This window comes from Cupriavidus sp. HMR-1, assembly GCF_000319775.1.
GTDB classification, from domain to species: domain Bacteria; phylum Pseudomonadota; class Gammaproteobacteria; order Burkholderiales; family Burkholderiaceae; genus Cupriavidus; species Cupriavidus metallidurans.
The window spans coordinates 1-45,971 of the sequence record NZ_ANKP01000121.1; the positions used below are offsets into that span (position 1 = coordinate 1).

Annotated in this window: 42 protein-coding genes and 1 pseudogene; 25 read left to right on the plus strand and 18 right to left on the minus strand. The window is 64.4% G+C overall.

The window, feature by feature from the left end:
- On the minus strand, positions 1-204 hold a 204-nt coding region (locus D769_RS16170), incomplete at its 3' end, for an SDR family NAD(P)-dependent oxidoreductase (protein WP_008646960.1).
- 112 nt (positions 205-316) lie between these two features.
- Here D769_RS16170 and D769_RS16175 point away from each other — a divergent pair.
- Both D769_RS16175 and D769_RS16180 read left to right on the plus strand, forming a co-directional pair.
- The gene (locus D769_RS16175; protein ID WP_008646963.1) at positions 317-1,240 is read left to right on the plus strand and encodes a LysR family transcriptional regulator; all 924 of its coding nucleotides are present in this window, start codon (positions 317-319) and stop codon (positions 1,238-1,240) included.
- Positions 1,241-1,278: 38 nt separating this feature from the next.
- Positions 1,279-4,200: an HD domain-containing phosphohydrolase gene (locus tag D769_RS16180; RefSeq protein ID WP_008646964.1), complete on the plus strand. Its 2,922-nt coding sequence runs from the start codon at positions 1,279-1,281 to the stop codon at positions 4,198-4,200.
- A gap of 42 nt (positions 4,201-4,242) precedes the next feature.
- Here D769_RS16180 and D769_RS16185 read toward each other — a convergent pair.
- Together D769_RS16185 and D769_RS16190 are read right to left on the minus strand one after the other, a co-directional pair.
- Positions 4,243-5,031, minus strand: a pseudogene (locus tag D769_RS16185) (YoaK family protein); the annotation flags it as partial.
- Positions 5,032-5,136: 105 nt separating this feature from the next.
- Positions 5,137-6,060 (minus strand): sterol desaturase family protein, encoded by a 924-nt coding sequence (locus D769_RS16190; protein ID WP_008646968.1) that lies wholly within the window; start codon positions 6,058-6,060, stop codon positions 5,137-5,139.
- Here D769_RS16190 and D769_RS32930 point away from each other — a divergent pair.
- The 7 genes from D769_RS32930 to D769_RS16220 all read left to right on the plus strand — a co-directional run bounded on the left by D769_RS32930 (position 6,053) and on the right by D769_RS16220 (position 11,187).
- The gene (locus D769_RS32930) at positions 6,053-6,175 is read left to right on the plus strand and encodes a hypothetical protein (RefSeq protein ID WP_277423009.1); all 123 of its coding nucleotides are present in this window, start codon (positions 6,053-6,055) and stop codon (positions 6,173-6,175) included. The genes D769_RS16190 and D769_RS32930 overlap by 8 nt on opposite strands.
- 172 nt (positions 6,176-6,347) lie before the next feature.
- Positions 6,348-7,211, plus strand: a complete 864-nt coding sequence (locus D769_RS16195; RefSeq protein WP_008646970.1) for a hypothetical protein — start codon at positions 6,348-6,350, stop codon at positions 7,209-7,211.
- A 69-nt stretch (positions 7,212-7,280) separates the two neighbouring features.
- Complete coding sequence (locus D769_RS16200) at positions 7,281-7,610, plus strand: hypothetical protein (RefSeq protein WP_152415010.1); 330 nt, start codon at positions 7,281-7,283, stop codon at positions 7,608-7,610.
- 18 nt (positions 7,611-7,628) lie between these two features.
- A complete protein-coding gene (locus D769_RS16205; protein ID WP_008646974.1) occupies positions 7,629-8,342 on the plus strand; it encodes a response regulator in 714 nt (237 codons plus the stop codon).
- Complete coding sequence (locus D769_RS16210) at positions 8,342-9,655, plus strand: ATP-binding protein (RefSeq protein WP_008646976.1); 1,314 nt, start codon at positions 8,342-8,344, stop codon at positions 9,653-9,655. The genes D769_RS16205 and D769_RS16210 overlap by 1 nt, the downstream gene beginning before the upstream one ends.
- A gap of 123 nt (positions 9,656-9,778) precedes the next feature.
- On the plus strand, positions 9,779-10,534 hold the full coding sequence (locus tag D769_RS16215) for a DUF4410 domain-containing protein (RefSeq protein WP_008646977.1): 756 nt from the start codon (positions 9,779-9,781) through the stop codon (positions 10,532-10,534).
- A 212-nt stretch (positions 10,535-10,746) separates the two neighbouring features.
- Positions 10,747-11,187, plus strand: a complete 441-nt coding sequence (locus D769_RS16220) for a MarR family transcriptional regulator (RefSeq protein ID WP_008646978.1) — start codon at positions 10,747-10,749, stop codon at positions 11,185-11,187.
- Positions 11,188-11,250: 63 nt separating this feature from the next.
- On the opposite strand, the gene D769_RS16225 is transcribed toward D769_RS16220, so the two are convergent.
- The 4 genes from D769_RS16225 to D769_RS16240 all read right to left on the minus strand — a co-directional run bounded on the left by D769_RS16225 (position 11,251) and on the right by D769_RS16240 (position 15,566).
- Positions 11,251-11,988 carry an aspartate/glutamate racemase family protein gene (locus tag D769_RS16225; RefSeq protein WP_008646980.1) on the minus strand — a complete coding sequence of 246 codons (738 nt, stop codon included), beginning with the start codon at positions 11,986-11,988 and terminating at the stop codon, positions 11,251-11,253.
- Between the two features lie 6 nt (positions 11,989-11,994).
- Positions 11,995-13,413: a dihydropyrimidinase gene (gene hydA, locus D769_RS16230; RefSeq protein ID WP_008646989.1), complete on the minus strand. Its 1,419-nt coding sequence runs from the start codon at positions 13,411-13,413 to the stop codon at positions 11,995-11,997.
- A gap of 25 nt (positions 13,414-13,438) precedes the next feature.
- Positions 13,439-14,167 carry an aspartate/glutamate racemase family protein gene (locus D769_RS16235; protein ID WP_008646991.1) on the minus strand — a complete coding sequence of 243 codons (729 nt, stop codon included), beginning with the start codon at positions 14,165-14,167 and terminating at the stop codon, positions 13,439-13,441.
- Positions 14,168-14,264: 97 nt separating this feature from the next.
- The gene (locus tag D769_RS16240; protein WP_017511596.1) at positions 14,265-15,566 is read right to left on the minus strand and encodes an MFS transporter; all 1,302 of its coding nucleotides are present in this window, start codon (positions 15,564-15,566) and stop codon (positions 14,265-14,267) included.
- A gap of 187 nt (positions 15,567-15,753) precedes the next feature.
- Between D769_RS16240 and D769_RS16245 the strand changes: the two genes are divergently transcribed.
- On the plus strand, positions 15,754-16,476 hold the full coding sequence (locus D769_RS16245; RefSeq protein WP_008646995.1) for a GntR family transcriptional regulator: 723 nt from the start codon (positions 15,754-15,756) through the stop codon (positions 16,474-16,476).
- A 181-nt stretch (positions 16,477-16,657) separates the two neighbouring features.
- Entirely contained in the window at positions 16,658-17,428 is a 771-nt protein-coding gene (locus D769_RS16250; RefSeq protein WP_008646997.1) for a substrate-binding domain-containing protein, read from the plus strand.
- A gap of 52 nt (positions 17,429-17,480) precedes the next feature.
- On the opposite strand, the gene D769_RS16255 is transcribed toward D769_RS16250, so the two are convergent.
- Complete coding sequence (locus D769_RS16255; protein ID WP_234707101.1) at positions 17,481-17,909, minus strand: RidA family protein; 429 nt, start codon at positions 17,907-17,909, stop codon at positions 17,481-17,483.
- A gap of 153 nt (positions 17,910-18,062) precedes the next feature.
- A complete protein-coding gene (locus tag D769_RS16260; protein WP_008646999.1) occupies positions 18,063-18,797 on the minus strand; it encodes an SDR family NAD(P)-dependent oxidoreductase in 735 nt (244 codons plus the stop codon).
- 138 nt (positions 18,798-18,935) lie between these two features.
- Here D769_RS16260 and D769_RS16265 point away from each other — a divergent pair, with 138 nt between their 5' ends.
- The 4 genes from D769_RS16265 (at position 18,936) to D769_RS16280 (ending at position 23,663) form a co-directional block, all read left to right on the plus strand.
- Positions 18,936-19,889, plus strand: coding sequence for a LysR family transcriptional regulator (locus D769_RS16265; protein ID WP_008647000.1), 954 nt, complete (start codon positions 18,936-18,938; stop codon positions 19,887-19,889).
- A 301-nt stretch (positions 19,890-20,190) separates the two neighbouring features.
- Complete coding sequence (locus D769_RS16270) at positions 20,191-21,216, plus strand: VirK/YbjX family protein (protein ID WP_081596814.1); 1,026 nt, start codon at positions 20,191-20,193, stop codon at positions 21,214-21,216.
- A 110-nt stretch (positions 21,217-21,326) separates the two neighbouring features.
- A complete protein-coding gene (locus tag D769_RS16275) occupies positions 21,327-22,076 on the plus strand; it encodes a GntR family transcriptional regulator (protein ID WP_011518410.1) in 750 nt (249 codons plus the stop codon).
- A 45-nt stretch (positions 22,077-22,121) separates the two neighbouring features.
- Positions 22,122-23,663 (plus strand): acetolactate synthase large subunit, encoded by a 1,542-nt coding sequence (locus tag D769_RS16280; protein ID WP_008647006.1) that lies wholly within the window; start codon positions 22,122-22,124, stop codon positions 23,661-23,663.
- Between the two features lie 66 nt (positions 23,664-23,729).
- On the opposite strand, the gene D769_RS16285 is transcribed toward D769_RS16280, so the two are convergent.
- Genes D769_RS16285 through D769_RS16295 form a run of 3 tightly spaced genes read right to left on the minus strand, consistent with a single transcriptional unit; the run spans position 23,730 to position 27,174 of the window.
- Positions 23,730-24,590, minus strand: a complete 861-nt coding sequence (locus tag D769_RS16285) for a MaoC family dehydratase N-terminal domain-containing protein (protein WP_008647008.1) — start codon at positions 24,588-24,590, stop codon at positions 23,730-23,732.
- 26 nt (positions 24,591-24,616) lie between these two features.
- Positions 24,617-25,996, minus strand: a complete 1,380-nt coding sequence (locus D769_RS16290; protein ID WP_008647010.1) for an MmgE/PrpD family protein — start codon at positions 25,994-25,996, stop codon at positions 24,617-24,619.
- A gap of 8 nt (positions 25,997-26,004) precedes the next feature.
- Positions 26,005-27,174: an acyl-CoA dehydrogenase family protein gene (locus tag D769_RS16295; protein WP_008647012.1), complete on the minus strand. Its 1,170-nt coding sequence runs from the start codon at positions 27,172-27,174 to the stop codon at positions 26,005-26,007.
- Positions 27,175-27,456: 282 nt separating this feature from the next.
- Here D769_RS16295 and D769_RS16300 point away from each other — a divergent pair, with 282 nt between their 5' ends.
- The gene (locus tag D769_RS16300) at positions 27,457-28,482 is read left to right on the plus strand and encodes a tripartite tricarboxylate transporter substrate-binding protein (RefSeq protein WP_008647013.1); all 1,026 of its coding nucleotides are present in this window, start codon (positions 27,457-27,459) and stop codon (positions 28,480-28,482) included.
- Positions 28,483-28,551: 69 nt separating this feature from the next.
- Here the strand turns inward: D769_RS16300 and D769_RS16305 are convergent, their stop codons facing one another.
- On the minus strand, positions 28,552-29,454 hold the full coding sequence (locus tag D769_RS16305; protein WP_008647015.1) for a LysR family transcriptional regulator: 903 nt from the start codon (positions 29,452-29,454) through the stop codon (positions 28,552-28,554).
- A 136-nt stretch (positions 29,455-29,590) separates the two neighbouring features.
- On the opposite strand from D769_RS16305, the gene D769_RS16310 reads away from it, so the two are divergent.
- The 4 genes from D769_RS16310 (at position 29,591) to D769_RS16325 (ending at position 36,240) form a co-directional block, all read left to right on the plus strand.
- Complete coding sequence (locus D769_RS16310) at positions 29,591-30,505, plus strand: SDR family NAD(P)-dependent oxidoreductase (protein WP_008647017.1); 915 nt, start codon at positions 29,591-29,593, stop codon at positions 30,503-30,505.
- An 868-nt stretch (positions 30,506-31,373) separates the two neighbouring features.
- Complete coding sequence (locus D769_RS16315; RefSeq protein WP_008647020.1) at positions 31,374-33,296, plus strand: PrkA family serine protein kinase; 1,923 nt, start codon at positions 31,374-31,376, stop codon at positions 33,294-33,296.
- Positions 33,297-33,392: 96 nt separating this feature from the next.
- The gene (locus D769_RS16320; protein ID WP_008647021.1) at positions 33,393-34,664 is read left to right on the plus strand and encodes a YeaH/YhbH family protein; all 1,272 of its coding nucleotides are present in this window, start codon (positions 33,393-33,395) and stop codon (positions 34,662-34,664) included.
- Between the two features lie 37 nt (positions 34,665-34,701).
- The gene (locus D769_RS16325; protein WP_008647022.1) at positions 34,702-36,240 is read left to right on the plus strand and encodes a SpoVR family protein; all 1,539 of its coding nucleotides are present in this window, start codon (positions 34,702-34,704) and stop codon (positions 36,238-36,240) included.
- A 21-nt stretch (positions 36,241-36,261) separates the two neighbouring features.
- On the opposite strand, the gene D769_RS16330 is transcribed toward D769_RS16325, so the two are convergent.
- Both D769_RS16330 and D769_RS16335 read right to left on the minus strand, forming a co-directional pair.
- Positions 36,262-37,440: a helix-turn-helix transcriptional regulator gene (locus D769_RS16330; protein WP_008647024.1), complete on the minus strand. Its 1,179-nt coding sequence runs from the start codon at positions 37,438-37,440 to the stop codon at positions 36,262-36,264.
- 375 nt (positions 37,441-37,815) lie between these two features.
- Entirely contained in the window at positions 37,816-40,077 is a 2,262-nt protein-coding gene (locus D769_RS16335) for a mechanosensitive ion channel family protein (RefSeq protein WP_008647026.1), read from the minus strand.
- Between the two features lie 337 nt (positions 40,078-40,414).
- On the opposite strand from D769_RS16335, the gene D769_RS16340 reads away from it, so the two are divergent.
- The 3 genes from D769_RS16340 (at position 40,415) to D769_RS16350 (ending at position 41,958) form a co-directional block, all read left to right on the plus strand.
- The gene (locus tag D769_RS16340; protein WP_008647028.1) at positions 40,415-40,735 is read left to right on the plus strand and encodes a hypothetical protein; all 321 of its coding nucleotides are present in this window, start codon (positions 40,415-40,417) and stop codon (positions 40,733-40,735) included.
- Positions 40,736-41,010: 275 nt separating this feature from the next.
- On the plus strand, positions 41,011-41,292 hold the full coding sequence (locus tag D769_RS16345; RefSeq protein WP_008647029.1) for a hypothetical protein: 282 nt from the start codon (positions 41,011-41,013) through the stop codon (positions 41,290-41,292).
- 39 nt (positions 41,293-41,331) lie between these two features.
- Positions 41,332-41,958, plus strand: coding sequence for a LysE family translocator (locus D769_RS16350; protein ID WP_008647030.1), 627 nt, complete (start codon positions 41,332-41,334; stop codon positions 41,956-41,958).
- Between the two features lie 27 nt (positions 41,959-41,985).
- Here D769_RS16350 and D769_RS16355 read toward each other — a convergent pair whose 3' ends face one another.
- From D769_RS16355 to D769_RS16365, 3 genes are all read right to left on the minus strand, one after another.
- Positions 41,986-42,660 (minus strand): histidine phosphatase family protein, encoded by a 675-nt coding sequence (locus D769_RS16355; protein WP_008647031.1) that lies wholly within the window; start codon positions 42,658-42,660, stop codon positions 41,986-41,988.
- A gap of 176 nt (positions 42,661-42,836) precedes the next feature.
- Positions 42,837-43,835, minus strand: a complete 999-nt coding sequence (locus D769_RS16360) for a tripartite tricarboxylate transporter substrate binding protein (protein ID WP_008647032.1) — start codon at positions 43,833-43,835, stop codon at positions 42,837-42,839.
- Positions 43,836-43,948: 113 nt separating this feature from the next.
- The gene (locus D769_RS16365) at positions 43,949-44,626 is read right to left on the minus strand and encodes a TetR/AcrR family transcriptional regulator (RefSeq protein WP_008647033.1); all 678 of its coding nucleotides are present in this window, start codon (positions 44,624-44,626) and stop codon (positions 43,949-43,951) included.
- 164 nt (positions 44,627-44,790) lie between these two features.
- Here D769_RS16365 and D769_RS16370 point away from each other — a divergent pair, with 164 nt between their 5' ends.
- Complete coding sequence (locus D769_RS16370; RefSeq protein ID WP_008647034.1) at positions 44,791-45,597, plus strand: helix-turn-helix domain-containing protein; 807 nt, start codon at positions 44,791-44,793, stop codon at positions 45,595-45,597.
- An 82-nt stretch (positions 45,598-45,679) separates the two neighbouring features.
- On the plus strand, positions 45,680-45,971 hold a 292-nt coding region (locus tag D769_RS16375), incomplete at its 3' end, for a CoA-binding protein (protein WP_008647036.1).

Below are 45,971 nucleotides of genomic sequence, written 5' to 3' on the forward strand. Positions count from 1 at the left end.
GGCACGGGCACGGCCGCCTGCGGCCTGGATCGATTCGGCCAACGCTTGCGCCACCGCGCCGGAGCTCTGGTAGGTGAAGGCCACGGCGGCGCCTTCGCGTGCCAGGCGGCGCACTACCGCGGCGCCGATGCCGCGCGATCCGCCGGTGACGAAAGCCACCTTGTTCGAGAGGGCGGTGGAGGCGGAGGTGGGGGTGGAGTTCATGATCGTGTTCCTGTGTGGTTGGGACGGTGATGGCAGTATGGTTTTCGCGATCTGCAACCGGTAGTCATGATTCCGTATCAACTTTTTCAACCATTGGTATAAGCTTCGGCGCATGGAAGCGCTGAACCTGCTCGAGTCATTTATCCAGAGTGCCGAAACCGGCAGCTTTTCGGCTGCCGCGCGTCGCCTCGGACTGACGCCGGCCGCAATCAGCAAGAACGTGGCGCGGCTGGAGAACCATCTCGGGCTTCGGCTGTTTCAGCGCAGCACGCGCCGGCTGACGCTGACGATGGGCGGCGAGCAGTTCCTGCAGCAGGTATCGGATCCGTTCTCGACGTTGCGCGACGCGTTTGCCAGCGCCGCGCAGGAGGACGGCAAGCCCGCCGGGGTGCTGCGCGTGAGCATGGGTGTGGCGTTCGGCCGCGAGTACCTGGTGCCGTTACTTGGCGAATTCCTGGCGCGTTATCCGGGCATCGTGCCGGACTGGCATTTCGAGAACCGCACCGTCGATCTGATTGCCGGTGGTTTCGATGCGGCCATCGGTGGCGGTATCGAACTGACCGAAGGGGTGGTGGCGCGGGAACTGGCGCGGACCTACGTGGTGGTGGCAGCGTCGCCGACGTACATGAAAGACCGGGTGATGCCCCGCCACCCGTCGGACCTGGCGGGCTTCGACGGCATCGTGCGCAGGTCGGCCTCTACGGGACGTCTGCGGCATTGGAATCTGCGTAATCAGATAGGCGAGCAGGCGCTGGCGGAGATGCGCACGCGCGTGATTCTCGACGATCCGGAGGCAATGGCCCATGCCGCCATGAGCGGCCTCGGCATTGCGCTGCTGCCGATGCCACATGCCGCGCCCTGGCTCGAGAGCGGTGCGCTGGTGCGCCTCCTGCCAGGGTGGTATGCCGACAATGGGCCGATCGTGCTCTACTATCCGAACCGCAAGCTACTGCCGCCGAAAACGCGCGTATTCATCGACTTCATTGCGGAATCGTTCCAGAAGAAAGCGCTCGCGCACCGATTCGACGGGCGCTGAGCGAAACCCCGTGTAGCACCTCACCCTCGGAGGGCTGTATGCCACCGGCAACACGAAGAGGTTTTCCGCTCCACGCTTACATCTGGGCGCCGTTCGCCGTTCTGGTGCTGCTGGTTGGCGCGGTGGCTTGCGGCGTCAACTACCTGATGACGAAGTCGGCGCTGGAACATGCGATGGCCGATGCCAACGAGCGCATCAGTCGCGAGATGCTGGAGAAAGTCGAGGACATGGTGCTGCCGACCCAGGCCGCGGTCACCCTCGTCAGCCACAGCTCACTGGGCGAGGCCACCACGCTCGCGCAGCGCATGGCACGTGTTGCGCTGGTCCGCGATGCGCTTGGCACATCGCCGGTTCTGCAGTCCCTGTTCCTGGGCTATGCCGATGGCAGTTTCTTCTACGTACGCCGCGTGCGCGATGACGCCGAGCGCGGGCCATACCAGGCGCCCGCACGCTCGGCCTACGTGATCCAGAGCATCGACCATGACGCAGGGGCGGCATTTGGCCAACTGATTTTCCTCGACACGGACCTGAACGAGCTTGCCAGGCGTCCAACGCCAGATTTCGTGAAGCGATACGACCCAAGGAAACGCCCCTGGTATATGGAGGCCATCGCGGCGGGCAAGCTGGTTCGGACCGAACCGTACATGTTTTTTTCCGACTACCAGGCCGGGGAGACGATTGCCGTGCCAACGCGCGCCGGGAGTGCCGTTGCCGGTGGCGACTTCCGGCTCGACACGCTGGGGCAGGCGCTCGCGCGTGACAGAACCACACCCGGATCGGTACTTGCCGTCGTCAATGCGCAGGGGCAACTGGTCGCCATCGACCGGAGTCCCCCGGAATGGATGTCGGCGCCAGACGCCATGCGCACGGGCCTGCTGGGCAAGCCGGAAGATTACGGGCTGCCGGTGCTGTCCAGCCTTGCGGCAAAGGTGGTGAGTGGCAGCGAGGCAGCCGTCCGCAACGAACTGACGACGCTGGGCGGCAAGGGCTGGTACACCAGTATCGGCCGTATGAGCGGCGGCGTCGGCACGCTTTACCTGGTGATGGCCACGCCGCAGGATGAACTGCTGAGGGACGCGACCCGGCAGGCGAGCGTCGGGATATTTGCCACCGCACTGGTCGTCCTGCTGTCCTTGCCGCTGATGTGGCTGGTCGCGCGCGCGGTGGCCCGCCCGCTGTGTCAGTTGACCGATGAGGCCGAGGCCATCCGCCGCTTCGATTTCGACCAGCCGTTCCGTTTCTGGTCGCCGGTGCGCGAGGTCCATCGGCTGGGCGAAACGATGGACAAGATGCGCAACACCATCCAGCAGTTGCTCATCATCATGCGGGCCGTCACCGCCGAATCACAGCTCGAGAAGCTGCTGCCCCTGCTGTTGCACAAGATGCAGAACGCCGCGGCGGGGCAGGCGGGCGTGCTGTATCTGATCGATGGCGACACTGTCCGTCCCGCCGCCGCGCTCGATGCGCAGGGGCGTGACATCGTTCAGGAGATCGGGGCCACGCCATTGCCGGAGGCGCTGTCGTTGATCGGGGCGGCGGTGCGTGATGGTGTGTCTCAAACGGGCTACGTGGTGGCTGCCGAGGCGGCTCAGGCAAAGCTTGGCCCGCTGGCTTCGGTCATGCCTTGTTTCGTGGCCGCGATTCCGCTGATCAATCATCGACACGAATGCCCGGGCGTCGTGCTGGTGATGCGCGACACCCCGCTTCAGACGGCGCAACTTGCCTTCGTCGATACGATCGCCGGCCTGTCCGCTGGCGCGCTGGAAGTCCGTGAACTGAGCGCCGCCCAGCGCGACCTGTTCGATGCATTCATCCGGCTGCTGGCCGATGCGATCGACGCCAAGAGCCCGCATACGGGTGGTCACTGCGCGCGCGTGCCGGAACTGACCAAGATGCTGGCCCGGGCGGCGTGCGAGGTCACCCAGGGCCCCTACCAGTCCTTCCAGCTCAGCGAGCAGCAGTGGGAGGAACTGCACGTGGCTGCGTGGCTGCACGACTGCGGCAAGGTGACGACGCCCGAGTTCGTGATCGACAAGGCGACCAAGCTGGAAACGCTGTATGACCGGATTCACGAAGTGCGCATGCGCTTCGAGGTACTCAAACGCGATGCCGAGATTCAGTGCCTGCAATCCATTGCCGCGGGCGAGCCGTTGCCGATCGCGCAGGCGCGGCGCGATGCGGAGATCGCGCGGCTCGACGACGACTTTGCTTTCGTCGCCGCATGCAATCGGGGCGGCGAGTCCATGTCGCAGGAAGACAAGGACCGACTGCGGCAGATCGCCGCCCGCACCTGGACGCGGACGCTGGACGATCGGCTCGGCGTCTCGCACGAGGAGTTCGCGCGCAAGTCCCGTTCGCCCGCCCGCGCATTGCCAACGCAGGAGCGACTGCTGGCCGATCGCGACGATCATCGCATCGAGCGCGGGGCGCGCGATGTCATGCCGCCGGACAATCCGTGGGGCTTCAAGCGCAAGGTGCCACGCTATCTCTATGACCACGGCGAATTGCACAATCTGACGATCGGGCGCGGCACGCTGAGCGAGGAAGAACGCTACAAGGTGGAAGACCACATCGTGCAGACGCAGATCATGCTGTCACGCCTGCCGTTCCCGAAGCATCTACGCAATGTGCCGGAGATCGCTGGCGGACATCACGAAAAGATGGACGGCACCGGCTACCCACGCGGGCTGACGCGCAACCAGATGAGCCCGCTGGCCAGGATGATGGCGATTGCCGACATCTTCGAGGCGCTGACCGCCGCGGATCGGCCCTACAAGAAGGCCAAGACGCTCTCGGAGTCGATCGGCATCATGGCCCGGCTCAAAGCGCAGCAGCACATCGACGGCGAACTGTTCGACCTGTTCCTGACATCCGGCGTCTATCGCGAATACGCGCAGCGCTATCTGGACCCCGCGCAGATCGACGAGGTGGATACGGAAGACTACGTCGATGCCGCCTGAATGGGGCACTGCCGGCCCATGGCGTTACCTGCCCCGCGCGCCCCAGCGTCGCGCGCGGCGCGCGGAATCGGCGCGGTGGACGCGCAGCAGCAATCGTGTCAGCAGATCGTCGGCAACCGGGATGATGGCCACGATGAGCAGCAGCGCGGCCAGCGGCAGCGTGGCGGCGTAGCCGAGCGTGCTGAACGCCTGCGCGCCGACGATGCCACCCACCAGGAACATGCCGACCAGCACCGTGAGCAGACGTAGCTTGTGGCGGTCGGCCATGACCGGCCGGCTATTGGGGCGCACCGCAGCATTCCAGTAGAACAGCTTGCCCAGCTCGATGCCAATGTCGGTCACCATGCCGGTCACGTGCGTGGTACGGATCTCGGCGTTGGAGAGTTTGGTGATCAGGGCGTTCTGCAGGCCCATCATGAAGCAGAGCAGCATCACGGTGGCCGGCACGAACAGCCAGTCCATGTCATTGAGATGGCTGCCCAGCAGCCCGAAGCAGAGCAGCAGAGTGGCTTCGACCAGTAACGGGATCGCGTACTCGCTGCGCAGGCGGGTTCTTCTCGCCCAGTTGACCAGGATCGCCGTGGTGCCCGCCCCGGCCAGGAACGACGCCAGTGCGCCGATGCCGTGCACCACCAGCCCGTATCGCTGCAGCACCAGGTCGTCCGCAATGGCGGAGACGATGCCGGACATGTGGGACGTGTATTGCTGCACCGCAAGAAAACCGCCCGCGTTGGCCGCGCCTGCCACGAAACACAACACGCGCGCCAGGCGGCGATTGGAGACCGGGTTACGGTGACGGGCGGTCAGACTGCGCAGGAACCCGATCGGCATGGTCGTAGAGGCACGGTATGGCGAAAACACTAATCATACGACCACTGCCCACCGGGCCGTGAGCCCTCCGAGGGGTTTGGCGCTCTGGACGGGCGTTTTCAGCACCTAGGCAACGCCCGGCCGCTGCCATCCGGCCTGCCGCAGTTCCTCTTGCTGGCGGCGCAGGATCTCGGTGGTAGTGCCCTTGCCATCGGGCGCCCAACCCGGCGGCATGATCAGGTACGCGGCGGCGTGCCAGAGCTTCGAGGCGGAGGCCATGTCCCGGCCCAGGCTGACCCAGTGCTCGAACTGGTTGACGATCGGGTTGTGCGTGGTGGACGGATGGACCAGTCCATAGCGGCACGGTTCGTCGGCGCGCTCTTCCACATAGGTACCGAACATGCGGTCGAAGATGATCAGCACGCCACCGAAGTTGGCATCGAGGTAGTCGATGTTCGACGCGTGATGGACGCGGTGAGCCGACGGCGTGTTGAACACGTATTCGAGCCAGCCGAGCTTGGGCATCCAGTCGTTATGCAGCCAGAACTGGTAGAGCAGGTTGAGCGAAAGCGTGGCCAGCACCACTTCGGGACGCACGCCGAGCAGGACCAGCGGCGCGAAGAACACGGCGCTGCCGGTGAGCTTGCCGGTCCAGCCCAGCCGGTATGCGGACGTCAGCGTGAGCTGGTTGGGGGAGTGATGCACGGCGTGCGTGGCCCAGAAGAAGCGGATGCGGTGCGCGGCACGGTGGTACCAGTAGTAGCAGAACTCCTGGCCGACGAAGAGCAGGAAGACAGCCAGCGCGCTGTTCAGCGTGACTGTGAACAGGCGGTGATCCCAGGCAAACGAGAAAATCGGCGCGGCCAGCGAGAGCGGCAGCAGTACCGACAGCTTGCGTCCGGCCAGGTCGGCCAAAGACAGCCAGACCTCGTTCCAGGAGAACGGGTTGACGCCGTCGCGACGCTTGCGCCACAGGACGAATGCCTCGATCAGCGAGACGGTGACGACGAACGCGGTGACGTACATCGCAAACTTGCCAGTGATGACCATGGTGAACCTCGGTGAAATCGGTGAAATCGGTGAAATCGGTGAAATCGGTGAAATCGGTGAATTCGGTGGTTTCAGTGCGGGGCGCGGTTGTGCCGCGTCGGTGAGGCAACTCTAGCGGCGGGCGATCCGGGAATCCATTAGGGAATTATTTCGCCCAATGTCACGCGGCTGGCCTTGACATTTCCCGACATGATTTCCGGGGCGACGCCCGTGGATCGTCGTCCTATAGTTCGGCCCGTCGACACGCCAGGTCGTGTTGCAGCGCACCGAATCGAAAGGACTTCAAGATGATTTCACGCACCCGGATCGCCGCCACCGGCGTACTGCTCCTGCTGGCCAGCACGTCCGCATCCGCCTGGACTGGCCACGGCACGGCCTATACGCCACGCGGCACCTACAACGGCGCCCACTTCGGATCGTGTGGCGGTGGAAACTGCTCGCACGCCGGTGGCGTGGTTGGCCCCTACGGTGGCCTGGCCACCAACACCGGCACGGTTACCCGCACCGCGCCCGGCCAGTTCTCGAACGCCGGCACGGCGGTGGGACCGAACGGCCGTTCGGTACAGCACGATGGCAGCACCAGTTGCGCGAGCGGTACCTGCTCGCACAGCGGCGACATGACTGGCGCCAATGGCCGTAGCGCCACCACCAGCGGCAGCGTTACTCGCGAGGCGCCGGGCCAATACACCTCGTCCGGCACCGTGACGGCCGGCAACGGCAACACCTACAACCACGCGGCATCGACGGCCTGCGCAGGCGGCACCTGCGATCGCTCCGGAACGGTAAGTGGCAGCTATGGCGGCACCGTCACCCACGCCGGCAGCGCTACGCGCGTGTCGTCCGGCGTGGTGACCACCGGCGGTGGCGCGACGGTCGTGCATGGCAGCGCGGTGTCGACCGGGGGCACGGTCGTGGTTGGTGCTGTGCCAGTGGCGTATGTGCCGCCGCCTCCGGTGGCAGTCGTGGCAACGGTGCCGGTGGCACCGCCTCCCCCGCCGCCCGCAGCGCCCGTTTATGTCGCGCCGCCGCCTCCGGCCGTCGTGGTCACGGCCAAGGCACCGCTGCCGGTCTATGTGGCGCCGCCGCGTGTGGCTGTCTGGGTACCGGCCCATTGGGTCGGCCGCGTCTACGTGCCCGCGCACTGGGCCTGACGCACACCGGTGCGCACCGGTCCAGATTGATTTCCCAACTTTTGCATCCAGGAGTAGATCGTGAAGAAGATGATGGCAGTACTTATCTTGTGTATTGTTTCGGCAGGCGCGCATGCGCAGAGCCGGTTGATGGCGATGGGCGCGATGGACGCGATGGGGGCGACGGGCGGTGCCGCGGGCGGCGACCGTATCGAGCACGCCGAAGCGGCGGCGCAGCAATTGCAGGCCCGCTTTGCGAACGCGAACACCACCCATGACGGCAAGCTGACCCGCGCGCAGGCGGCTGCTGGCATGCCGATGGTGGCGAAGCATTTCGACGAGATCGACAAGCAGCGCGCCGGCTATGTGACGCTGCGGCAGATCGAGATTTTCATGGCCCAACGGATGTCGGCTCGCTGAACACATGGGAGACGCGGCATGGAGCAGGTGAACCGGATAATCGTGCTCGATGACGAGGCGGAGTTGCGCAATATGCTGCAGCGCTTCCTGACCGGGCATGGCTTTCATGTGCGCGCGGTGGCGGACGGCAAGCAGCTCAATCGTTACCTGCAGCGCGAGCCGTACGACCTGCTCGTGCTCGACCTGATGATGGAGCCCGAGGATGGCCTCTCCGTCTGCCGCAGGCTCCGCGCCGAAGGCCAGACGATGCCCATCCTGATGCTGACCGCCAAGGGCGATCCAGCCGATCGCGTGATCGGGCTCGATACCGGCGCGGACGACTATCTGGCCAAGCCGTTCCTGCCCGACGAACTGGTGGCCCGCATCCGTGCGTTGCTGCGCCGCCAGAAGATCGCCGCCGGCGATCCCACCGTGGCTTCCCAGACGCTGAGCTTTGGCGAGTTCCGCTTCGATGTCGGCAAGCAGACGCTGAGCCGCGCGGGCGTGCCGGTGGAAGTGCACTCTGCCCAGATGCTGCTGCTCCAGGCGCTGGGCGCGTCGCCAAACCGGCCGGTCAGCCGCGAGAACCTGCTGGCCCGCGCGCGCGGCCGCGATCATGACGCGCTCGATCGCAGCATCGACGTGCAGATTCTGAGGCTGCGCCAGATCGTCGAGGAAGATCCGTCCAAACCGCGCTTCATCAAGACGGTTTGGGGCGTGGGATACATGCTGGTAGCCGGCGTGGAGGCGTGATGCGGATCGGACTGCCGCGCTCGCTGCTGGCTCGCAACATCGCGCTGCTGGTGGCGCTGGTGGCGTTCACGCAGGTGTGTTCGCTGGCGGTGCTGCTGCACTTCGCGCAGCGCCCGCGCGTGGAGCGCGCCGCGACGGTGTTCGCGCACTATGTGTCGATGCTCGATGGCGTGATGGCGGCCATGCCGGCCGAAGAAGCCAGAGTGGCCGTGGCGCGCCTGGGTGGTCAGACGGACGCGCCGGCAGTGGACGATGTGATGGAAGCGCGGGCGCTGCATCCATTCCGTACCTGGCAGCGCGACGTGTTCATGGACGAGCTGCACAAGGCCCTGCCACCCGATATGCCGGTGCAATGGCAGGATGCGGGCGACAACGAGCGACTCTGGATCCGCATTCGCGCAGCCGGGGTGCCAACGTGGGTGGCCTTGCCGATGACCGCCGATGCGCAGGCCAGCGGCATCACGGCCGCCATTGCGCTTTCCGCGGCGCTCGGGTTGCTGGCGGCGCTGACCGGATACCTGATCCAGCGCCATATCAACCGGCCATTGCAGAACCTGGCGCGCGCGGCGTTGCATGTCAGCGCCGGAGAGACGCCCGCGCCGCTGCCCACCGATGGGCCGACCGAGATATCGCAGGTCAGCAGTGCGTTCAATCGCATGACCGAAGCCCTGCAGCAGACCGAGAAGACGCGCGCGCTGATGCTAGCCGGTATTTCGCACGATATCCGCACGCCGCTGACCAAGTTGCGCCTGGCGATGGCGATGGCGTTGCCGCGCGGGACGGACGATGCATTCGTGGGATCGGTCGAAGGCTACCTCGATCGCATCGACACGATCCTCCAGCAGTTCATGGACTATGCGGGCAGTGGCGAACGCGAGGCGCCGCAGCCGGGTGACCTCAATGCGCTGGTGCGCCAGCTTGCGTCCGACTTCGCCGGGCTCGGCCATGAATTCGAACTCGATCTCGGCGATCTGCCGCTGGTGTCATATCGCCCGACGAGCATGTTGCGCCTGTTGATGAACCTGATGCAGAACGCCATCAATTATGGCCGTACGGGACTGATGGTGCGCACGTGGAAGGAAGGCGGCGCCGCACATGTTGCCGTTTGCGATCGTGGCATCGGTATCAGCGTGGCCGAGATCGAACAACTGCGCGCGCCGTTCAGCCGCGGCGACAATGCGCGCGGGCACTCGGGCGGCACGGGGCTCGGGCTGGCCATCGTCGAGCGGATCGCGCGACTGCACGGCGGATCACTCGCGTTCCGTCCGCGCGATGGCGGCGGACTGGAAGTGGTGGTGTCGCTGCCCGCATGACATTGAATGAAATAGTTCTTGCCTGGCCTGTTGCATGGCCGCATCCGATACTGGGTCTGCCGGCGCCGAAACCACGCCGCCCCCAAATAGACCCATTAGCAGACCCACTAGCAGGACTTCGACATGCAGACCGTATTTCAATCCATCCAGCGCAACGCCAGCCGCCTGACCCTCACCGCTTTCGCGGCTACCTCGATGCTGATGGCCGGTTGCGCTTCCGCGACCACGATGATCTCCGACGCATCCTTGCCGGCCACGCTGGCCCACGCGTCGGCCGATGTGATCTACGTGCGCGGCTTCGACGTGAACGCGAACCAGGTACGTGTCGATGACAACGTGATGCACCGTGTCAAGGCCATGGCGACTGGCAATGCCGGCGCGCTCTCGCAGGACCAGACCGCGCTTGATGCACGCAATGCGGTAGCCGACGAAATCGTGAGCGATCTGCGGGCCAAGGGCTTGCATGCCGAGCGTATCGACGGCCCGGTGCCGACGGATGCCAACGCGCTGATCGTCGAGGGCCGCTTTGACAAGATCGACGAAGGCAAGTCGCGCCGCCGGATGCTGATCGGCCTTGGCGCGGGCAAGAGCGATGTGTCGGCGTCGGTGCAGGTGTCCTATCAACCCGCGCATGGCACGCCGGTGCCGGTCGAGTTGTTCCAGACCAGCGCCAACAGTGGCCATATGCCCGGAATTGCGGAGACCGCAGGCATCGGAGCCGCCGCTGGTGCGCTGACGACCGCCGCCGCGGCTGGTGCGGGTGTGCATGGGGCAACGGAGATGAAGCGCGACAGCATCTCGGCGGAAGCCAGGCGCGTGGGCGACGCCGTGGCGAAGCAGGTGGCGGGCGTGGTGGAGAAGCTGTCGAAGACGGCCTGAGCGTCGGTGGGCCTGCCGGGCGCAGGTTCGCCGGATAGTGCGGTGACTCTTGAGAGACAGGGGAAGACAGGGCTGCCAGGGCAATCCCGCCAGCTCTGCCCGATCTCCACTTTCACGCAATGGATGAGGCCGGTACCCGCCAAAGGGCTTTTCTCGACCTGGCGCATCAGATACATTGGCGTTTCACGAACGGGTCAAGGTGCCGCGAAGCCGTGAAACACTACTCCTCCGAAAACTTCCACCTCACGCAAAGCATCGGATTCCATCTCAACCGGGCACGCAACATCCTGTTGATGGAGATGGATGCCGCACTGCGGCCACTCGACATCACGGGCCAGCAGATGGGTATCCTGCTGTCGCTGACGCGCGGCGTGGCCACCACGCCGTTCGAGATCAGCAAGGTGCTTGGGATCGATACTGGCCTGATGACGCGGATGCTCGACAAGCTTGAGAGCCGGGGACTGCTGCAGCGCCAGCGTAGCATCGAGGACCGGCGGGTGATTCATCTGCTCCTGACAGACAAGGGCAGGGAAGTGGCGGCCCGCATTCCCGAGATCGCGCCCGAAGTGCTCAACCATCGGCTGCGCGATTTCTCCACGGAGGAGTTCGGCGAGTTCCTGCGGCTGCTGCGCAAGTTCACCGATTCCGACTAGCCCGGACCCGCGGATCGCGGGGGTGAGCGGCGGGGCCGCTTCCCCCTTCCCGCGAGCGGCGGCCTAATCGAGCAGGCGCGACAAAGCAGGCGGAAGCCCCGCGTTGGGCTTGCGCGGCGGGCGGGCGAAGCTGCCCTCGCGCGCGCTGCCGGCCTGCAGCGCTACAAGCGATTCGCAATGCCGCACGGCGCTGCTAACGCCGTCCACCACCGGTACCGGAATACGGCCCTTGAGCGAGCGGGCCAGTCCGGCCAGCGGCGCGCCGGCCACGATGATCACGTCAGCGCCGTCCTCGCGCACAGCTTGCAGCGCGAGTTCTTCCAGACGTGCCGAGTGGTCTTCCTGCACGCTGCCAATATCGCGCAGCGGTTCCTGCAATGAGCGGATGCTGGCCAGCCGGTCGCCCAGGCCATTGGCCGCCACGCATTCGCGATACCACGCCTGAATGCGGTGTGAAATCGCGATGATGGAGAAACGCTGCCCCAACAGGCAGGCGCTGGCCAGCGCGGCTTCCGTCATACCTACCACGGGTACGTCGAACAACTCCTTCAGACCGGCCAGGCCGGGGTCGCCAAACGCGGCCACGATCAAGCCGTCGAACTGGCCCGCGTGCTCGGCGGCGGCGCAGGCGGTGGCATAGCCACCCACCAGTGCTTCGAAGCGCGTTTCGATATAAGCCACGCCGAACGGGGCGGTTGCCATCGTGATGCGGGTGTCCGGCGACGCAGTGCGCTGGGCCTCGGCGTGAATCAGGTCGGTGACCGACTCACTGATATTCGGATTGACGATGAGCAGGTTCATGGCGAATCAGATCTCGGGTTGTCCAGCTTCGAGGAACTTGCCGCGGCCGGCCGCAGGCTCCAGGTACTCGCCATTGCGCACGATCAGTTCGCCGCGCGAGAAGGTAGTCATCGGCCAGCCGGTGACCTCGATGCCTTCATACGGCGTGTAGTCCACCGCGTGGTGCAGGTTGGCGTTGGCGATGCGCACCTTGCGCGTGGGGTCCCAGAGCACGATGTCCGCATCGGCGCCGACAGCAATCGTGCCCTTGCGCGGGTAGAGCCCGTAGATCTTGGCGGGGCGGTACGACGTGAGTTCCACGAATTGGTGCAGCGAGAGCTTGCCGCGCGCCACGCCGTCGAACAGCAACGGCAGGCGGGTTTCGATGCCCGGCACGCCATTGGGGATGTGGTCGAACGGCTGTGCCGTGCCGCCCAGCTTTTTGCCTTCCGGATCGTCGTAGTTGAACGGCGCATGGTCCGACGAGAACACGCTGAACACACCATTGGTCAGCGCACGCCAGACGGCGGCCTGGTTCTCCGGGTCGCGTGGCGGCGGGCTGCAAACGCACTTCGCGCCTTCGTAGCCGTCGTCGCCGCCCATGCCCATGTCCTCGGCGGTCAGGTACAGGTACTGCGGGCAGGTTTCCGCCAGTATCTTCATGCCACGACCCTGCGCCCAGCGGATCTGCTCGATGGCTTCCTTGCCGGAGACGTGCACGATCAGGATCGGCACGTCCACCAGTTCCGCGAACGTGATGGCGCGATGCGTGGCCTCGCGTTCGACGGCATCGGGGCGCGCCAGCGCGTGGAAGCGCGGCGCGATGCGGCCTTGCCCCACGAGCTTGTCGGTCAGCCACGAGATGCAGTCGGCATTCTCGGCGTGCACCATGACCAGCGCATTGTTCTGCCGCGCCACGTCGAGCACGGACAGCATCTCGCGGTCCGACAGCTTGAGGTCGTCATAGGTCATGTAGACCTTGAAGGAGCTATAGCCCTGGCGGATCAGTGACGGCAGTTCGTCCTCCAGCACGGCGGGGGTGGGGTCCGCCACGATCAGGTGGAACGCGTAGTCGATCACGGCGCGGCCATCGGCGCGGCGGTGATAGTCGTCCACGGCCGCCTTGAGCGACGCGCCTTTCTCCTGCGCGGCGAACGGGATCACGGTGGTCGTGCCGCCGCACGCGGCCGCGCGCGTGCCGGTGAAGAAGTCATCGGCCATGCGCATGCCGTCGGGCATCGGCTGGTCCAGATGGCAGTGGCCGTCCACGCCGCCGGGCAAGGCCAGCAGGCCGGTGGCGTCGATTTCGCTGGCAGCCTGCGGCAGGTCGTGACCAAGTGCCACGATGCGGCCGCCGCGCACGCCAATGTCGCAACGGAAGCGGTCGGAAGCGGTGACCACGTCGGCATTGCGGATCACCAGATCGAGATTGTTGTCTGCGGGCATGGTCGTCACTCCGAGGGGTTACCGGTCATTCGACTTCGCGGAACAGGCGGCCCCAGCCCTGCAGCGCGCGGGTATCAACACCGGCCAGACGCAGCGACTTCCACACCACGGTGGCGATCGTGTCGTAGACCGGGATGCCGGTCTCGGCCTCGAGCGTTTCCACCAGATGCGCGGCACGCAGGTTGGTGCAGAACGTGGTGATGGCCTGTGGCTTTTCGGCGGCCAGCTCGCGCACCATCTTGCGGACGGTGTCCTCGTCCACTTCGGCGAAGCTGTAGTTCACATGCAACCCCAGGTGGCGCTCCGTCGAACAGTCGAAACCGCTGCGCTGGTAGTTGGCGACGATGCGCTCCTGCACATCGTGCAGGTACGGCGTGGCCAGGCCGAAGCGGCGTGCGCCGGTCTTTTCCAGGATTTCGTTCAGGGCCAGCACCGAGGTGGTGGCGGGGATGCCCGTGGCCTCGGTGATCTGGCGGCACAGCGCTTCATCCTTGTCGAAGCCGAGCCAGCCCGACGACGTGCCGTTCCACGCGATGACGTCCACGCGGGCATCGGCCAGCAGGCGAGCGGCAGCTAGGATCTTCTCCAGATCGAACTGGCCGAGCGCCTGATCGCGCAGCGAAATCTCGGTCACGGTGAAGCGCGAAAAATGCGCGCTGACATTGGGCAGGCCGCTGACCATCGCGCTGGTGATGGGTTCGAGCGCGGTGTTGGAGGACGGCGTGAGCATGCCGAGGCGAATCTGTCTGGTCATGATGGGTATTACTCAGGAGTTCAAACGGGCGCCGTCCGCAGGGGCGACGCCTCTGTATTCGTGTGGAATTCGGGGTTCCAGCGCTGCGGCGGTACCGTCAGACCGGAATTTTCTTTTCGTAGTCGATGTTGGTCGACGCCAGCAGCAGGCCGATGCCGCAGGCGGCAAAGAACATCAGTGCCAGGAAGTACGAGCCGGTGGCCTGGACGATCAGGCCGACGATGATCGGCACGCTGATGCCGGCGATGTTGCCGCCCAGGTTCATCACGCCGCCGAGGAAGCCCACCTTGTTGCGGGTGCCCAGCATCGACGGGACGGACCAGAACAGGCCGCACCAGCGCAGGAAGAACAGGGTGGAGGACAGCAGCACCACGACCGCTACGGGGTCGGTGACGTAGGCGACCGAGAAGATCGACACCGTGGCCACCACCGCGGCGATGCCGAACAGTGTGCGCATCACCACGTTCGGGCGTCCGCCGGCTTCTTTCCACTTGTCGGCGATCCAGCCGCCGAGCAGCTCGCCGACGAATCCGGCGAAGAAGATGATGAAGCTCGCGCCGCCCATCTGCTTCAGGTCGAAGCCGCGGGCCTTGCTCAGGTAGGTGGGCATCCAGGTCAGCAGGCCGTAGAACACGGCGTTGAAGCACATCCAGCTGATGGCCATGCACCAGACCGAGCGGTACTTGAAGAAGTCCAGCGAGCGGCCGCTCAGGTTGGTCGGCTCCTCGCTGTGCTCCAGGGCAAGCGCGTCCTCGATATGACGGGCTTCTTGTTCATTTACGCCGAGGTGTTCGCGTGGCGAGTTGCGGATGTACCACCATGCCACGAAGCCGGCCAGAACCGTGCCAACGCCGGCCACCACGAACGACAGGCGCCACGAGCCCAGTTCGCTGATCAGCCCGGCAATGATGAGCGAGCCGAGCGCCGCGCCCAGCGGCGCGCCGCCGTCGAGCAGCGTGGCGCCACGGCCGCGTTCGTTCTTCGTCATCCAGATGGCATTGAGTTTGCCGCCGGCCGGGTAGATCGGGGCTTCCGCAGCGCCGAGCCCCAGCCGCGTCAGCAGCAGCGAGGTGGCATTGGTGCAGACCGCTGCCAGCGCCTGGAACGCGCCCCAGAACACGGTAGCCGTAGCGATCACGATGCGCGGCTTGTACTTGTCGGCCAGCATGCCGCCCGGCACCTGCATGACGGCATAGGTCCAGAAGAACGAACTCAGGATCAGCCCCTGCATGGCGGGACTCAGGTCGAATTCCTTCGCGATCAGCGGCATGGCCACCGACAGCGATGCGCGGTCGATGTAGTTGATCGCCACGAGCAGCAGCATCATCAGGAAGATCTTCCATCGCACGCTGCTGCGGGGAACCGCGAGCGAGGCTGCGGCGGGGCTTGTGGATTGCATGACGGGTGTCTCCTTGTCCTTGATGCCTTCGATGAGGCGTTTGGTTTAGTGTGTCGCGCAACTGGACGCAGTATAGGATACGTAATCTGTAATTACAACAGCTGTAAGTCATTGATTTATATAGACGACGAATGCACAGATTAGGTGTGTGGTAGCCTCCTGATGGTGCAAATTCCCCAACCTGGTGATGTCTGTGACACAAGCGCTTCCCAAAACCGCCCGGCTCCGCACGCTGGGCATGTCCGCCGAGATCGCGGCGCGGTTGCGCACGATGATTCAGGAAGGCGAGCTGCCGCCGGGCGTGCGGATCGACGAGAAGGCCTTCTGCGAGGCCTTCGATGTGTCGAAGACGCCGTTGCGTGAAGCACTGAAGGTGCTGGTGGCCGAGGGGCTGGTCCTGCATCGCCAGTACATCGGCTATCGCGTTGCGCCGCTCGATCTCGACGAACTGCGCGCCACATTCGAGACGTTGCATGGGCTGGAGGCACATGCCGGGGTCCTAGCGGCGCAGCGGCTCAGCGATGCGGCCGTGACCAAGATCGAACGTCGCCATCAGGCCATGATCGACGCGCACGACGCCGGACGCCGCACCGACTACTTCCGCATTAACCAGGAAATCCACCAGCTCATCATCGACGGTGCCGGCAACGCCGTGCTGGCCGGCATCTATGCGATGCTGATGAGCAAGGTCCACCGCGCCCGTGGCGCGGCCAACGCGGATATGCTGCGCTGGCAGGAATCGCATACCGAGCACGAGGAGATCATCGCGGCGCTGCGCGAGCCGGGGCGTCCGCGTCTGGCCGACGTGCTGCGACGGCATTCCGAGAACACCGCGAAGGAAGTGTTGCGCGTGGTCGAGCAGACGCTGGCCGAGCCTGCGGCGCGCGCGGCGGGTGGCGGGCGACGCTGACAGGCACTGACGATTTCTCTCCGGGCCTGAGGGACCTGCCGTTTTTCCGATGGATCAACATTGCTCTTCAGGAATAGTGAAGACGGCTTCACCATTTGTGGCTGGCTCCGCCGCCTGGCGGTACCTATAGTCCACGCCAGCGCGGCTTTCCCCAACCGCGACGACAATGGAGACATAAAACATGATCAGGACATGGGTCGGCGCGTGTGCTGCGGTTGTGACGCTGTTCGCCTCGACCGCTCAGGCCGAGGACATCCGCGTGATGACATCGGGCGGATTCACGGCTGCCTACAAGATCCTGGGTCCGAAGTTCGCCGGGGAGAGCGGCAACACGCTGGAGACGACGCTTGGGCCGTCGATGGGGCAATCACCGGAAGCCATTCCGAACCGGCTGGCGCGCGGCGAGCAGGCCGACGTGGTGATCATGGTCGGCTACGCGCTCGACGATCTGATCAAGAAGGGCGTGGTCGATCCGAAGTCGCGCGTCGAACTGGCCGATTCGCGCATCGGCATGGTTGTGCGGCAGGGCGAGGTGGTGCCCGATATCCGTACCGTGGACGCGCTGCGTCACGCGCTGATGCAGGCGAAGTCGATTGCCTATTCCGATAGTGCCAGCGGCGTGTACGTTCAGCGCGAGCTGTTCAAGCGGCTCGGTGAGCCAGAGGCACTGAGCGCCAAGGCGAAGAAGATCGAGAAGACCCCTGTGGCCTCGGTCGTCGCCAATGGCGAGTACGAGATCGGTTTCCAGCAGGTGAGCGAGCTGTTGCCGGTGTCTGGTGTGAGTTTCGCCGGACGCATCCCCGAGGACGTGCAGTCGATCACGCGTTTCGCCGGCGGGATTCCTGTCAACGCTGCACACCCCGCGCTGGCAAAGGCATTGCTCGACTACATGGCTGCGCCGGCCGCCCAGACGGTTGTGAAGGAGACGGGCCTCGATTCCGTCCCCCACTAGGTTTTTCGGAGACTGCAGTACTGCCCCGGGGCCGGCGTTTGCCGGCCCTTTTTCATTGGGTGCGGATCTGGGCGATCACCACGAGGATGACCGCCGCATTGCCGGGCTGCTGGAAATGCGAGGAGATCGTCCGCGCATGGCCAGCCCTTGCGCCCAGCACATCCACGAGCAGATCGGAGGCGCCATCTATGACCGCCGGCTGCTGCAGCCAGCCTTCCGCGCTGGCGACATGGCCCTCCACCCGCACGATGTGATCCAGGCGGTCGAAGCCACCCAGGTACGCGTGGATCTGGGCCAGTACGTTGAGCGCGGCCAGCACGGCGGCTTGCCGGCCTTCTTCCAGGGTCAGGTCCCTGCCGACCTGCCCCTGCCAGACGACCTTGCCGTCGGCCAGCGGCAATTGTCCAGAAATAAAGAGCAGATTGCCTGCCTGGCTGACGGCGGTGTAGTTGCCCAAAGGCCTGGGCGGATCGGGCAGCATCAGGCTGCGCGCCGCGAGCCGTTGCTGCGCGAGGGTATCGAACGCGTTGGCATTGATCATGAGCTGGCTCCGGTGTTGATCACGGGGCGATGACGGTTGGGGCAGGGGCCTCCGTCGCTCGCAAGGGGCGCGGCGACGGCGGCACAAGACCATTCAGCGGCCGGCGCTGTAGCCGCCGTCTACTGCCAGCACGGTGCCGGATACGAAGTCCGCCTTGGCGAGGTAGAGCACGGCGGCGTTGATCTCGTCGATGCGGGCGATGCGGCCCAGTGGATGCAGGCGACCCAGCGCGTCGTGACTTTCCGCTGCGTGCATCGGGGTGTCCGTCACGCCGGGCGCGACCGCATTCACGGTGACGCCGAACGGCGCCAGTTCCAGCGCCAGGGCCCGGGTGGCCTGATTGAGACCGCCCTTGAGTGCCACGGCCAGCAGTGCCGGCACGCCGGCGTGCGGCTGCAGCGCGATCGATGCGGTGATGTTGATGATCTTGCCTTGCCGGCGCTCGCTCATATGCCGCGCGGCTTCCTGCGAGGGATACAGCGTGCCCTTCAGGTTCGTCGCGATCTGTAGCTCGATTTCCTCGGGCGTGAACTGCACGAAAGGCTTGGCGGAGAAGATGCCGGCGTTGTTGACCAGCACGTCGACATGACCGAAGCGCGCAACGGCCTGCGCGAAGACTTCGCGTGCTGTGTCCGGGAGCGCGACGTCGCCAGCCACGCCAACGAAGCGTTCGCCGGCGCCCAACTGCGCGGCCGTGGCTTGCAGGCGTTCCTGCGAGCGGCCGGTGCCGACCACGTTGTACCCGTCCTTCAGAAAGGCCCCGGCCAGACCCAGGCCGATGCCGCTGGTGGCGCCAGTGATGATGACGGTGGGATGTGTGTTGCTCATGATGTGCTCCAGAGAGATAGGTGACGCGGACCGGCGTCGCGTTTGCAGTGCCGCCTCCGGTTGAACACACTCTATTCCGGTATCAGAGAGCAAAAAACGGGGTTGTGTACACTTGTCCTGTTACATGAGGTAATAAATATGCACAGGCACTTCGACGACGTCCTGCTCGGCAGCATCGAACTGTTTTGCCTCGCGGCCGAAGCGGGGAGCTTCACCGCCGCAGCCAACACCGCCGGGGTCACGCCGGCGGCCGTAAGCCGCTCGATCTCGCGGCTGGAGAAGCGCCTGGGCGTGCGCCTCTTTGTGCGGTCCACGCGCAGCATCCGGCTGACCGAGGGCGGCAGGAGCTACTTTGAGCAATGTCGTGGCGCGCTCAACCAGTTGATCGAGGCCGAGCGCAAAGTCACGGGCGAGCAGGTTCAGCCTTCGGGCACCCTGCGTATCAGCGCGCCGACGACTTACGGGCACTACCGGCTGCTGCCCTTGCTGCCCGTCTTGCGCGAGCGGTTCCCTCTCCTCAGGTTCGAGATCCAGATCGGCAACCGCAATATCGATTTCCACGAGGAGAACTTCGACGTGGCGATCCGGTTCCGCGCGCAGCCGGATTCGACAATGGTCTCGCGGCATCTGGAAGATGCGGAACTGGTGGTGGTGGCAAGCCCTGGGTATCTGAAGCGGGCCGGACGGCCGCAGGCGCTCGAGGATCTGCAGCGGCACGAGTGCATTCAGTTCGATCTGCCCAGCAGTGGCCGGCCGATTGCGTGGCTGTTCATGGATGGCGGCCGTGAACGGGAGGTGCTGGCCACGGAAAGCCATTATCTGTGCTCCGAGGACGTGCTTGCCGGCGTCACCCTGGCCAAGTCCGGTGCCGGTCTGTTCCAAACCTACCGCTTTATCGTCGAACGGGACTTGGTCGACGGCACGCTGGTCGAGGTCCTGCAGCCATTTGCCGGCCGGTCACGGCCGGTCAGTCTGATGTACCCGCACGGGCGCCTGCTGCCGTCGCGGGTCCGGGTGTTCGTGGATTTTCTGATGGAGCATGCGGCGGCCCTGGCAAGTGCGCGGGGGGCGGGGAAGCCTGCCCGGGGCTAGCGAATGAGCGAATGGCCGGGCGGCGGCTGTTTCGCAAGTGGCCGTGAAAAAAAGAGTCGGCCGAACCTTCTCACCCTCCTTTCTTAGGGAAATCGTCTCTATCTTGTAACGAGGTCAACCGATAATATTTCAAGACGTTACGAAATATTACGAGACCAGGCCTGCGTTCCCCACATCACATTTCAATGAGACGGGCCGGCTCGAAAGCCTCAGCGCATGTATCGCATGAGGCCAGGGTTGAATCCGCGCACGCCAAGCCCGAGCCAGGGCGGTGTGTGCCATACAAGGGGAGCAGTCAGTCGTGCATGAACCAGTGTCGTACTTGCAGGGGCTCGTCCACGCCCGTGCGGGGGGGCTTGTTGACCTTTATCCGGCGTATTACCTGCGATATCTCGCCTCCGTGGCGTCGATATCTGCCTTCTGTTATCCGGCGGGCAGCCGCAAGTGGCTGACGCGGCGTGCCAAGCTGATTGCGCTGTCGGCCGTGCGGGCCGGTTCGGCCCGGTCGTGGCTGCGCGCCGCAGCGTCGTCGCCGCTGCTGCAGCGGGTGGTGGTGGCGCGGCCGTTGATGCTGGAGAAGCCATTCCGGCCGCTTGGCGCGCTGGGTCTGGGCTTTGGTGACCGGGCGAGGTTGGTGGTGGACCACTACGTGCTGGCCGAAGCCGCACTGCCCGTTTGCGTCTGCGATCGAATCTATCTGTCCGGCGGACTCCGGTGGATGTCCGAGGATGGGCGCTACGAGCTTCGTCTGGCCGATTCCGGCCCGAATCCCAAGGAAGGCGAGCTGGCTTTCTACTGGACCGATATCGAGACCGGGGTTTGCCTGACGCAGCTGAGCTTCTATCTCAGGCGTGGCGACCACGGTCCGGAAATCTATGTCGGCGGCCTGCAGGGGCCGATGGGCGAGCAGAGCCGCGAATGGATTCGCCTTGCCACCAAGGCCAGCGAAGGCCTGCGGCCCAAGGATGTCGTGATGGAGGCGTTGCTGGCGTTCGCCGCACACGTTGGCGCCCGGCGTGTGGTGGGGGTGTCCCGCGCCAATCACGTCAGCCGGCAGCGCAACACGCCGCGTGAAATCCTGGCGGACTACGAAGGCTTTTGGGCCGAGTACCACGGCACGTCGCTTGCGGATGGCAACGTCGATGTGCCGATCTGCCAGCCACAACGCGATATTGCGGAGATTCCTTCCAAGAAGCGGTCGGCCTGGCGCCGCAAGCAGGCATTTGCCGAAGCGGTGCGCGCGACGGTGGCGGACTGGCTGCGTGCCGACGCGGTCCCCGCCGGCAACGATCCCCAACTTCCTGTTGCCGCAGCTGTCGCTGCATGATCGCGTATGGAAGAATCTGATCGTGGTAAACCCTAGTAGTCTAGCTACCTAGACTTTTAATAGAGTCCGATATCGACTTGGCGCGCCGGCTGAATGCCGGCGCGTTTCGTATGCCGGACGCCAACGACCTCCTCTCTCGCAGCCGCGAACCTGTCTATCTACAGCTGGCCACGATCTTTCGACGACAGATCGAAAGCGGCGCGTGGCGGCCAGGTGAACAGATTCCTTCCCTCGAAGCGCTCTGCCGTCAGTACGGCGTGGCGCGCATGACCATGCACAACGCCCTTTCCCGCCTGGACGAGGAAGGGCTGGTCGAGCGCTCGCGTGGCCGGGGGACGTTCGTCAAGGCGGGCGGCCGTGAATGCCGGCGAATGGCGTTGCCGATCAACTGGAACCAGGCCGTGGCCGTGGGCGACAAGCTGTCCACGGAGGCCATCGTCGAATCCACCGCCGATGTGCCGCTGCCTGATGACCTGGGCATGCCCTGCGACGGCCGTCGCGCCGATGCCTACCATTTCCTGCACCGCGCTCATCGCACCGATGGAAGGCCGTTCGCCGTGGGCGAGGTCTATATCGCCGCCGATGTCTTCGCGCGCGACCCCGAGGCCTTCCGCCACGGCGCGTCGGTGCCGGTGCTCGACCGATTTCCCGGCCTCAAGGTCAATGCCGCGCGGCAGCGGCTGTCGATCGTTCCGGCCGGTGCCGAATCCGCCAGCGCGCTCGAACTTGCCGTGGGCGCCCCCGTGGCCGAACTGCGGCGTTTTGCCTGCGTCGACGACGTGATCGTCTATTACGCGCGGATCGAATTCCCGACCGAGTATGTCTGCCTGGATTTCGATCTGCTCGCCCCCCATTCCTGACAACACCCACCCAATACGGAACCTGCAATGGAGACTCAAGACACGATGAATGGCGCGGAAAGCCTGGTGAAGACGCTGCTGGCTTGCGGCGTCGATACCTGCTTCGCCAACCCCGGCACCAGCGAAATGCATTTCGTGGCGGCGCTGGACCGGATTCCCGGCATGAAATGCGTGCTGGGCCTGTTCGAAGGCGTGGTCACTGGCGCAGCCGATGGCTACGCGCGCATGGCCGACAAGCCGGCCGCCACGCTGCTGCACTGCGGCCCGGGGCTGGCCAATGGCCTGGCCAACCTGCACAACGCGCGCCGCGCGCAGACGCCGATCATCAATATCATCGGCGATCAGGCCACGTATCACCGCCCGCTCGACGCGCCGCTGACCGCGGATACCGAAGGTTGGGCGCGCCCGGTTTCGGTCTGGACGCGCACCGCTACCCATGCGGCGTCGGTTGGTGCCGATGCCGCCGCGGCGGTGCAGGCCGCGACTTCCGCACCGGGTGGCGTGGCAAGCCTGATCTTGCCATCGGATGTTTGCTGGGATGCGGGTGGCAAGGTGGCCGCGCCGCTGCCGGCGCTGGCCGTGCCGAAGGTGTCGCCCGATGTCGTGCAGAACGCCGCGCGCGTGCTGCGCAGCGGCCAGCCCACGTTGATCGTGCTGGCGGGCAACGCCTTGCGCGCTGGCGCTCTGGCTGATGCGCACCGGATTGCCGCCGCCACCGACGCGCGGCTGATCACGCCGATGTCGAATTCGCGCGTGACACGTGGACGTGGCCATCTGGCTGTTGACCGTATTCCGTACTCCGGTGACGTGGCACGCCAGAAGCTGGCGGGTATCCGCAATGTGATCCTGGTCGGCGCGCCCGCACCGGTCACGTTCTTCGCCTATCCGGGCAAGTCGCCGCGTCCGTACCCCGAGGATGCCGTCATCCACGTGCTGGCCCGGCCCGAAGAGGATCTGGGCGAGGCATTGGCCCGCCTGTCGGACGAACTGGGCGCGCGTAATGCTCCGCTGCCGGCCTCGGCCCATATCACGGCGGAGCCGGCAAAGGGTGCGGTGACATCCGAGGCGGTGGCGCAGACGCTGACCGCGCTGTTGCCAGAACAGGCCGTAGTAGTGGAAGAGAGTGTGAGCTTCGGCCGCGCGTTCTATCCCGGCACGGTCCATGCCGCGCCGCACGACTGGCTGCAACTGACCGGCGGCGCCATCGGCGCTGGCCTGCCGCTGGCCACGGGCGCTGCAATCGCGGCACCGGACCGCCGCGTGGTGGCGTTGCAGGCCGATGGATCGGGCATGTACACGCTGCAGTCGCTGTGGACCATGGCGCGTGAAAAGCTTGACGTGACGATCGTGCTGCTGGCCAATCGCAAGTACGCGATCCTGCTGGGCGAGCTGGCTGGTGTGGGTGCCAATCCTGGCAAGACTGCGCTGGATATGCTCGACCTCGGCAATCCGGATCTGGACTGGGTCAAGATGGCCAACGGTATGGGCGTGGAAGCTGCGCGTGCGGAGAACATGGAGACGTTCGCCGACCTGTTCCGCATGGCCAACCAGCGCAAGGGCCCGTTCCTGATCGAGCTGGTGATCTGAGGGGCATTCCTCGCAGATTGACGGCGTCCCTCTCCCGCGTGGCGGGAGAGGGACGCTAACCTTCCTTCAACCTTCCACTTCCGCCCAGCCAGCCATTGCCTGGCCGCCGGCATCGTCGCCGGTCCACAGAATCACCTTCCCGGGTGTCTCCGCATCGTCCATGCCACCGACGGTGACCGTGTCCAGATGGAACAGCGGCGCAAGCCCGCGGAAGCCGAAGCGCTTCACGCGCGCGTCGGGGCGCTCGTGCCGCAGCAGTTCAAGCATCAGCATCGCCTGCATTGGTCCATGCACGATCAGGCCCGGGTAGCCCTCCACGTCGCGCACGTAGTCGAGATCGTAGTGAATGCGGTGGCCGTTGAACGTGAGTGCCGAGTAGCGGAACAGCAGCACCGGATCGGCCTTGAGTGACCGGCCGAACTGCGCGGTGTGCGCCAGTCGCGGACGCGGCGGTTGCGGCTGGCCGCGCTCGGGCATGGCGCGATAGACGATGTCATGACGCTCGTTCAGCGCGGTTTCGCCGTTGACGCTGAACTCGTGATCGACGGTCACGAACCAGAGTTCGCCGGTGCGGCCAGACTTGTGCTGGACATCGGTGATGGTCGATGTCTTCGTCACGGTTTCGCCCACGCGCAGGCCGCGTTTGAACGTCACTTCGCTACCGGCCCACATGCGGCGCGGCAACGGTACCGGCGGGAGGAAGCCGCCAAGCGCGGGATGTCCGTCCACGCCGATTTCGTGCTGCGGCGCGCGCGGCAGGAAATAGAGCCAGTGCCACAGCGGTGGCAGCGGCTGGCTGACGAGCGCGTCACCATCCAGGTCGAAGGTGGCCGCCAGCCCTTGCACCGGTTCCGCGGCGAGCGTTTCGGTGCGGGATTCGGTGCGGCCGATCCACTCGCGCAGTTCTTCGAGGGTAGGGGTGGTCATGTGGATCTCGCAGGCTCTCGTGGTAATCAGCGGGCGGCGGGCAGCCAGTCGTTGACGTTGGCTTCGCGGTCGAGCTGCCAGACGCGCGCAATGATCGCGCGCATCTCGGCTTCGGTCGCGCCGTGGCGGAACGCGCCGAGCTGGATGGCCTTCGCCTCGAGTTCGGGACGCGACAGCGTGTTGTCGGGGTCACCCTTGGGCACGTCGACACGCGCCTGCAGCGTACGGCCGTCAGTGGTGCGCACCGTCACGCGGCCGATCCACTGGCGCGGATAGGCGGTGTTGATTTCCTCGTCGAGTTCCATCGTGACCTTGTCGCGGAACGCCGAGACCTGCGCATCCTTCAGCGAATGCTGCTCGAACTCGCCCAGGCCGGCATGGGCGTGCACGGCGACCAGGCCGAGCACCGTGCCCATCGAGAACTTGGCCTGATGGATCGTTGCCGGGTTGACCACCGGGCCAAGCACGTCGATCGCGCCCTGATGGACGTGCGCCGTGACGGCGGCGATCTGGTCGGCTTGCAGTCCTTCGCGCAGCATCAGCGCCTTCAGCGCGTCCGCGGCCGGATGCGTGTGGCGGCACGAGGCGAAGAACTTGAACGACGTTTCCGCCGTGGCCCAGCGCGTGCCGAGGCCATCAGTCAGCGCCGCCGGATTGGCGTCGCTGGACATCCCCGCTGCCATGCCCTGCGCGCCTTCCAGGATCTGGCGCGCGCCGGTGAAACCCGCGCGTGCCAGCCAGGCGGACTGCAGGCCATCGGCGGCGGCCTTGGCCGTGTGCAGTTGCTTCGAATCCGCGGCGTCGCGCAGGAATTCCCACAGGCCAGCGGCCTGTGTGCCCGCGGAACCCAGTGCCTGGTTGATACCTTCGGCATCGAGTCCGTACAGCTTGGCTACTGCCGCCGCAGCGGCCAGCGTGCCGACGGTGCCGGTGGTGTGGAACACGCGGTAGTGCGAGCGGCCCATGAACTCGCCGATGCGGATGCCTGCTTCGTAGCCGGCGATCGAGGCCAGCAGCACTTCCGCGCCGGTTTTGCCTTCCGCCTGCGCGGCGGCAACTACGGCCGGGAACACCACCGCGGCGGGGTGGAGCACCGAGCCGTTGTGGACGTCATCCTGCTCGACCACGTGTGACGAGGCGCCGTTGATCAGCGCGGCGAAATAGGGCGATGTGCGACGGCGGTCGACGAAGACCTCGGCCTGGCCGGTGGCCGGGCCCATCGCGGCGGCGAACTCCTGGATGCGTCGCACAGCGGGCGCGTCCTTGCCGGCGATGGCCGATGCGATCCAGTCGAGGAACAGATCCTTGGTGCGCTCGATGACGGGCGACGGCACATCGGCGAGCGTGAACCGCGCGAGAAACTCGCAGAGCTGGCGGGTCGGATAGCGGGTATCGATGTCGGACATGGTGGGTATCAGAACGAGCGGGGCAGTTCGAGAACGTGTTCGGCGACGAACGACAGGATCAGGTTGGTCGAGATCGGCGCCACCTGGTACAGGCGCGTTTCACGGAACTTGCGCTCGATGTCGTACTCGGCGGCAAAGCCGAATCCACCGTGCGTCTGCAGGCAGACGTTGGCCGCTTCCCACGAAGCGTCGGCGGCCAGCAGCTTCGCCATGTTGGCTTCCTTGCCGCAGGGCTTGCCTGCATCGAACAACTGGGCGGCCTTGTAACGCATCAGGCTGGCGGCTTCCACATTGACGAATGAACGCGCGATCGGGAACTGCACGCCCTGGTTCTGGCCAATCGGGCGATCGAACACGATCCGCTCGCGGGCGTAGCTGCTGGCGCGTTCGACGAACCAGTAGCCATCGCCGATGCATTCGGCGGCGATCAGGATACGTTCGGCGTTCAGGCCGTCGAGGATGTACTTGAGTCCCTTGCCTTCCTCGCCAATCAGGTTTTCGGCCGGGATTTCGAGGTTGTCGAAGAACAGCTCATTGGTTTCGTGGTTGACCATGTTGCGGATCGGCTGGACCGTCAGGCCGTTGCCAATCGCTTCGCGCAGGTCGACGACGAACACCGACAGACCTTCGGACTTCTTCTTCACCTGGTCCAGCGGCGTGGTGCGCGCCAGCAGCAGCATCAGGTCGGAATGCTGGACGCGCGAGATCCAGACCTTCTGGCCGTTGATCACGTACTTGTCGCCGCGCCGCACGGCCGTGGTCTTGAGCTTGGTGGTATCGGTGCCGGTGGTCGGTTCGGTCACGGCCATCGACTGCATGCGCAACTCGCCCGAGGCGATGCCGGGCAGCCAGCGCTGCTTCTGCGCGTCGGAGCCGTGGCGCAGCAGGCAGCCCATCACGTACATCTGACCGTGGCACGCCCCCGAGTTGCCGCCGTTGCGGTTGATCTCCTCCATGATCACGGAGGCCGCGGTCAGCGGCAGGCCGGAGCCACCGTATGCCTCGGGAATCAGCGCGGACAGCCAGCCGGCGTGGGTCAGCGCCTGGACGAACTCCTCCGGAAATGCGCTGTGTTCCTCGATGCGTTGCCAATAGGCCGAATCGAATTGCTTGCAGAGGTCACGTACGGCCTCGCGGATTTCCGGGTAAATCAGGTCTTGGTCCTGTGCAGCATGCATGGCAATGTCCGTCAGTATCGAGTAGGCGCATTATTCCCGACCGGTCGGAGCAGTGACATTCGCATTTGCGGAAGCGCGGCTTCGGTTCCGGCTTAGGGATGTCCCAGGGGTGTGACGGGGGGCGCGGACTGGCGCGGATGCGGGTTATCCCGCGACTTTTTCATGCCCTCGCCCCCCCTTCGGCAATGCCGAATTGTGCCGCCGGGTCAGTGGATTCACCCTGCGCGCTACTCGAATCCCAGAAACCAGACGCGTATGACACGCGCATTCAGGAGACAGCGTATGACCTCATTCCCGCAGTTGCCAGCGATCGGTACCAGCAAGTGGCGAGGCATGACGTGGGCGGCACTCGCGCTAGCAGCCGTGGCGGTGGCCGTTCCCGGCCAGGGCCGCGCGAACGATGCCTACCCGTCCAAGCCCATCGTGATGGTCGTGCCGTTCGCGGCAGGTGGCCCGACTGATGTCGTGGCGCGCTCGGTGGCGGCGGCGATGTCCAAGACGCTGGGCCAGAGCGTGGTGGTGGAGAACCGTCTGGGTGCCGGCGGCACGGTGTCCGCCGCGTACGTGGCCAAGGCCGCGCCGGACGGCTACACGATCCTGATTCACCATAACGGCATGGCCACCGCGCCGGCGCTCTACTCGAAGCTGCCGTACAAGCCGCTGACCGACTTCAGCTTCGTGGGCCAGGTGGCGGATGTGCCGATGACGCTGCTGGGACGCCACGACCTGCCGCCCAACAACCTGCCCGAGCTGGTGACCTACATCCAGAAGAACCAGAACAAGGTGAACCTGGCCAATGCGGGCCTTGGCGCGGTGTCGCAGCTGTGCGGGATGCTGTTCCAGAAGGCGATCGGCGTGGATGTGCAGACGATTCCATACCAGGGCACCGCGCCGGCGATGACTGCGCTGCTGGGTGGTCAGGTGGATGTGCTGTGCGACCAGACCACGCAGACGCTTACCCATATCAAGGCCGACAAGGTCAAGCTGTACGGCGTGACCACGGCTGAGCGCATTCCCGCGCTGCCGAACGCGCCGACGCTGCGCGAAGGCGGCCTGAAGGGCTTCGAGGTCAAGGTCTGGCACGGGATCTACGCGCCCAAGGGCACGCCGCCTGCCGTGATCAACAAGCTCAACGGCGCGTTGCGCGCGGCGCTGAAGGACCCGGCCGTTGCGGCGCGTATGCAGGATCTGGGCGCGGTGATCGTGCCCGAGGACAAGCAGACGCCGGAAGGGCTGCGCACGTGGCTGGCCTCGGAGATCGACAAGTGGTCGCCGATCATCAAGGCCGCTGGCGTGAAGGCGGACTGAGGCGGACTGAGGCGGGTAGCGCCAATTGTTTTGTCCCCTCGCCCGCACGGCGGGAGAGGGGGAAAACACCTACACCGGCTCCCGGGCCGCATCCACCAGATACTGGATCAGCGTTTCCGCGAACTGGGGCAGTTCCCGTCCCGGCCGGCGCACGAGTTGCAGCTCGCGCCGCGCCCAGTCGTCTTCCAGCCGGATGAAACGCAGTACCTTGCGGCTGGCGTAGCGCCGCGCGCAACTGTTCGGCACGATGGCGATGCCGGCGCCGGCTTCCACCATGCGGCACACCGCGTCGAAGCTGCCCACCTGGATGCGCAGGCTGATCCGTTTGCCCATGCCGCTGGCGATGCGGTCCAGGAATGACTGGATCGCCGACGACTGATTCAGCCCCACAAAGCGGCAACTATCGAGCAGTTCGGCGAACCGCAGTGTCTTGAAGGCTGGCAGCGGATGGTTGACAGGGGCGATCACGATCAACTCGTCGCTGCAAAGCTGCATCGTGTCCAGGTCGGCGGTGGCGACTTCTCCCGCGACGATGCCGAGGTCCGCCGCCCCGTTGCCGATGGCCGAGACGATGTCGGCCGAGAGGTGCTCCTCCAGCTCGATGTCGACGTCCGGGTTCTCCGACAGGAAGCGCGACAGCGCGTGGGCCAGGAACGAGTTGGTGGCCGTGGTGTTGGCCAGCAGGCGCACGCGGCCCTTGACACCCTTGGCATAGGGGCGCAGGTCCGAATGCAGGCATTCGAGTTCCCGGAACACCTCGCGCGCGTGGCGCAGCAGGGCGTCGCCCGCCGGAGTGAGGCGCACGCCTTTCACCTGGCGGATCAGCAACTGGGTCTGAAACGCCTCTTCAAGCTGCTTGATGCGGGCGCTGGCTGCGGGCAGCGAGAGAAAGCTGCGCTCGGCCGCGCGTGTGATGTTCTCTGTTTCTCCCACGTTCAGAAACAGCCGCAAATCGGTCAGGTCGTAGTGCATGGCTTCGGCGGGCACGAAGCCCACTTTTGTGATTCATGAATTCCAAAGTTTCGGCCGCCAATTTATCGTATCCAGCTCTGCAATAAAACGGGCAGGCTTCCCTGTCCGTGCAGACAGCAAGCCAATGGAGGATACGATGAGCGGAATGATGGAAGGCAAGGTAGTGGTGGTAACGGGCGCCGGTGGCGGCATCGGACGAGGCATCGCCCTGGGCATGGCGGCGGCCGGTGCGCGTGTGGTGGTCAATGACCTGGGCGTGTCGATGACCGGCGAAGGCGGCGATGCCGGCCCCGCGCAGCGCGTGGTCGAGGAAATCCGCGCGGCCGGCGGCCAGGCCGTGGCCAATACCGATTCCGTTTCGACCTGGGCTGGCGGCAACGCCATCGTGCAATGCGCGCTCGACACCTTCGGCCGCATCGACGCCGTGGTCAACAACGCCGGCAACCTGCGCGATCGCATGTTCTTCAAGATGAACGAGGAAGAATGGCGCTCGGTGATCGACGTGCACCTGCACGGCACCTTCTTCGTCAGCCGTGCGGCAGCCAACTATTTCAAGGATCAGGAGAGCGGCGCCTACGTCAACATGACGTCGACGTCGGGGCTGATCGGCAACCTGGGGCAGGCCAACTACTCCGCGGCCAAGCTGGGCATCGCCGCGCTGTCCAAATCAATCGCGCTGGACATGGCCCGTTTCAATGTGCGTTCGAACTGCATCGCGCCGTTCGCCTGGAGCCGCATGACCAGCTCGATCCCGGCCGAGACGCCTGCGGAGAAGGAGCGCGTGGCCCGCCTGCAGAAGATGGAAGCCGGCAAGATCGCTCCGGTGGCCGTGTTCCTGGCCAGCGACGCGGCCAAGGACGTGAACGCCCAGATCTTCGCGGTGCGTGCCAACGAAATCATGCTGATGAGCCAGTCGCGCCCGGTGCGCTCGGTCCATACCGGCGAAGGCTGGACGCCGGAGACCGTCGCGGAGATCGCCATGCCCGCGATGCGCGGCAGCTTCTTCAAGCTCGACCGCTCGCCCGACGTCATCAACTGGGACCCGATCTGACCGAGTCCCGAGGCCGGCCCGGATCGAATTCAGGCTGATCCCGGGGCCGGCCAGCCTTCCGCTTTCCGTCGATGCTGCATTGCAGCGCGACGCGTCCATACATGCGTGCCCGATGTGGCACGCATTCTGCTCACTCCTTCATCGTTAATGCCGGCGTCAGGGCGCGCGCACTTGGGAAGTGCGTGACGATTGCTGCTGGTGATAGCGAAAACACTGAACAGGTGCATACGCGCGATGCGCCGATATGTCGCACGTCTCTTGCCGGCGTCGGTTAGCACTCATCATTCGAAAGTGCTAATGCGGAAAACGTTGAACGAAAGACGCAGCGGTATGTCGCAGCGATAGTCGTCAACGCGTTGCGAGGCGGCGATGATCGTGACCCTGCTGGCCGCGTGGACATGGTCTTGCTGTGCGCGCAATCATTGCTCGCGATGTGTCTGACGCGCGCGATGGGCGCGTTGCACGAAGGCGTGCGAAGGCATTGTTGTGTCGATGCCGAACGCGTTGCGCGAAGGTATTGGTCGTAACGATATTGGGTGGGCGAGTTACACACCGCGTCGTGCACATAGTGCGGGAAAGGTGTAAGGTGTGTCACAAGCATGGTCAATGGCCCGTCGCTGCGGAATAGGACGACGAGGTGTCCGGTAATAGTGAGCATGACGATGACGTACAACGCCATCACCGGACAGACGATATCTATCGTCAACTCACGGTCCACGTTCGCCGTTATTTGACTATGATGAAGTAAAGATTTCGCAACATGGCAGCTCCGCCATGCCGGGGTGGTGGAAGGCAAGATTGCCGCGAAGTCTTTCGGGGGGAGCAGCACTGCCTTCGCCTCGGAGTGTTTCTCAGACGGGAGTGAGGTATGGACATTTTTGGCCACTACGCCACACGCTTCGAGGCACGCAAGGAAGAGGAATACAGCATCCAGGAATACCTGGAGATCTGCAAGAAGGATCCTACTGCCTACGCGACCGCTGCCGAGCGAATGCTCTCCGCAATCGGACAGCCCGAGCTGGTGGACACCCACCACGATCCGCGTCTGTCCCGGCTTTTCTTCAACAAGGTCATACGGGTCTACCCGGCGTTCCGCGACTTCTATGGCATGGAGGACACGATCGAACAGATCGTCTCGTTCTTCAAGCACGCAGCGCAGGGCCTGGAAGAACGCAAGCAGATCCTGTATCTGCTCGGGCCACCCGGAGGCGGCAAGTCGTCGCTCGCCGAGAAACTCAAGGCGCTGATGGAAGAGATCCCCATCTACGCGCTGAAGGGCTCACCGATCCATGAATCGCCGCTCGGGCTGTTTTCAGCTGATGAGGACGGCAAGATCATGGAGGAAGACTATGGCATTCCGGTCCGCTACCTGAATACCATTCCGTCGCCGTGGGCAGTCAAACGACTGAACGAATTCAATGGCGACATCACCAAGTTCCGCGTGGTGAAGCTGCGCCCGTCGGTGCTGGCGCAGATCGCGATTTCCAAGACCGAGCCGGGCGATGAAAACAACCAGGACATCTCGTCGCTGGTGGGCAAGGTCGATATCCGCAAGCTCGAAGATTTTCCGCAGGATGACCCGGATGCCTATTCGTATTCCGGTGGCCTTTGCCTGGCCAACCGCGGTCTGCTCGAGTTCGTGGAAATGTTCAAGGCGCCGATCAAGGTGCTGCACCCGTTGCTGACCGCCACGCAGGAAGGCAACTACAAGGGTACCGAGGGCTTCGGCGCGATTCCGTTCGATGGCGTCATCCTCGCGCACTCGAACGAAGCGGAATGGACCACCTTCAAGGCCGACAAGAACAACGAGGCCTTCCTGGACCGGATCTATATCGTCAAGGTGCCGTACTGCCTGCGTGTCTCCGACGAGGTAAAGATCTACGACAAGCTGCTGCGCAGCAGTTCGCTCTCGGCCGCGCCGTGCTCGCCGAACACGCTGAAGATGATGGCGCAGTTCGCGGTGCTCACGCGGATCAAGGAGCCGGAGAACTCGAACATCTTCTCGAAGATGCGCGTCTACGACGGCGAGAGCCTGAAGGACGTGGATCCGAAGGCCAAGTCGTACCAGGAGTATCGCGACTATGCCGGCATCGACGAAGGCATGAACGGGTTATCCACGCGTTTCGCGTTCAAGGTGCTTTCCAAGGTGTTCAACTTCGACAACACCGAAGTGGCTGCCAATCCGGTGCATCTGCTCTATGTGCTCGAACAGCAGATCGAGCGCGAGCAGTTCCCGCCGGAGCAGGAAGCCAAGCTGATGTCGTATATCAAGGAGTATCTGACCACGCCGTACGTGGAGTTCATCGGCAAGGAGATCCAGACCGCTTACCTGGAGTCGTATTCCGAGTACGGGCAGAACATCTTCGATCGCTACGTGGTGTTCGCCGATCTGTGGATACAGGACCAGGAGTATCGCGACCCCAATACCGGTGAGATCCTGGATCGCAACGCGCTGAACGACGAACTCGAGAAGGTGGAAAAACCGGCGGGTATCTCGAACCCGAAGGACTTCCGTAACGAGATCGTCAACTTCGTGCTGCGGGCGCGTGCCAACAATGGTGGCAAGAACCCGGTCTGGACCAGCTATGAAAAGCTGCGGATGGTGATCGAAAAGCGCATGTTCTCCACTACCGAGGATCTGCTGCCGGTGATCTCGTTCAATGCCAAATCGTCGCGGGAAGATCAGGACAAGCACGAAAACTTCATCAACCGCATGGTCGAGAAAGGATACACACCCAAGCAGGTTCGACTTTTGGTGGAGTGGTATCTGCGCGTCAGGAAGTCGTCGTAGTCCACCGGACGCGGTCCCCGGAGCCGCCGAGACACCTGGGCGGCTCCCGATCCTGACGCTCTGGTTTGGCGTCTCAACAAGACGGGCGAGCGGCTTATGGCTACGGTCATCGATCGGCGGGAGAACGGCGGCAACAAGAGCGCCGTCAATCAGCAACGCTTCATCAAACGCTACCGCGAGCAGATCAGGCAAGCGGTGGCGAAGGCGGTGTCCGGTCGGAAGATCATGGACATCGAACAGAGCGGGCAGGTGTCCATTCCGGTCAAGGACATCTCCGAGCCGATTTTTCATCACGGCCAGGGTGGCCGGCGCGAGTGGATTCACCCGGGCAACAAGAAGTTCGTCAGGGGCGACAGCTTCGACCGCCAGCAACAGGGTGGCGGTGGTGGTGGGTCTCGCGCCAGCGATAGTGGCGAGGGCGAGGACGACTTCGTCTTCACGCTGTCGCGCGAGGATTTCCTGAACTTCTTCTTCGAGGACATGGCGCTGCCAGACCTGGCCAAGCGTCACCTCGCCAAGATCGCCGAAGTGCGCAAGGTGCGCGCCGGCTTCTCGATCGACGGCACACCATCGAATCTTTCGATCCTGCGCACGATGCGCAGCTCGCTCGGGCGGCGCATTGCCTTGTCGAGCCCCTATCTCAAGCGCCTGCGCGAACTCGAGCTCGAATACAACGACGAAGTCGAGAAGGATCCGTACTCCGAGAAGGCCGAGGCGCTGATGGAGAAGATGCGCCATCTGCGCGCCCAGGTGGATCGGGTGCCGTTCATCGAAAAGCTGGATCTGCGCTACAACAACCGCGTGCTCAAGAAGCGTCCGCAGGCGCAGGCGGTGATGTTCTGTCTGATGGACGTGTCGGGGTCGATGGATGAAAGCCGCAAGGATCTGGCCAAGCGCTTCTTCATGCTGCTCTACCTGTTCCTGAAGCGGAACTACGAGCGCATCGACGTGGAGTTCATCCGCCATCACACGGTGGCCAAGGAAGTCGACGAGGAGGACTTCTTCCATTCGCGTGAGTCCGGTGGTACCGTGGTCTCGAGCGCGCTCAAGCTGATGGTCGAGGTGATTCACGACCGCTATCCGCCGAGCCAATGGAACATCTACTGCGCCCAGGCGTCCGATGGTGACAACTGGGCCGGCGATTCGGAGCTTTGCGGGCGCCTGTTGCGCGAGTCGATCCTGCCGCTTGTGCAGTATTACGCCTACGTGGAGGTGGCTTCGGAAGAACCGCAGAATCTCTGGGAGGAGTACCTCACGGTGAAGGGCGAGTTCGAGCACTTCGCGATGCAGCGGATCATCGGTGCCGACGAGATCTATCCCGTGTTGCACGACCTCTTTCAGAAGCGGGCCGCGTGGCCCGGCAGGTAGCTGACCGGTAACGTCGCCGGGAATACTGGGGAAGCCTATGGCCTATCTATCGACGGGCTCGGAGTGGACTTTCGAGCTCATCCAGCGCTACGACCGCGAGATCGCCCGCATTGCCGGAGATTTCGGCCTCGACACTTACCCGAACCAGATCGAGATCATCACCGCCGAGCAGATGCTGGATGCCTATGCATCGTCAGGTCTGCCGGTCGGCTACAACCATTGGTCGTACGGCAAGCACTTCCTGGCCTCGGAACGCGGATACCAGCGCGGGTACATGGGGCTGGCCTACGAAATCGTGATCAACTCCAATCCATGCATCGCGTACCTGATGGAGGAGAACACGATGCCGATGCAGGCGCTGACCATCGCGCACGCCTGCTATGGCCACAATTCGTTTTTCAAGGGCAACTACCTGTTCCGCACCTGGACCAACGCGGACGCCATCATCGACTACCTGCTGTTCGCCAAGAACTACGTGGCGGAATGCGAGCAGCGTTATGGCGAGCAGGAAGTGGAGTTGCTGCTGGATTCCTGCCACGCGCTGCAGAACTACGGCGTGGACCGCTACAAGCGGCCCAAGAAGCTGTCGATCACCGAGGAGCAGGCCCGTCAGGCCGAACGCGAGAGCTACCTGCAGATGCAGGTCAACGACTTGTGGCGCACACTGCCCAAGCATCGGCCGCACGCGCTGCGGCAGGAAGAAGAGGCACTTGAGCTGGAGGTGACCTTCCCGCCGGAGCCGCAGGAGAACCTGCTTTACTTCATCGAGAAGAACGCGCCAAAGCTGCAGCCGTGGCAGCGTGAAATCGTGCGCATCGTGCGCAAGATCGCGCAGTATTTCTATCCTCAGCGCCAGACCAAGGTCATGAACGAAGGCTGGGCCACGTTCTGGCACTACACCATCATCCATCAGCTCTATGAGGAAAAGCTCGTTAATGACGCGTTCATGCTCGAGCTGTTGCAGGCGCATACCAACGTCATCTATCAGCCGCCGTACCACAGCCAGTATTACAGTGGCCTGAACCCGTACACCCTGGGTTTCCTGATGTTCCAGGACATTCGCCGCATGTGCGAAAACCCGACCGAGGAAGACCGACGCTGGGCGCCCGAGATAGCGGGCAGCGACTGGCGCCAGACGCTCGACTTCGCCATGCGCAACTTCAAGGACGAGAGCTTCCTGCTGCAGTTCCTGTCGCCGCGCGTGATCCGCGAACTCAAGCTGTTCTCGGTGCTCGACGACGACCGCGAAGGGAAGTTGCGCGTGACGGCCATCCACGACGACGAAGGCTATCGCGAGATTCGCCATCTGCTGGCCAATCAGTACGACCTGTCGAACATGGAGCCGAACATCCAGGTGACGAATGTGGATGTTGGTGGAGACCGCTCTCTCACGCTGCGTCACCTGCAGAACGACCGCAGGCCGCTGGCGCAGAATTTCGACGAGGTGGTGCGGCACGTGACGCGGCTATGGGGCTTCACGGTGAGGCTCGAAGTGGCCTACGAGGATGGGCGGCGTGAACTCAAGTACGAGTGCAAGCCTGAACGCCGCCATCAACCTCAGCGTCGCGCTGCCTGAGAGATGAATGCGCCCGGAGGCTTAGCGCCTCCGGCGCGTATCGCGCGGCCGGGCCGTCGAGGACACCCCCGCGCGTTCCAGATCGACACCCGGCAGCAGGTGCAGCAATCGCACCAGTTCCGACTGGCGATGCGTGCCGGTCTTGCGCAGCGTATCCCGGATATGCACCCGCACGGTGTGCGGCGAAAGGAACTCGCGCTCGGCGATCTCCGTGAGCGTTTCACCCGCAGCCAGGCGAATGGCGATGATGCTTTCCTTGCGCGACAGACCGAACAACGAGGTCAGCACGCCCGCGTCGAGCACGGATCGGGACTCAGAGTTGCCCAGCAGCATCATCGCCATCGGCAGTTGCCACGGGCCTTCCACCGGCTGGCGCGATACCAGCGGCATGACGATGATGGGCACCGGTTGCCCGCCCGAGGTGATGTGCATCCACGAGCCAGCGGCTGTGCCATTGCGCCCGCCATGCACTGCGGACTCAAGCAGCCCCGCCAGTACTGATTGCATCGATTCTGCGCGGGCGCGCAGCACGCCGTTGTCGAGGGCGAGATTGGTATCGGCCTGGACCAGTGCTTCGGCCCAGCTATTGGCGTAGCGCACCCGCATGTCGGCTTGCAGAACCATGACGCCGAAGTCGAGCGTATCGAGGCTGGCCAGGCCCAGCGATGCCAGGCCACTCAGTTCGAAATTGCGATGCTGCATGCGGGCCGCCCGCGCCCAATGGGGCATGACCTGGGCCACGCGTTGCTGGCAATGCGCGAGTGCGTCGCACGATGCGGGGGTGGCGCTCATCAGCACGCACACGTCGCTGGTGTCGAACAGTCGGATGCCTTGTGCGAGGCCGCTGCAGTCATAGATGGAGGTGGCTGCCGCTGCTTCTGGCTCGGCCAGCATGGCAGTGGCGCCATCGACGGACATCGTGGCGCATGCCCGTGCCGCGCCTGCGGGTGTCAGGTGCGCGGGCAGGGCACGCATATTGTCAGGCATGCTGCCTGCGCTCGTGAAGCAGCCGTGCGGGGTCACGCCGAGGCGCGCGCGCGCCGCGAGCTTGTCCCATATCAGGTAGCTTGGGCTGCCGGTGCCGGTGTAGCGGGAAAAGAGATCCAAGGCGGCAGGCATGGCCGCGACGTCCATGGCGGACTCATAGATGCAATCGACCAGACGATGGAATACGTCGTCGGTAGACGGGTGTTCGCCCATATTGATTTTCCCCCCGGTGGCAAACGCCTGTTTCCTCAAGTCCGCTGCGTCGAGGCGCGGTCCTTTTATGTCTTTGTATGCAACTTCCAGCGATGACCCCGATGCATATCGCTGTACTGCCGTTTCACCATGATCGTGCAAAACCGCGAGGCTGGAACATCCCGCCTTGGGAGGGGAGAGTCCCGCGCCGCGCCTGCGTTTCAGGGTTTCTGCACAAGGTGCGCGAACCTTCACGCAGGCATCATGGAAGCTCGCGAGATAGTAATGCCGTGACCCCCGTATTTCAAAATTTTCCGGTCAAATGTATTGGAGCGCCATTGCACAAATGAGACACCCCTATGCGGGCGCGCCCCTATGTTCACATTGGCAGCGCCGTCAGGCCGGCTTGCCAGCTTTTCGGGTGACGAGATCGGCGCCTGCGCCAGCCGCGGCGGCTGTCGCGATCTCTTCCTCAGTGCCGCCGCCATCCACCTGCACCGTCACGAACGGTACGGCCAGTCGAATGCCGTTGGCGTCGAAGTTGCGCTTGAGCCGGACGTTGAAGGCCCGCGTGATTTCGTACTGGGTGAGCGGCCGTGTCTTGAACTGGGCCAGAACGACCTGACCGGTGGGGTCGAAGCGGTCGAGCCCCAGGATGTCCAGACCGGACAGCAAATTGCGGCTGTAGCGATGGTCGCGCGCCACCTCGGCGCCGGTTTCGCGCACGAGTTCCAATGCCCGCTCGAAGTCGCTCTGATAGGCAATCGAGATGTTGAAGACGGCGAAGGCATAGCCGCGCGACAGGTTCTTGACGGCCTTGATCTGGCTGTATGGCAGCGTGTGCACGGCGCCCTTGCCGTCGCGCAGTCGCACGGTCCGGATCGTCATGGCCTCGACTACGCCGACATGGTCCGGCAACTCGATCGAATCGCCGATGGCGATCGTATCCTCGACGACGATGAACAAACCGGTGATCAAATCCTGCACCAGCGTTTGCGCACCGAAGCCGATGGCCAGCCCGACCACCCCTGCGCCGGCGAGCAACGGCGTGACGTTGACGCCAAGGTTGGCCAGCACCGCGATCATCGCTACCACGAGCACGCTCACGAATGACGCATTACGCACGAGGGGCAGGATGGTCTTGGCGCGCAGGCTGGGCTGCGCGGCGCGGCCGTGCGTGGGGGAAAGCGTCTGGGTGATGGCCGTGTCGATCAGCAGCCAGGCCAGCCATGCCAGCAGCACCACGCCGACCACCCCGAGCAGCGACTCGGTGATGTGACGGCCGGCGGCGGTCGATTGGGCAATTCGTATCAGCGAGGTCTGCCAGATACGCGCGTTGAGTTCCAGGAATGTGATCCAGATCACCACGCGGATCAGCGCCGCGCCAAAGCGGCCAAAGCGCTGGACGTACGCGGAGCGCCGCCGATCGCGCAGGCGCGGAGCGCGCACAGTTGCCTTGGGTGATCGGCCCACCACGAGCGTCAACAGCGTGGCGGTCACGAACAATGCCACCGTGATGACCGCGCGCCGCAGGAATTCGTCGGCATGGCCGGTGGCCATGATCGTGCCGATGACCGATGCCGCGACCACGGCGAGCACGGGCAGATACCACGCATCACCCGCCAGGCGCAGCAGATCCATCATCGCGGGGTATTCCTGCCGAACCGCAAACGGTCGAAATGAGATCAACTGGCCGATGGCGCGGCGAAACCGCACGGCAAACACGCCAATCAGGATCGCGGCGAGGATATTGGACAGCGTGCTGATCAACGCCGCCAGGTTGAGGCCAAGCGCGGCGATCACACGCGGATCGCTGTTGACCTCTCCCAGTGCGGCCAGTGAGCCGGTGATGAACAGCAGGATCGGTGAATGGGTAATCAGGTCACGCACGGCGTGCGCGCGATGCGCGGACTGGAACAGCGTGAAGATGACCTGGCAGACCGCCGACATCACGGCGCCGGCCACGATCGCGTAGGCCACCAGAACGGCGCCCACACTGGCGGGCGTGCGACCGAACACCTGATAGGCGAGCAGCACCGTCAGGCCGAATGCGACGATCCACGGTCCGATGCCGCGCACGAAGTACAGGCTGACATCGATCCAGGAAGGTACCCGCGGGAGTTGATGGTCTCTGGGCCGCCGCAACCGGTTCTGGCGCAGTCGCCGTGCCAGTTCCCGCAGCAGCCACCCGGTCATGGCCCACCCGGCAAACACGGTGCCGAATTCGGTCCAGGAGACGATGGCCTTGCGGGTGTTCTTGATCGTCAGGGCATCGTGCAGTTCTTCTCGGGCGAACTCCATTCGCCACTTCCAGTAATGCACTGCACCGCTATTTTTGTGTGGCGCGTTGTCCATTTCCTGAATGGCCTGCGCAACGGCGCCGATCAGACCGGGGGAGGGTGCGCTGGCGCCAGCGGCCGACGCTCCCGCCGCCGCCTCTGCCGCCGATGCATCGAGGCCAGTACGCACTGCCTGCAATTGCTTCACCAAAGCCTGTCGTTCGCCCTCGTTCTGCAAGGTATTGATGACCTGATCGAGCGATTGCGCCAGAGGCGCGCTGGCGGGGGGTGCCGAAGCGGGTTGGGCGTTGGCCTTCTGCGCCACTGCGGCGAGCGACAGTCCGGCGCTTTGCGCGGCACCGGCCAGGAACATCGCCATCAGGATGCCGGCAAGCCAAGTGAAAACTGGAACGCGTAGTCGTGAGCGCTGCATGGACGGTTGGGGCGTGGCAGGGGGGATTGCCGCGATAGGAGCACCTGTATGCGCGTCACTGTAGCGCATCGGCACGCGAAGCACGCGTGCGAGTGGGGTGTCGGGCGCATCGCGTGGTGTCCGCTTTTTATTCAAAATATTTGATCAATTCGTCCGGAATCTGACTGCATCAGCCTTGGCATCGAATTCTATAGTTCAGCACATGGACGGCGCGACAAACAAAAAATCGAACGTTCAGCAGGATTCAAAACAGCTAAACAAATTCACATATTTGGAGAGAATCATGACCCGGACCATCGCCCTCAAGCTCGCTTCCACCCTCGTGCTTTCGCTTGCAGCCCTTGGCGCAGCCCAGGCAGGCACGGTACCCGCCGACAAGTATGGCTATGAGTTCCGCACCGGAGAGACTGCGGGGACCCGGGTGCCCGCCGACAAGTATGGCTACGAATTCCGCACGCACGACACATACACCGATGGCGCCCGCGCTGGGAAGTTCGACGCATTCACCGATGGCGCCCGCAAGGTGGCAGGGCTGGACAAGGCCGGTGTGTCGGCGGAGCCGGCCCGGTCATTCGACCCGTACCTGGACGGCGCTCGCGCATGACCGGTGTCACGCGTTCCGAACGAGGCGTTACGTAACCCGTAACGCCTTTTTCATTGGGGCAGCGGCCAGACGGGGATCACGGGAGGGGCATCGACCGCCCGACTGAAGTAGGGTGGCGAAACCCGGAACGTCCATTTGGCGCGGGATTCAGACGGGGCGATTGAAACGCGGGTTCGCATCTACCTGATCGGGCTGGAGATTGGCACGTGGTTTGCAGAAAGGAGAATGCAGACGCGCTTCAAACACAGCGTCCCGATGTCAAACAGGAGATCGCCATGTTCCAGAATACCTTTGCTCAAGCCGATGCCGTGATCGTGCACGATGCCGCCATTGCCGCGGCCATCGACGCCGCCATGCTGCGCCGCCGCGACGAGTACGTGGGCCAGCCGATGGCATGGAAGGTCTTCTGCGAAGCGTCGCATGTCGCCACGCTCTGCGAGCCGCTTCGCATGGCGTTTATCAATCGCGTGGCCAATGAGCGTGGCGCCGACATCGCGCTGCGCCTGAAGACCAAGGCCGAGGCGATCCGCGCGGCGGCAATTGCAGAGCTGGTCTGAACATCGTTACCATGGCCGCTCCATCTTCCGGAGCCGTTCATGCCACCCCTCGATACGCTGTTGCCGTTTCTCGGCATCGCCGTCCTGCTCAGTCTTGCGCCGGGACCTGACAATATCTTCGTGTTGTTGCTGTCAGCGATGCATGGCACGCGCGCCGGCCTGACCGTGGTGTTGGGGCTTTGCACGGGACTGCTGGTTCACACGGCGGTGGTGGCGGTGGGCCTGGCCGCGTTGCTGGCGGCATCGGCGGTGGCGTTCACCGTGTTGAAGATCGCCGGCGCGCTGTATCTCGTCTATCTGGCGTGGCAGGCGTTCCGCGCTCCCGTGGGCGAACTTTCTTCTTCCCAGATGCAGGTGAAGACCGGCAAGCACATGTACCTGCGTGGGGTGATCATGAACCTGACCAACCCCAAGGTCGTGATCTTCTTCCTGGCATTCCTGCCGCAGTTCGTCAGCCCGGATCGGGGCCCGGTGGCCCCTCAGATCATGGTGCTTGGCTTCGTGTTCATCCTTGCCACGCTGCTGGTCTTCGGCTCGATCGCCTGGTTCTCGGGCGCGTTCGGCCGCGTGCTGATGCGCTCCGCGCGGATGCAACGCGCGGTGAACTGGTTCGCCGGGAGCGTGTTCCTGGCGCTCGCCGGCAGGCTGGCGCTGTCTCAGCGGTAAGGGATCGGCCCCGTCCGGGGCAGGTGCTCACGCGAAGGTGATCGCGGGGCGCCGCTCCGGCAGTTCCAGGTGCGGCACGTTGTTGAAGCTCAGCAGGCGCTGCGTGCCGCGTCCGACGATCAACTCGCAGAAGCCGGTGTTGCGGAACTGCAGGTTAAGTTCGATGGCGGTCTGCGTCGGCGCGCCGAGCAGGTCGGCCACCGCACGGCCAATGGCGCCGCCCGAACTGACCACCAGCAATGCGTCCTCCCGCGAGGCGCCTTCGGTCGCATGGGCGAGAGCGGCCTGCATTCGCTGTCCAAACTCGGCCCAGGTTTCCGGCATGCCGGTCAACTGATCCTGCGTCCAGGCCGCGAATGCGGCGCGGAACGTGCGCCAGTAATCCTGGTAGTCCCCATTCTGATGGGCGCGATGATCCGCGCCCTTGGTGAAGCTGCGGTACAGCGATTCGCCGTCGTACTCATTCAGGCCTGGGTGCGATGCCACAGGCAAGTCGCTGACGCCCATGCCGGCCAGGATCTCGCTGGCCGTGTCCTGCTGGCGCACGAGTGTGCCAGCCACCACGCGGCGAAACTGCACACCGCGGTCGCGAAAATATTCGCCCAGCCAGCGTGACTGCTGGCGGCCCGTATCGGACAGGCAGTCGTAGTTGGCGGCCCCGAACGAGGCTTGTCCGTGGCGGACCAGAAATAGCGTTGCCATGAAGTGCGGGCGGCGACGCGCCCGAAAGAGTCTGCGTTGCAGCGATTCTAGATGGGGCCGGCTGGCGAGCCTAGCAAGCCTCGCCGAAATTCATGTCGGCCATCTTTTTGCTGCATTTCGCCAGATTTCGCTGCGCTGCCGGCACAATGCCGGCAGTCAGGTCTGGTCAGATCAGGTCAGTCGAGCGTCACACCGGTATCCGCCGTCAGTTTGAGCACCACTGGCAGATAGGCCTTGTACGCGCGCTCGGCTTCGGCCGGTGAATTGCCGATCGGTTCCGCGCCCAATTCGTCGATCTTCGCGCTCAGTTCTGGTGACTTCACCAGCGCGCTGACCTCGCGGCCCAGCCGTTCGATGATCGCATCCGGCGTCTTTGCCGGCGCCAGCAGCGTAGTCGGGCCAACGATCTTGTAGGCGGCATCGCTGTAGCCGGCCTCCGTGAACGTCGGCACATCCGGCAATGCCTTCGCGCGGGTGGTGCCCGCCACGGCCAGCGGTCGGAGCTTGCCGACCGCAATGTACTGGCGCAGCGTGGTCACGGATCCGATCGTCAGGTTGACCTGTCCGGCGAGCAGGTCGGTCACCATCGGCCCTTCGCCGCGATAGGGAACGTGCAGGATATCGACCCCGTAGGTCTTGTCCATGTACGCCTGGATCGTGTGCGGTTGCGTGCCCGGCCCCCAGGAGCCCATACGCAGCTTGCCCGGTTCCTTCTTCGCGTAGGCAATCAGCTCGGCCACGGTCTTCACCGGCACGGCCGAATTGACGGTCAGCACCGTGCGGGCCATGGCCACATCGGAGATGGGCCGCAGTTCGGTGCGCGGGTCGTACGGGAGCTTCTTGTACAGCGCGATATTGGCCGTGATCGGACCCGGAATCGTCATCAGCAGGGTGTAGCCGTCAGCCGGCGACTTGGCGACAAAGTCCGTGCCGATGATGCCGCCCGCGCCACCCCGGTTTTCGACCACCACCGGCTGCCCGAGGCGCTTGCCAAGGCCTTCGGCCAGTTGCCGGGCCACTGTGTCAGTCAATCCGCCGGCCGGATACGGCACGATCATCCGGATAGGCTTGGACGGATAGTCCCCTTGCGCGAACGTAGCCAGCGGCAGCAGTGCCACAGCGGCGCACGCGGCGCGCATGACCCATCGTCGTCGTGGCGGAATGGTTTGCTTCATGGTGTGTCTCCTCGTTTTGATGCCCGGTCCCTGTCGGGACATACCGCTATGGTTGCGGCTGATGCGGGCGGTGGATTGGGTGAAGCGAGGGAAAAATCCTGGGGGCCGGCTTGTCAGTTTTCCAGCCCGAGATAGCAGGCGACCATGCGCGTCATCTCGCCGGACAGGCGCTCGTCGTCGAGCCGGAGCGGGCCCGGATTGTTGAGCACGGCATTGACGAGCATGCCGAACACCATCTGCATGGCGAAACGCACGCGGACTTCGTTGGCTTCGGCCGGACCCGGCAGCCGGGGGGTAAGCAGCGCCACCAGTCGCTCGACGATTTCCTCGCCGTTCTTCTGGTGCGGCAGCCATTCCTCCGGGCGCGTGGACGAATGCTTGAGCGATGCGCGAATCACGCCGCGATTGTTGTGGCAGCCATTGACCAGGAAGCGCATGGTCTTCTCGACGATCTGCCGCGCCGGTACTTCGCCCCAGCGATGCTCGGCCATGTAGCGGGCCACCGAGGCGTCTGACTCTTCCATCACCAGCGTGCGCAGCGCGTCGAAGAACGCCATCTTGTCGCGAAAGCGCCCGTAGAACGCCCCGACGGAAACCTGGCAGGCCGCCGCGATCTGCGCGACCGATACCGCTGCGAAGTCACGTTCCGCCAGCAGCTTGCGGCCGGCGGCAAGCAAGGCCTGCTCGGTCTCGCGCGCGCGGCGCTGTCGCGGCGGTTGCAGGATCGACGTCGTGTCTACCCTCGGGAAGGGGGAAGAGGCGGGCGATGCACTTGCGATGGGGCTTTGCATGGCAGATTTCCGTATTCGAATTCATATTCGGTTTTGAACCTTATGTGCCGCTAACACGCACCGTCAAGATAGGGATTACGATTTCCAATATTTGGAAATTCATTCCGCTCTTTGACATACAACGAGGTCGCCGACCACACTGGAAAACAGGAGACAAGATGCAAATGAACACGCCAGTCGAACAATTCATTGCAGAGCGCCGGCGCGAAGACCCTTCGTTCGGCGGGCTGCTGGCCAAGGGTTTCGCGCTGCTTCGCTGCTTTATCGACGACCCTCGCCCATTGGGCAACGGAGAGCTGGCGCAGCGGCTGCAGTTGCCGCGGGCCACGGTATCGCGCATCTGCCGCACGTTGTTCGAACTCGGCTACCTCGACTGGGAGCCGAAGCTGGACAAGTACTTCGTCAGCGCCCAGGTGCTGGCGCTGGGCTATCCCTACATGGCTGGCCTGCAGGTCCGCCACCTGGCGCGACCGCTGATGCAGGCGCTGGCCAATCAGGTCGAAGGCGCGGTGTCGATGGGCGTGGCCTACCAGCTCGACGTGACTTACCTGGAATCGTGCACGCACATGGAAGGCACGCCGGCGCGGCCGGCGATTGGCGCGGTGCGGTCGGTGCTGACGACCGCAATGGGGCGCGCGTACCTGTGCACGCTGTCGAAGACTGAATTCGAGAAACTGATGACCACGGCGCGTGCAGAGCGGCCCGAGGAGTACGCCGCCTGTTACGACACCTTGTGCCACTGCATCGCCCACTATCCGAAGCGCGGATTCACGCTCAACGAAGGGGATGCGGGAGCGGATGTACATGGCGTGGGGGTGTATTCGCGCGTGGTGTACATGAATCGGCCGCTGCTGTTCAACTGCGCCATCCCAGGGATGCGCGTCAAGCGGGGCTCGATGGAGAAGCGCGTGGCGCCGTTGCTGCGCGAGATGGTGCGATCAATAGAAAACATGGCTGGCGTGGGACGCTAGGCCGCCGGTAGGTGGGACCGGACCTTCCCGCCAGGCTGAACGCGTCGCGGCACGTATCGCGCGCGTCATCAACGGAGACAACATGCAGGATCTGCAACCCTTGCTGCGCCCGCGTTCGATCGCGGTGATCGGCGCGTCGACGCAACCAGAGAAAGTCGGCGGCATGCCGATTCGCCTGTTGGGCGAACTCGGCTACGCCGGCCGCGTGTTCCCGGTGAACCCCGGGGCCGACACCGTGCAGGGCCTGCGCGCGTTTCCGACCGTCGAAGCCATTGGCGAGCCCGTGGACCTGGCGATCGTCGCCGTCCCGGCGCCGGCCGCGCCCGACGTGATTAGGCTGGTGATAGACGCATGTATCGAAGAAGACGTTATTG

What these genes read in the sequence shown, in the direction of transcription:
- D769_RS16320 (WP_008647021.1), top strand. Translation starts at nt 33,393, where the DNA reads ATGGCTACGGTCATCGATCGGCGGGAGAACGGCGGCAACAAGAGCGCC.
- D769_RS16340 (WP_008647028.1), top strand. Translation starts at nt 40,415, where the DNA reads ATGACCCGGACCATCGCCCTCAAGCTCGCTTCCACCCTCGTGCTTTCG.
- D769_RS16280 (WP_008647006.1), top strand. Translation starts at nt 22,122, where the DNA reads ATGAATGGCGCGGAAAGCCTGGTGAAGACGCTGCTGGCTTGCGGCGTC.
- D769_RS16355 (WP_008647031.1), bottom strand. Translation starts at nt 42,660, where the DNA reads ATGGCAACGCTATTTCTGGTCCGCCACGGACAAGCCTCGTTCGGGGCC.
- D769_RS16200 (WP_152415010.1), top strand. Translation starts at nt 7,281, where the DNA reads ATGATGGCAGTACTTATCTTGTGTATTGTTTCGGCAGGCGCGCATGCG.
- D769_RS16335 (WP_008647026.1), bottom strand. Translation starts at nt 40,077, where the DNA reads ATGGCGATGTTCCTGGCCGGTGCCGCGCAAAGCGCCGGACTGTCGCTC.
- D769_RS32930 (WP_277423009.1), top strand. Translation starts at nt 6,053, where the DNA reads ATGACCATGGTGAACCTCGGTGAAATCGGTGAAATCGGTGAAATCGGT.
- D769_RS16360 (WP_008647032.1), bottom strand. Translation starts at nt 43,835, where the DNA reads ATGAAGCAAACCATTCCGCCACGACGACGATGGGTCATGCGCGCCGCG.
- D769_RS16260 (WP_008646999.1), bottom strand. Translation starts at nt 18,797, where the DNA reads ATGAGCAACACACATCCCACCGTCATCATCACTGGCGCCACCAGCGGC.
- D769_RS16190 (WP_008646968.1), bottom strand. Translation starts at nt 6,060, where the DNA reads ATGGTCATCACTGGCAAGTTTGCGATGTACGTCACCGCGTTCGTCGTC.
- D769_RS16255 (WP_234707101.1), bottom strand. Translation starts at nt 17,909, where the DNA reads ATGCTGCCCGATCCGCCCAGGCCTTTGGGCAACTACACCGCCGTCAGC.
- D769_RS16250 (WP_008646997.1), top strand. Translation starts at nt 16,658, where the DNA reads ATGATCAGGACATGGGTCGGCGCGTGTGCTGCGGTTGTGACGCTGTTC.
- D769_RS16235 (WP_008646991.1), bottom strand. Translation starts at nt 14,167, where the DNA reads ATGACCAGACAGATTCGCCTCGGCATGCTCACGCCGTCCTCCAACACC.
- D769_RS16215 (WP_008646977.1), top strand. Translation starts at nt 9,779, where the DNA reads ATGCAGACCGTATTTCAATCCATCCAGCGCAACGCCAGCCGCCTGACC.
- D769_RS16245 (WP_008646995.1), top strand. Translation starts at nt 15,754, where the DNA reads ATGTCTGTGACACAAGCGCTTCCCAAAACCGCCCGGCTCCGCACGCTG.
- D769_RS16175 (WP_008646963.1), top strand. Translation starts at nt 317, where the DNA reads ATGGAAGCGCTGAACCTGCTCGAGTCATTTATCCAGAGTGCCGAAACC.
- D769_RS16275 (WP_011518410.1), top strand. Translation starts at nt 21,327, where the DNA reads ATGCCGGACGCCAACGACCTCCTCTCTCGCAGCCGCGAACCTGTCTAT.
- D769_RS16310 (WP_008647017.1), top strand. Translation starts at nt 29,591, where the DNA reads ATGAGCGGAATGATGGAAGGCAAGGTAGTGGTGGTAACGGGCGCCGGT.
- D769_RS16370 (WP_008647034.1), top strand. Translation starts at nt 44,791, where the DNA reads ATGAACACGCCAGTCGAACAATTCATTGCAGAGCGCCGGCGCGAAGAC.
- D769_RS16265 (WP_008647000.1), top strand. Translation starts at nt 18,936, where the DNA reads ATGCACAGGCACTTCGACGACGTCCTGCTCGGCAGCATCGAACTGTTT.
- D769_RS16205 (WP_008646974.1), top strand. Translation starts at nt 7,629, where the DNA reads ATGGAGCAGGTGAACCGGATAATCGTGCTCGATGACGAGGCGGAGTTG.
- D769_RS16315 (WP_008647020.1), top strand. Translation starts at nt 31,374, where the DNA reads ATGGACATTTTTGGCCACTACGCCACACGCTTCGAGGCACGCAAGGAA.
- D769_RS16365 (WP_008647033.1), bottom strand. Translation starts at nt 44,626, where the DNA reads ATGCAAAGCCCCATCGCAAGTGCATCGCCCGCCTCTTCCCCCTTCCCG.
- hydA (WP_008646989.1), bottom strand. Translation starts at nt 13,413, where the DNA reads ATGCCCGCAGACAACAATCTCGATCTGGTGATCCGCAATGCCGACGTG.
- D769_RS16195 (WP_008646970.1), top strand. Translation starts at nt 6,348, where the DNA reads ATGATTTCACGCACCCGGATCGCCGCCACCGGCGTACTGCTCCTGCTG.
- D769_RS16285 (WP_008647008.1), bottom strand. Translation starts at nt 24,590, where the DNA reads ATGACCACCCCTACCCTCGAAGAACTGCGCGAGTGGATCGGCCGCACC.
- D769_RS16180 (WP_008646964.1), top strand. Translation starts at nt 1,279, where the DNA reads ATGCCACCGGCAACACGAAGAGGTTTTCCGCTCCACGCTTACATCTGG.
- D769_RS16350 (WP_008647030.1), top strand. Translation starts at nt 41,332, where the DNA reads ATGCCACCCCTCGATACGCTGTTGCCGTTTCTCGGCATCGCCGTCCTG.
- D769_RS16300 (WP_008647013.1), top strand. Translation starts at nt 27,457, where the DNA reads ATGACCTCATTCCCGCAGTTGCCAGCGATCGGTACCAGCAAGTGGCGA.
- D769_RS16290 (WP_008647010.1), bottom strand. Translation starts at nt 25,996, where the DNA reads ATGTCCGACATCGATACCCGCTATCCGACCCGCCAGCTCTGCGAGTTT.
- D769_RS16225 (WP_008646980.1), bottom strand. Translation starts at nt 11,988, where the DNA reads ATGAACCTGCTCATCGTCAATCCGAATATCAGTGAGTCGGTCACCGAC.
- D769_RS16330 (WP_008647024.1), bottom strand. Translation starts at nt 37,440, where the DNA reads ATGGGCGAACACCCGTCTACCGACGACGTATTCCATCGTCTGGTCGAT.
- D769_RS16305 (WP_008647015.1), bottom strand. Translation starts at nt 29,454, where the DNA reads ATGCACTACGACCTGACCGATTTGCGGCTGTTTCTGAACGTGGGAGAA.
- D769_RS16325 (WP_008647022.1), top strand. Translation starts at nt 34,702, where the DNA reads ATGGCCTATCTATCGACGGGCTCGGAGTGGACTTTCGAGCTCATCCAG.
- D769_RS16240 (WP_017511596.1), bottom strand. Translation starts at nt 15,566, where the DNA reads ATGCAATCCACAAGCCCCGCCGCAGCCTCGCTCGCGGTTCCCCGCAGC.
- D769_RS16345 (WP_008647029.1), top strand. Translation starts at nt 41,011, where the DNA reads ATGTTCCAGAATACCTTTGCTCAAGCCGATGCCGTGATCGTGCACGAT.
- D769_RS16295 (WP_008647012.1), bottom strand. Translation starts at nt 27,174, where the DNA reads ATGCATGCTGCACAGGACCAAGACCTGATTTACCCGGAAATCCGCGAG.
- D769_RS16210 (WP_008646976.1), top strand. Translation starts at nt 8,342, where the DNA reads ATGCGGATCGGACTGCCGCGCTCGCTGCTGGCTCGCAACATCGCGCTG.